Annotated in this window: 61 protein-coding genes, 1 tRNA gene and 1 pseudogene (1 of these 63 only partly in view); 16 read left to right on the forward strand and 47 right to left on the reverse strand. The window is 60.6% G+C overall.

The features are described 5' to 3' along the window. Positions 1-75 precede the first annotated feature (75 nt). Entirely contained in the window at positions 76-762 is a 687-nt protein-coding gene (locus ACP7EW_RS06225) for an HAD-IA family hydrolase (RefSeq protein WP_426215953.1), read from the reverse strand. A 260-nt stretch (positions 763-1,022) separates the two neighbouring features. On the opposite strand from ACP7EW_RS06225, the pseudogene ACP7EW_RS06230 reads away from it, so the two are divergent. From ACP7EW_RS06230 to ACP7EW_RS06245, 4 genes and pseudogenes are all read left to right on the forward strand, one after another. Further along, positions 1,023-1,274 (forward strand): annotated as a pseudogene (locus ACP7EW_RS06230) (type II toxin-antitoxin system RelE family toxin); the annotation flags it as partial. Further along, positions 1,228-1,584, forward strand: coding sequence for a helix-turn-helix domain-containing protein (locus ACP7EW_RS06235; RefSeq protein ID WP_426215955.1), 357 nt, complete (start codon positions 1,228-1,230; stop codon positions 1,582-1,584). The pseudogene ACP7EW_RS06230 and the gene ACP7EW_RS06235, both read left to right, overlap by 47 nt. Positions 1,585-1,626: 42 nt before the next feature. Then, complete coding sequence (locus ACP7EW_RS06240) at positions 1,627-1,992, forward strand: DUF2784 domain-containing protein (RefSeq protein WP_426215957.1); 366 nt, start codon at positions 1,627-1,629, stop codon at positions 1,990-1,992. A gap of 54 nt (positions 1,993-2,046) precedes the next feature. Further along, the gene (locus ACP7EW_RS06245; RefSeq protein ID WP_269131688.1) at positions 2,047-2,625 is read left to right on the forward strand and encodes a DUF4337 domain-containing protein; all 579 of its coding nucleotides are present in this window, start codon (positions 2,047-2,049) and stop codon (positions 2,623-2,625) included. Positions 2,626-2,688: 63 nt separating this feature from the next. Here the strand turns inward: ACP7EW_RS06245 and ACP7EW_RS06250 are convergent, their stop codons facing one another. Next, positions 2,689-3,057, reverse strand: a complete 369-nt coding sequence (locus tag ACP7EW_RS06250) for a hypothetical protein (RefSeq protein WP_033901230.1) — start codon at positions 3,055-3,057, stop codon at positions 2,689-2,691. Positions 3,058-3,206: 149 nt separating this feature from the next. Here ACP7EW_RS06250 and ACP7EW_RS06255 point away from each other — a divergent pair, with 149 nt between their 5' ends. Both ACP7EW_RS06255 and ACP7EW_RS06260 read left to right on the forward strand, forming a co-directional pair. Beyond that, positions 3,207-3,866 carry a M24 family metallopeptidase gene (locus ACP7EW_RS06255; RefSeq protein WP_426215960.1) on the forward strand — a complete coding sequence of 220 codons (660 nt, stop codon included), beginning with the start codon at positions 3,207-3,209 and terminating at the stop codon, positions 3,864-3,866. A 9-nt stretch (positions 3,867-3,875) separates the two neighbouring features. After that, entirely contained in the window at positions 3,876-4,229 is a 354-nt protein-coding gene (locus ACP7EW_RS06260) for a gamma-glutamylcyclotransferase family protein (RefSeq protein WP_177074074.1), read from the forward strand. Positions 4,230-4,322: 93 nt separating this feature from the next. Here ACP7EW_RS06260 and ACP7EW_RS06265 read toward each other — a convergent pair. Further along, positions 4,323-4,412: transfer RNA gene (locus tag ACP7EW_RS06265), tRNA-Ser, on the reverse strand. 336 nt (positions 4,413-4,748) lie between these two features. Between ACP7EW_RS06265 and ACP7EW_RS06270 the strand changes: the two genes are divergently transcribed. The 3 genes from ACP7EW_RS06270 to ACP7EW_RS06280 all read left to right on the forward strand — a co-directional run bounded on the left by ACP7EW_RS06270 (position 4,749) and on the right by ACP7EW_RS06280 (position 7,481). Beyond that, positions 4,749-5,441, forward strand: coding sequence for a crotonase/enoyl-CoA hydratase family protein (locus ACP7EW_RS06270; protein ID WP_426215962.1), 693 nt, complete (start codon positions 4,749-4,751; stop codon positions 5,439-5,441). 212 nt (positions 5,442-5,653) lie between these two features. Then, positions 5,654-6,376 carry a 1-acylglycerol-3-phosphate O-acyltransferase gene (locus tag ACP7EW_RS06275; RefSeq protein WP_269134224.1) on the forward strand — a complete coding sequence of 241 codons (723 nt, stop codon included), beginning with the start codon at positions 5,654-5,656 and terminating at the stop codon, positions 6,374-6,376. Between the two features lie 133 nt (positions 6,377-6,509). Then, positions 6,510-7,481 (forward strand): magnesium and cobalt transport protein CorA, encoded by a 972-nt coding sequence (locus ACP7EW_RS06280; protein WP_016979227.1) that lies wholly within the window; start codon positions 6,510-6,512, stop codon positions 7,479-7,481. Here ACP7EW_RS06280 and ACP7EW_RS06285 read toward each other — a convergent pair. The 3 genes from ACP7EW_RS06285 to ACP7EW_RS06295 form a co-directional block, all read right to left on the reverse strand. Next, the gene (locus tag ACP7EW_RS06285) at positions 7,478-8,203 is read right to left on the reverse strand and encodes an amidotransferase (protein ID WP_426215966.1); all 726 of its coding nucleotides are present in this window, start codon (positions 8,201-8,203) and stop codon (positions 7,478-7,480) included. The two genes, ACP7EW_RS06280 and ACP7EW_RS06285, sit on opposite strands and share 4 nt — an antisense overlap. Before the next feature lie 83 nt (positions 8,204-8,286). After that, positions 8,287-10,434, reverse strand: coding sequence for a 3-hydroxyacyl-CoA dehydrogenase NAD-binding domain-containing protein (locus ACP7EW_RS06290; RefSeq protein WP_426215968.1), 2,148 nt, complete (start codon positions 10,432-10,434; stop codon positions 8,287-8,289). 16 nt (positions 10,435-10,450) lie between these two features. Beyond that, the gene (locus tag ACP7EW_RS06295) at positions 10,451-11,656 is read right to left on the reverse strand and encodes an acetyl-CoA C-acetyltransferase (RefSeq protein ID WP_038847072.1); all 1,206 of its coding nucleotides are present in this window, start codon (positions 11,654-11,656) and stop codon (positions 10,451-10,453) included. Between the two features lie 647 nt (positions 11,657-12,303). Here ACP7EW_RS06295 and ACP7EW_RS06300 point away from each other — a divergent pair. After that, positions 12,304-13,110 carry a c-type cytochrome gene (locus ACP7EW_RS06300; protein WP_426215970.1) on the forward strand — a complete coding sequence of 269 codons (807 nt, stop codon included), beginning with the start codon at positions 12,304-12,306 and terminating at the stop codon, positions 13,108-13,110. Between the two features lie 44 nt (positions 13,111-13,154). On the opposite strand, the gene ACP7EW_RS06305 is transcribed toward ACP7EW_RS06300, so the two are convergent. From ACP7EW_RS06305 to ACP7EW_RS06370, 14 genes are all read right to left on the reverse strand, one after another. Continuing rightward, positions 13,155-13,958: a transglutaminase family protein gene (locus ACP7EW_RS06305; RefSeq protein ID WP_177112198.1), complete on the reverse strand. Its 804-nt coding sequence runs from the start codon at positions 13,956-13,958 to the stop codon at positions 13,155-13,157. Next, positions 13,955-14,905, reverse strand: coding sequence for an alpha-E domain-containing protein (locus ACP7EW_RS06310; RefSeq protein ID WP_033901239.1), 951 nt, complete (start codon positions 14,903-14,905; stop codon positions 13,955-13,957). Before ACP7EW_RS06310 ends, ACP7EW_RS06305 begins: the two co-directional genes overlap by 4 nt. 4 nt (positions 14,906-14,909) lie before the next feature. Further along, positions 14,910-16,319: a circularly permuted type 2 ATP-grasp protein gene (locus ACP7EW_RS06315; RefSeq protein ID WP_426215973.1), complete on the reverse strand. Its 1,410-nt coding sequence runs from the start codon at positions 16,317-16,319 to the stop codon at positions 14,910-14,912. 415 nt (positions 16,320-16,734) lie between these two features. Then, on the reverse strand, positions 16,735-17,076 hold the full coding sequence (locus ACP7EW_RS06320) for a ribonuclease E inhibitor RraB (RefSeq protein ID WP_426215975.1): 342 nt from the start codon (positions 17,074-17,076) through the stop codon (positions 16,735-16,737). A 212-nt stretch (positions 17,077-17,288) separates the two neighbouring features. After that, on the reverse strand, positions 17,289-17,525 hold the full coding sequence (locus ACP7EW_RS06325) for a hypothetical protein (RefSeq protein ID WP_426215977.1): 237 nt from the start codon (positions 17,523-17,525) through the stop codon (positions 17,289-17,291). A 103-nt stretch (positions 17,526-17,628) separates the two neighbouring features. Then, entirely contained in the window at positions 17,629-18,234 is a 606-nt protein-coding gene (locus ACP7EW_RS06330) for an START domain-containing protein (protein WP_426215979.1), read from the reverse strand. A gap of 54 nt (positions 18,235-18,288) precedes the next feature. Then, complete coding sequence (locus tag ACP7EW_RS06335; protein WP_016979374.1) at positions 18,289-18,543, reverse strand: YkgJ family cysteine cluster protein; 255 nt, start codon at positions 18,541-18,543, stop codon at positions 18,289-18,291. Between the two features lie 162 nt (positions 18,544-18,705). Beyond that, entirely contained in the window at positions 18,706-19,191 is a 486-nt protein-coding gene (locus tag ACP7EW_RS06340; protein ID WP_033901242.1) for a hypothetical protein, read from the reverse strand. Positions 19,192-19,295: 104 nt separating this feature from the next. Further along, on the reverse strand, positions 19,296-20,735 hold the full coding sequence (locus ACP7EW_RS06345; RefSeq protein WP_015885400.1) for a PLP-dependent aminotransferase family protein: 1,440 nt from the start codon (positions 20,733-20,735) through the stop codon (positions 19,296-19,298). A 192-nt stretch (positions 20,736-20,927) separates the two neighbouring features. Continuing rightward, on the reverse strand, positions 20,928-21,743 hold the full coding sequence (locus ACP7EW_RS06350; protein WP_426215981.1) for an OmpA family protein: 816 nt from the start codon (positions 21,741-21,743) through the stop codon (positions 20,928-20,930). After that, positions 21,740-22,102, reverse strand: coding sequence for a DUF4398 domain-containing protein (locus ACP7EW_RS06355; RefSeq protein WP_033901244.1), 363 nt, complete (start codon positions 22,100-22,102; stop codon positions 21,740-21,742). Before ACP7EW_RS06355 ends, ACP7EW_RS06350 begins: the two co-directional genes overlap by 4 nt. Before the next feature lie 9 nt (positions 22,103-22,111). Beyond that, positions 22,112-22,927 (reverse strand): substrate-binding periplasmic protein, encoded by an 816-nt coding sequence (locus tag ACP7EW_RS06360; protein ID WP_426215984.1) that lies wholly within the window; start codon positions 22,925-22,927, stop codon positions 22,112-22,114. Positions 22,928-22,997: 70 nt separating this feature from the next. After that, positions 22,998-23,927 (reverse strand): electron transfer flavoprotein subunit alpha/FixB family protein, encoded by a 930-nt coding sequence (locus ACP7EW_RS06365; protein ID WP_016980004.1) that lies wholly within the window; start codon positions 23,925-23,927, stop codon positions 22,998-23,000. Between the two features lie 2 nt (positions 23,928-23,929). Next, a complete protein-coding gene (locus ACP7EW_RS06370) occupies positions 23,930-24,679 on the reverse strand; it encodes an electron transfer flavoprotein subunit beta/FixA family protein (protein WP_017138339.1) in 750 nt (249 codons plus the stop codon). Between the two features lie 506 nt (positions 24,680-25,185). On the opposite strand from ACP7EW_RS06370, the gene ACP7EW_RS06375 reads away from it, so the two are divergent. Beyond that, positions 25,186-26,850, forward strand: a complete 1,665-nt coding sequence (locus ACP7EW_RS06375; protein WP_314532705.1) for an electron transfer flavoprotein-ubiquinone oxidoreductase — start codon at positions 25,186-25,188, stop codon at positions 26,848-26,850. Between the two features lie 42 nt (positions 26,851-26,892). On the opposite strand, the gene ACP7EW_RS06380 is transcribed toward ACP7EW_RS06375, so the two are convergent. Further along, on the reverse strand, positions 26,893-27,786 hold the full coding sequence (locus ACP7EW_RS06380; protein ID WP_177112191.1) for an AraC family transcriptional regulator: 894 nt from the start codon (positions 27,784-27,786) through the stop codon (positions 26,893-26,895). Between the two features lie 182 nt (positions 27,787-27,968). On the opposite strand from ACP7EW_RS06380, the gene ACP7EW_RS06385 reads away from it, so the two are divergent. Continuing rightward, entirely contained in the window at positions 27,969-29,021 is a 1,053-nt protein-coding gene (locus tag ACP7EW_RS06385) for an NAD(P)-dependent alcohol dehydrogenase (protein WP_426215987.1), read from the forward strand. Here ACP7EW_RS06385 and ACP7EW_RS06390 read toward each other — a convergent pair whose 3' ends face one another. The 6 genes from ACP7EW_RS06390 to ACP7EW_RS06415 form a co-directional block, all read right to left on the reverse strand. Further along, positions 29,022-29,825: an IclR family transcriptional regulator gene (locus ACP7EW_RS06390; RefSeq protein WP_016979999.1), complete on the reverse strand. Its 804-nt coding sequence runs from the start codon at positions 29,823-29,825 to the stop codon at positions 29,022-29,024. 46 nt (positions 29,826-29,871) lie between these two features. Further along, the gene (gene araH, locus ACP7EW_RS06395; RefSeq protein ID WP_038850349.1) at positions 29,872-30,837 is read right to left on the reverse strand and encodes an L-arabinose ABC transporter permease AraH; all 966 of its coding nucleotides are present in this window, start codon (positions 30,835-30,837) and stop codon (positions 29,872-29,874) included. Positions 30,838-30,854: 17 nt separating this feature from the next. Further along, positions 30,855-32,354, reverse strand: a complete 1,500-nt coding sequence (gene araG / locus ACP7EW_RS06400) for an L-arabinose ABC transporter ATP-binding protein AraG (RefSeq protein ID WP_426215989.1) — start codon at positions 32,352-32,354, stop codon at positions 30,855-30,857. After that, on the reverse strand, positions 32,351-33,331 hold the full coding sequence (locus tag ACP7EW_RS06405; RefSeq protein ID WP_033901250.1) for a substrate-binding domain-containing protein: 981 nt from the start codon (positions 33,329-33,331) through the stop codon (positions 32,351-32,353). Before ACP7EW_RS06405 ends, araG begins: the two co-directional genes overlap by 4 nt. Positions 33,332-33,363: 32 nt before the next feature. Then, positions 33,364-34,185 carry an SDR family oxidoreductase gene (locus ACP7EW_RS06410; RefSeq protein ID WP_426215991.1) on the reverse strand — a complete coding sequence of 274 codons (822 nt, stop codon included), beginning with the start codon at positions 34,183-34,185 and terminating at the stop codon, positions 33,364-33,366. 157 nt (positions 34,186-34,342) lie between these two features. Further along, positions 34,343-34,822, reverse strand: coding sequence for a GNAT family N-acetyltransferase (locus ACP7EW_RS06415; RefSeq protein WP_010208407.1), 480 nt, complete (start codon positions 34,820-34,822; stop codon positions 34,343-34,345). Between the two features lie 184 nt (positions 34,823-35,006). Here ACP7EW_RS06415 and ACP7EW_RS06420 point away from each other — a divergent pair, with 184 nt between their 5' ends. The 3 genes from ACP7EW_RS06420 to ACP7EW_RS06430 all read left to right on the forward strand — a co-directional run bounded on the left by ACP7EW_RS06420 (position 35,007) and on the right by ACP7EW_RS06430 (position 36,930). Then, entirely contained in the window at positions 35,007-36,197 is a 1,191-nt protein-coding gene (locus tag ACP7EW_RS06420; protein WP_426215993.1) for an MFS transporter, read from the forward strand. Positions 36,198-36,282: 85 nt separating this feature from the next. After that, complete coding sequence (locus ACP7EW_RS06425) at positions 36,283-36,615, forward strand: hypothetical protein (protein ID WP_095017287.1); 333 nt, start codon at positions 36,283-36,285, stop codon at positions 36,613-36,615. Positions 36,616-36,666: 51 nt separating this feature from the next. After that, entirely contained in the window at positions 36,667-36,930 is a 264-nt protein-coding gene (locus ACP7EW_RS06430; protein WP_033901254.1) for a hypothetical protein, read from the forward strand. A gap of 122 nt (positions 36,931-37,052) precedes the next feature. Here ACP7EW_RS06430 and ACP7EW_RS06435 read toward each other — a convergent pair whose 3' ends face one another. The 20 genes from ACP7EW_RS06435 to ACP7EW_RS06530 form a co-directional block, all read right to left on the reverse strand. Further along, the gene (locus ACP7EW_RS06435) at positions 37,053-37,970 is read right to left on the reverse strand and encodes a PfkB family carbohydrate kinase (RefSeq protein ID WP_426215995.1); all 918 of its coding nucleotides are present in this window, start codon (positions 37,968-37,970) and stop codon (positions 37,053-37,055) included. Further along, entirely contained in the window at positions 37,963-39,429 is a 1,467-nt protein-coding gene (locus ACP7EW_RS06440) for a purine-cytosine permease family protein (protein ID WP_033901256.1), read from the reverse strand. The genes ACP7EW_RS06435 and ACP7EW_RS06440 overlap by 8 nt, the downstream gene beginning before the upstream one ends. A 78-nt stretch (positions 39,430-39,507) precedes the next feature. Next, positions 39,508-40,509: an ADP-ribosylglycohydrolase family protein gene (locus tag ACP7EW_RS06445; protein WP_314532668.1), complete on the reverse strand. Its 1,002-nt coding sequence runs from the start codon at positions 40,507-40,509 to the stop codon at positions 39,508-39,510. Continuing rightward, positions 40,506-41,219, reverse strand: coding sequence for a GntR family transcriptional regulator (locus ACP7EW_RS06450; RefSeq protein ID WP_033901258.1), 714 nt, complete (start codon positions 41,217-41,219; stop codon positions 40,506-40,508). Before ACP7EW_RS06450 ends, ACP7EW_RS06445 begins: the two co-directional genes overlap by 4 nt. A gap of 70 nt (positions 41,220-41,289) precedes the next feature. Beyond that, on the reverse strand, positions 41,290-41,850 hold the full coding sequence (locus ACP7EW_RS06455) for a DUF1285 domain-containing protein (RefSeq protein ID WP_033901259.1): 561 nt from the start codon (positions 41,848-41,850) through the stop codon (positions 41,290-41,292). A 16-nt stretch (positions 41,851-41,866) separates the two neighbouring features. Further along, positions 41,867-42,472, reverse strand: a complete 606-nt coding sequence (locus tag ACP7EW_RS06460) for a DUF4823 domain-containing protein (protein WP_033901260.1) — start codon at positions 42,470-42,472, stop codon at positions 41,867-41,869. Between the two features lie 75 nt (positions 42,473-42,547). After that, positions 42,548-43,516, reverse strand: coding sequence for a GTP 3',8-cyclase MoaA (locus ACP7EW_RS06465; RefSeq protein WP_033901261.1), 969 nt, complete (start codon positions 43,514-43,516; stop codon positions 42,548-42,550). A gap of 115 nt (positions 43,517-43,631) precedes the next feature. Further along, positions 43,632-44,285 carry a TetR/AcrR family transcriptional regulator gene (locus ACP7EW_RS06470; RefSeq protein WP_016979740.1) on the reverse strand — a complete coding sequence of 218 codons (654 nt, stop codon included), beginning with the start codon at positions 44,283-44,285 and terminating at the stop codon, positions 43,632-43,634. A 445-nt stretch (positions 44,286-44,730) separates the two neighbouring features. Beyond that, positions 44,731-45,516, reverse strand: coding sequence for a TatD family hydrolase (locus tag ACP7EW_RS06475; RefSeq protein WP_426215998.1), 786 nt, complete (start codon positions 45,514-45,516; stop codon positions 44,731-44,733). Between the two features lie 63 nt (positions 45,517-45,579). Further along, entirely contained in the window at positions 45,580-46,569 is a 990-nt protein-coding gene (locus ACP7EW_RS06480; RefSeq protein WP_426216000.1) for a DNA polymerase III subunit delta', read from the reverse strand. After that, a complete protein-coding gene (gene tmk, locus ACP7EW_RS06485; protein ID WP_061449288.1) occupies positions 46,562-47,194 on the reverse strand; it encodes a dTMP kinase in 633 nt (210 codons plus the stop codon). Before tmk ends, ACP7EW_RS06480 begins: the two co-directional genes overlap by 8 nt. Before the next feature lie 19 nt (positions 47,195-47,213). Further along, complete coding sequence (gene mltG, locus ACP7EW_RS06490; protein ID WP_426216002.1) at positions 47,214-48,347, reverse strand: endolytic transglycosylase MltG; 1,134 nt, start codon at positions 48,345-48,347, stop codon at positions 47,214-47,216. 1 nt (position 48,348) lies between these two features. Continuing rightward, on the reverse strand, positions 48,349-49,164 hold the full coding sequence (gene pabC, locus ACP7EW_RS06495; RefSeq protein WP_426216004.1) for an aminodeoxychorismate lyase: 816 nt from the start codon (positions 49,162-49,164) through the stop codon (positions 48,349-48,351). Continuing rightward, entirely contained in the window at positions 49,164-50,408 is a 1,245-nt protein-coding gene (gene fabF, locus ACP7EW_RS06500; protein ID WP_016979749.1) for a beta-ketoacyl-ACP synthase II, read from the reverse strand. The genes pabC and fabF overlap by 1 nt, the downstream gene beginning before the upstream one ends. A 128-nt stretch (positions 50,409-50,536) precedes the next feature. Next, positions 50,537-50,773, reverse strand: a complete 237-nt coding sequence (gene acpP, locus ACP7EW_RS06505; RefSeq protein ID WP_003175607.1) for an acyl carrier protein — start codon at positions 50,771-50,773, stop codon at positions 50,537-50,539. A gap of 191 nt (positions 50,774-50,964) precedes the next feature. Then, positions 50,965-51,708, reverse strand: coding sequence for a 3-oxoacyl-ACP reductase FabG (gene fabG, locus ACP7EW_RS06510; RefSeq protein WP_005790544.1), 744 nt, complete (start codon positions 51,706-51,708; stop codon positions 50,965-50,967). Positions 51,709-51,732: 24 nt separating this feature from the next. Further along, the gene (gene fabD, locus ACP7EW_RS06515) at positions 51,733-52,671 is read right to left on the reverse strand and encodes an ACP S-malonyltransferase (RefSeq protein WP_426216006.1); all 939 of its coding nucleotides are present in this window, start codon (positions 52,669-52,671) and stop codon (positions 51,733-51,735) included. 126 nt (positions 52,672-52,797) lie between these two features. Then, a complete protein-coding gene (plsX, locus tag ACP7EW_RS06520) occupies positions 52,798-53,808 on the reverse strand; it encodes a phosphate acyltransferase PlsX (RefSeq protein WP_426216008.1) in 1,011 nt (336 codons plus the stop codon). A gap of 4 nt (positions 53,809-53,812) precedes the next feature. Next, the gene (rpmF, locus tag ACP7EW_RS06525) at positions 53,813-53,995 is read right to left on the reverse strand and encodes a 50S ribosomal protein L32 (RefSeq protein WP_008152339.1); all 183 of its coding nucleotides are present in this window, start codon (positions 53,993-53,995) and stop codon (positions 53,813-53,815) included. A gap of 13 nt (positions 53,996-54,008) precedes the next feature. Beyond that, positions 54,009-54,539, reverse strand: a complete 531-nt coding sequence (locus tag ACP7EW_RS06530) for a YceD family protein (protein WP_017737760.1) — start codon at positions 54,537-54,539, stop codon at positions 54,009-54,011. A 105-nt stretch (positions 54,540-54,644) separates the two neighbouring features. On the opposite strand from ACP7EW_RS06530, the gene ACP7EW_RS06535 reads away from it, so the two are divergent. Beyond that, positions 54,645-55,070, forward strand: partial view of a Maf family protein gene (locus ACP7EW_RS06535; protein WP_426216010.1) — the 5' portion only. It continues 153 nt past the right edge of the window; 426 of the gene's 579 nt are visible here — the first part of the coding sequence; it begins with the start codon at positions 54,645-54,647; its stop codon lies off the right edge, out of view.

The following is a 55,070-nucleotide window of genomic DNA, read 5'->3' on the forward strand; positions in this document are numbered from 1 at the left end:
GGCTTGCCTGCGATAGCGATCTCAAGATCGCCATCGCAGGCAAGCCCGCTCCCACATTTTTTTGACCGCGTTTGTTCAGCGCAGGGGCGGCAGGCCATAGGCTGCCAGATCGAAGTCCGCGAGCTTGCGGATGATCTGGTCGGCATGGTGGTACTTGCTGTCGGCCATGGCTTCGTCCGGCACGGCGATGGCGGTCATGTGTGCAGCCTTGGCGGCGGTGACGCCAAACGGTGAGTCTTCGAACACCAGGCAATCCTCGGGCGCAACGCCCAGGCGGCGGGCGGCGGTGAGGAAGATGTCCGGCGCGGGTTTGGCGGCGCCGACTTCCGGGTCGTCAGCGGTGACGATGGTGTCGAACAGGCCAAACCATTCGCGGTGCAAGGTGGTCTTGTGACCAAACGAATTGCGCGACGAACTGGTGCCCACGGCAATCGGGATATTGTGCGCCTTCAAGTGCCGCACCAAGGCTTCAGCGCCGGGCATGCCCAGGGCCTTTGGGAAGCGCTCGCTCATCAGCGGCTCACGGATCGTCAGGAATTCAGCGGGCGTGATCGGCAGGTCCAACGCCTTCACCACGTATTCAGCCAGATCCTGGGCACCGCGCCCAATGATGTGCTGCTTGATGCCCCAATCGTAGGTGCGGCCATAGCGTTCGGCGATGATCTGCGTGACTTCGGTGTAGATGCCTTCAGTGTCCAGCAACAACCCGTCCATATCGAAAATCACAGCCTTGATTGGGACAGCAGTACGTGGTGCATTCATCACAACAGATCCTTGGGGGGAAGGACTAAAAGGATTCAGCACAATAGCGGTACGAGTCCCATACAGACAACCTCCGCGACTTTGTATCGCTTCGATTCGCTGCTTGATGGCCCTTCAAATCAGTGCCCAATACCTGGCAACAGTTTTACCGATCGGCATTCTCGGAGACCGTCTACGGTTTGTGAGGGCAACGCGAGCTGCCACTGACTCGCGTCAGAAAATACCCCTTGCAAACCTTATAAAAGACTTATTAACCTCCAATAAACTCCATCCACTGGACCCGAAAATCCGTGAAGCAACTGCTTCGGCTGCATACGTATCATCAGCAACAGGTACGCGATGCTGTGTCAGCGCTTGAGCGCATGCCCGATGCCGCCAACGTCAAGGCATTGGTTAATTACCCCCGTGGTTATCGCTTGCGCGTGGGTAATTATCGAGTCCTTTTCGATTGGGATCGCGATATCCATGTGGTCAGCATTGAAGAGGTCAAGAAGCGTGACGAACGAACCTACTGCCGTACAGATCATCCACAATACGGAGGGCAAACCAGCCTTTGTGGTGATTCCCTATGAACATTACCTGGCCCAGCAGAACGATCCAAATCTGATTCCCCATGCGGTGGTAAGCCGCTTGGTGGATGGGGCAACCCCCATCCGCGCCTGGCGCGAACACCTGAACCTGACCCAGGAGGAAGTTGCCAAACGCCTAGGCATTTCCCAATCTGCATTTGCCCAACAAGAGTCGGTAAATAAACCTCGCCGTGCAACGCGGGAAAAAATTGCCAGGGCGTTTGGCATCAACGCCAGTCAATTGGAGCTATAAGGTCATCCGGGTAAATCCGTACCTCTCAAAGGCAACCCACGTATGCTCTACCGTCTAGCCGCCGACGGCCTCGTTCTGTTCCATCTATGCTTCATCCTCTTTGTCCTGTTCGGCGGGCTGCTCGCGCTGAAATGGCGCCCGGCGATCTGGCTGCACCTGCCCGCCGCCACATGGGGCGTGGCGGTGGAAGTGTTTCACCTGCCCTGCCCGCTGACACGCTGGGAAAACCTGTTTCGTCACCTCGCCGGGCAAGACGGTTACGGCGGCGGATTTATCGAGCACTACATCCTCACCCTGATTTACCCCGCAGGGCTGACCCCACAGATCCAGTTGGGCCTGGGCGCGTTGGTGCTGGTGATCAACATCGCGGTATATGGATGGCTGATCCGGCGTTATTTACAGGCTTGAGACAGCTTCACTGGTGAAGAATCAGACTCCCTCATTCCCTTCACAGACGCCCCCATGTCCGAAGCCTTCGAAGTCCCCAGCCCTCACGAAAAACACATCGAACACACCACCGAACACGCCCACGGCCGTGGCGACAATTTCGCCAGCCGCATCGCCGTGATGACCGCCCTCATGGCCACCCTCGGCGCCATGCTCAGCTACCAGGCCGGCTCCACCGAAAGCGAAGCGGCGATGGACAAGAACAACGCCGCCATCTTCAAGACCGAAGCCGCCAACCAGTGGAATTACTACCAGGCCAAATCCAGCCGGCAAAACCTCGCGGAACTGGCCACCCACATTCCCGGTGTGGACGCGGTGCATTACAAGGAAGAAATCGAGCGCTACAAGAGCCAGAAGGAGGACGTGCGCAAACAGGCCGAGAAGCTTGAAGCCACGTCAAAGCAATGGGATGAAAAATCAGAGCAGGCGCTGCACCAGCATCATCGCTGGGCCCAGGCGATGACCGCGATCCAGATCGCGATTTCGTTGGCGGCGATTACCTTGCTGACGCGGCGGGAGTGGTTGAAGCGGATGTCGTACACCGCAGGCGGCGCCGCAGTCATACTGGGGAGCCTTGCCTGGCTGCATATCTGACCACGTACCTATGGCGAGGGAGCTTGCTCCCTCGCCACAGTCTATGCACTACGCAACATCGAATCAGGCTCGATTCGCCGCACGGCTATGGTGGAAGTACAGATACGCCAGCCCAATAGGCGCAATGAAAACCGCCATGGTCCAGCAGATCGCCATGGTGAACACCTTGACGGTCAACATCAGAATGGCATTCACAAAGAACACGTTGTTGCCAAAAATGTAATCCATGATGCTTTCGTAAACGAAGCGCGCGTAGGGATAAAGCAGGCTGTTGACCACGCAATAGAACAGCGCGCCCAGTGTGAACACACCGGTTTTCGAATGGGTCAGCGCGGTATAGATCAGCACGGGAAAAATCAGCCCGAACAGGAAGTTGCGGATGTAGTACTGGGCAGAAAGCCCGCCGAATGTCTTGCGAAGTACCGGGTGCATTTAGATCCCTCTGAATGGCTGTATTGGAAATGCGGCGACCTTAACAAAGCTTGGAAAGCTTCTCCAGCGTTTCCATAAGCCCTTTGCCATTACACCGCTGTATAGTAAAAGGAATAGCGATAAACCCATTTCAAGCCGAGGAAAAGCCGGTGTCCGCACAACCCAAAGAAGCCGTGGGCGCCGCCTACAACATCGACTCCATGCGCTACGCCCAGGCCATGACCTGGCAAGCCATCGAACAACTCGCCCAACGTGTCCGCCCCGGCATGCGCGAATCCGAAGCCCGCGACCTGGGCAAGCAAGTCCTCGCCGACCTCGACATGCAGCGCATCTGGAACCCACTGCTGGTGCGCTTTGGCGCTAACACCCTCAAGACCTTCAAACAACGCTCCGACGGCGACCCGGTGCTGGGCGAAAACGACATCTTCTTCATCGACATGGGCGCCGTCTGGCAAGGCCACGAAGGCGATGCCGGCGCCACCTTCGCCATCGGCAACGACCCAGACATGCTCGCCTGCGCCAGCGCCGCCAAAGCGCTGTTCGACCGCGTGCAAGCCCGCTGGAAAAACGACCAGGTCGTCGGCCTGGAGCTTTACCGCTACGCCGAAGCACAAGCCCAGGCCATGGGCTGGCGCCTCAACCTCGACATCAAGGGCCACCGCGTCAGCGACTTCCCCCACGCCATCCACCGCGGCGGCGACCTGGGGGATTTCGAGCACTACCCGAATGCCGGGCTGTGGATCCTCGAAATCCAGATCGCCCACCCGAGCAAACCCTACGGTGCTTTCTACGAAGACCTCCTCGCTTAAGGAACTGCAATGAACCGCTCCACCGAACACCCTGTGCTGTTGTTTTCCTACGGCACGCTGCAAGACAAATCCGTACAACTGGCCAACTTCGGCCGCGAACTGACCGGCCAGCAGGATGCGATGCTGGGTTACTCGCAGAGCTGGGTAGAGATCACTGACCCGGACGTGCTGGCGAGCAGTGGCAAGACGCATCATCCGATTGTGGCGCCGAGTACGCAGGCAGACGCCAGGGTTGAGGGGACGGTGTTTCAGATTACCGAGCAGGAACTGGCGGCGGCGGATGCGTATGAGGTGGCGGATTACAAGCGGGTGGAGGTGGGGTTGGCTTCGGGGTTGAGGGCTTGGGTGTACGTGCAGGCCTGATGCGTTGAGCTTGCTGCCTAAAGGCTGTCATACCTCTGAAACTACAAAACCCCTGGTTTCTCTCGAAACCAGGGGTTTTGTTTACATCGAATTTGGCGGTGAAGGAGAGATTCGAACTCTCGATACAATTTCTTGTATACACACTTTCCAGGCGTGCTCCTTAAGCCACTCGGACACTTCACCGTATCTCGTCAAACCAGTTCAGTCTGTCGAGGCGCGCTAATGTAGTCGAAAGCCTTTCTGATGGCAAAGGTTTTTTTCAGAATTTTCATGCGGTTAGCCGGTTATGCCGATCCGCGCCCGGCAAGGGGTGGTGATTGTGCCATTCTCAGGCATCGGCGGTGTGCGTCTGGGGCGGCGATTGCGCCCTACCCTAGGCTCTTCAAACGCCTGTGTGCGGGAAAAGTCTGACTGGGCAGTCAGTCACGGCGCTTTACCGGGGCGGGCGTGGTGGGTAACGTCTGCGCATGCACTGCTATTAACAAGCCTTCTATAACAAATCCTACAAGGAACCGCGTCATGAGTGAGTTAATTGCCTACTACCTCGAAGACGGTATCGCGACCCTGACCTTGAGCAACGGCAAGGTGAATGCTATTTCTCCGGCGGTGGTCAGTGCCTTTAATGAAGCGCTGGATCAGGCCGAGAAGGACCGGGCGGTGGTGGTGATCACCGGCACGCCGGGGATTTTGTCGGGGGGTTACGATTTGAAGGTGATGACCGCCGGCCCTAAAGAGGCGATCGGTCTGGTGACGTCCGGTTCGACCTTGGCGCGTCGTCTGTTGTCGCACCCGTTCCCGGTGATTGTGGCGTGCCCTGGGCATGCGGTGGCCAAGGGTGCGTTCCTGCTGTTGTCGGCGGATTATCGGATTGGTGTGGAAGGCCCGTTCAGCATCGGCCTGAACGAGGTGGCGATTGGCATGACCATGCACCACGCTGGGATCGAGCTGGCGCGGGATCGTCTGCGTAAGTCGGCCTTCCATCGTTCGGTGATCAATGCCGAGATGTTTGACCCGCAGGGCGCGTTGCAAGCCGGCTTCCTCGACAAGGTGGTAGCACCGGAGGAATTGCATGCGGCGGCGCTGGAGGCGGCGCGTCAGTTGAAGAAGCTGAACATGAATGCCCACAAGCACACCAAGTTGAAGGTGCGTAAAGAGCTGCTGGAAGCCCTGGACGATGCAATCATCCAGGACCAGGGACATATCCTGAGCTAAGCCCTACGCCTGATACACCAGAGCCCGACCTTGAGTCGGGCTTTTTCTTACAAATAAATCCGAATCCTCTTTAGCCGCTCTAGCCTGCCCGTGCCGGTAGATATCGAAACATGCGCTTAAACATCGGCTATCTCCTACCTCTACAGGGGTAATTGCCGAATACAGTGCACATCCGTACACTGCGCCACCTTTTGTCCGGATAGGCCGTGTCGATGCTTTTTTTGCTGCGTATGTTGTTGATGGGCCTGCACTTTATGCTCGCCGGTGTGCTGGGCGTGCTGGTCGGTCTGTGTCGGCCGTTCAATCCGGACAACAGTCGCCTGTGTGCTCGCCTTTACGCGCTCCCAGCCATGTGGATTCTGCGGCTGAACGTGAAGGCGGATGTGGACTCGCTGCGCAACAAGCCTGGCACCTGCGTGATCATCGCCAACCACCAGTCCAACTATGACCTGTTTGTGTTCGGCAACGTGGTGCCCTACCGCACGGTGTGCATCGCCAAGAAAAGCCTGAAATGGGTGCCGCTGTTCGGCCAGTTGTTCTGGCTGGCGGGCAACGTGCTGATCGACCGAGGCAATGCGCACAAGGCACGCCGCGCGATGCTCACCACGACTCACACGTTGCAGCATGAAGACACGTCGATCTGGGTGTTCCCGGAGGGCACGCGCAACCTGGGCAAGGGTTTGCTGCCGTTCAAGAAAGGCGCGTTCCATATGGCGATTGCGGCCGGTGTGCCGATTGTGCAGGTGTGTGTGAGCAATTACGTCACTCACATGCAGCTCAATCGCTGGAACAGCGGGGATGTGCTCATACGGTCGTTGCCGCCGATTCCTACCACTGGGATGACTGCGGATGACATACCGGCGTTGATGCAGGCGTGTCATGCACAGATGGATGAATGCATCGCGCAGATGGACCGCGAGTTGCGGGCTGTCTGAAGTTTGTCGGGGGGCGCTTCGCACCTCAGCGCGAGCACGCTCGCTCACCACAAAAAAGCTTGCCGCTACGACGGAACGCCATTCAGGCTAAGCTGCCCAACACCTGTCCTCCCAATAAGAAGCGATCAGCACCATGGGTAGAGTTGTTGCGGCCGCCGTTTATAGCGCCGGTAAGAAAGTCACGGATATCACCCTCGATGAGGGCGCGGCCTGGGCCGCCAAACCCGACCACTTTGTGTGGATCGGCCTGGAAGAGCCCGACGCCCAGGAACTGGCCAACCTGCAACGCCAGTTCAACCTGCATGAATTGGCCATCGAAGACGCCCTGGAAAAACACAGCCGCCCCAAGCTGGAAACCTTCGGCGATGCGCTGTTTATCGTCACCTATTCACCGGTGCGCGAGAACGGCAAGCTGGAATTTATCGAGACGCATATCTTCGCCGGCAACGGCTACATCATTACTGCACGCAACGGTCACTCAGCGTCCTACGGCTTTGTGCGCCAGCGTTGTGAGGCGCGGCCACTGTTGCTGGAGCATGGGGAAGATTTCGTACTCTATGCGCTGCTGGATTTCGTCACCGAGAATTACCAGCCGGTGAGCGAAGCAATCCATGCCGAGATCGATGAGCTGGAGCGCAATGTGCTGTGCAGTTCGTTGAGCGAGCGGGATATCCAGAAGATTCACGGCCTGCGTCGCGACGTGTTGCGGCTCAAGCGTTACGTGGCGCCGATGGTGGAGATCAGCCAGGAGCTACAGAAGCTCAGCTTTCCGTTTATCGATAAGAACATGCGCCCGTACTTCCGTGATGTGCAGATCCACGTGACGCGGCAGATGGAAGACCTGACCACCCTGCGCGATATCGCCAGCCAGACCATAGAGATCGGTGTGCTGCTGGAGGCGTCGCGCCAGAGCGTGGTGCAGCGCAAGTTCGCCGCATGGGCGGCGATCCTCGCGTTCCCCACCGCAGTGGCGGGGATTTACGGGATGAACTTCCAGAACATGCCCGAGCTGCAATGGCACTACGGCTATTTTGCGGTGCTCGGGTTTATCGCGGTGGGTTGCACCAGCCTGTGGGCCAGTTTCAAGCGTTCGGGCTGGCTTTAAGCCTGGGCCTCGGGCTTGTGCGCGACGAAACGCATCATCCATTCCGCCACGGTGGCGCCGTGGTGGTCGCGCTCAAGGCTGGCCACGCCGTTTGTGTAGACCTTTTCGCCCAACGTCGTCTGAAGAATCTCCAGCAACTCGCGGGAATAGTCGCTGACAAATTCCGGGTGCCCCTGGAAGCACAGGACCTGCTCGCCGATGTGGTACGCGGCGAACGGGCAAAACGCGCTGGAGGCGATGACCGTGGCATTCTCCGGCAGTGTGGTCACCTGATCCTGGTGGCTGATCAGTAGCGTCAGTTCTTCCACTTCCGGGCTCATCCACGGCGTCTTGGCATCGAGCTTGTAGTCGTGGATACCCATGCCCCAGCCCTGGCCGGCGCGTTCGGTCTTGCCGCCGAGCAACAGTGCCAACAGTTGGTGACCGAAGCAGATGCCGAGCAGCTTGTCGCCGCGCTCGTAACGTTCAAGCAGGTAGGTCTTGAGGGTCTGGATCCACGGGTCGGTGCCAAAGGAGTCGGCCTTGCTGCCGGTCACCAGGTAGGCGTCGAACACTTCATCGTCCGGCGGGTACTCGCCGTTCACCACGTTGTACACGACAAACTCGGCGGGAATCGGCTGCTTGGCGAACAGGCGCTTGAACATCTGCCCGTACCCTTGGTATTGATCGATCAAGCCTGGACGCAGGATATCGGTTTCCAGGATACAGACGCGTAGCGACATAAAAAATACCTGACACGGTGATGGGAATATTGCACACCCCAGAGCCTGCCTTGAAATACCCCTTCAAGGCAAGCCCCCTTTAATCACCTGAACGTGTCACCTTGCGCCGCTTTTTCGAGCAGTAACGCCGGTGGCGTGAAGCGTTCGCCATATTGTTCGGCCAGGTAGCGAGCGCGGGCAATGAAGTCGTTCAGCCCATATTGGTTGATGAACTGCAACGCGCCGCCGCTCCAGGCCGCAAAACCAATGCCGAAGATCGACCCCACGTTCGCGTCCGCCGTGGACATCAACACACCCTCCTCCACACAACGCACGGTCTCGATGGCCTGGATGAACAGCAGGCGGTCGCGCACATCCTGTGGCGAGATACGTTGATCGGGCCGTTCAAAGCGGCTTTTCAGCTCTGGCCACAGGTATTTCTGCCCGCCATTGGGATATTCATAAAAACCGCCCCCCGCCGCCTTGCCCACGCGTTTGTATTCGTTGACCAACAGGTCGATGACCGCTGTCGCCGGATGTGTCGGCACAGCCTTGCCTTCCGCCTGCTGATCCTTGGCCGTCTGCTGCCGGATATGGCTCATCAGGCTGAGGGACACTTCATCCGACACCGCCAGCGGCCCCACCGGCATGCCGGCTTTGCGCGCCTCGGTCTCGATCATCGGCGCGGCCACGCCCTCACCCAACATGGCGATGCCTTCGTTGGTAAAGGTGCCAAACACCCGCGAAGTGAAGAAACCACGGCTGTCGTTGACCACAATCGGGGTTTTCTTGATTTGCAGGACGAAGTCGAAACCACGGGCCAGGGTTTCGTCGCTGGTACGCGCGCCCTTGATGATTTCCACCAGGGGCATCTTGTCCACCGGGCTGAAGAAGTCCAGGCCGATGAACTTGGCTTGATCCGGCACCGCCGTGGCCAGGCCGCTGATGGGTAAGGTGGAAGTGTTGGAGGCAATCACAGCGTCGGCGCCGACCACGTTTTGCGCGGCGGTGGAGACCTTGGCCTTGAGTTCGCGGTCTTCGAACACCGCTTCGATGATCAGGTCGCACCCGGCAAGGTCATCATCGCTGGTCGTAGGAAGAATCCGCGCCAAGGTGATTTCCCGCTGTTCGGCGGTCAATTGCCCACGGCTGACTTTCTTGTCCAGCAGCGCCGCCGAATGCGCCTTGCCCTTCTCGGCGGCCGCCAGGTTGATGTCCTTGAGTACCACGTCGATACCGGCGCTGGCGCTGACGTAAGCGATGCCTGCGCCCATCATGCCTGCACCGAGCACGCCGACCTTGCGCGTGACATAGGGTGCGAAACCTTGCGGCCGCGAACGGCCTGCATTGATCTCATTGAGCTGGAACCAGAAGGTACCGATCATGTTCTTCGCCACCTGCCCCGTCACCAGCTCGGTGAAGTAGCGAGTTTCGATCAGGTGCGCGGTGTCGAAATCCACTTGGGCGCCTTCGACGGCGGCGCAGAGGATTTTCTCCGGCGCGGGGAAACAGCCCTGGGTCTTACTGCGCAAAATCGACGGTGCAATCGCCAACATCTGCGCAACTTTTGGACTCGACGGTGTACCGCCGGGGATCTGGTAGCCCTTGTTATCCCACGGTTGCTTGGCGTCCGGATTGGCCAGGATCCAGGCGCGGGACTTGACGAGCAGCTCATCGCGATCCGCCGCCAGCTCATTCACCAGCCCGGCTTGCAACGCCTGTTGCGGCCGTACTTTCTTGCCTTCCAGCAGATACGGCAAAGCCTTTTCCAGCCCGAGCATGCGTACCATACGCACCACCCCGCCACCGCCCGGCAGCAGGCCCAAGGTGACTTCCGGCAGGCCCAGCTGCACCGATTTCTCGTCCAGCGCCACGCGATAATGGCATGCCAGACAAATCTCCCAGCCGCCCCCCAGTGCCGCACCATTGATCGCGGCGACCACGGGTTTGCCGAGGGTTTCCAGGCGGCGCAGTTGCGCTTTCAGCACCAGCACGCCGTCGTAGAAATCCTTGGCGCGGGCTTTGTCGACCTTGATCAACTCATTGAGGTCGCCGCCGGCAAAAAATGTCTTCTTGGCCGAGGTGATCACCACGCCGGCAAGGTCATCCTTTTCCGCCTCCAGGCGCTGCACCGTGGCCGCCATGGCCTCGCGGTACACGCCGTTCATGGTGTTGGCGCTCTGGCCGGGCATGTCGAGGGTCAGCACTACGATGCCGTCCTGGCCTTTTTCGTAACGAATGGCTTGGGTCATGACTGATTCCTTGGGCTCAGAGGCGTTCGATAATGGTGGCGATGCCCATGCCACCGCCGACACACAGGGTGGCCAGGCCGTAGCGCTGCTGGCGCACTTCCAGTTCGTCGAGCAAGGTGCCGAGGATGGCGCAACCGGTGGCGCCCAGCGGATGGCCCATGGCGATGGAGCCGCCATTCACGTTGACCCGCGCCGCGTCGATGCCCATGTCCTTGATGAACTTGAGCACCACGGAGGCGAAGGCTTCGTTGACTTCGAACAGGTCGATGTCTTCGACGCGCAACCCGGCCTTGGCCAGGGCCTTGCGCGTGGCAGGCGCGGGGCCAGTGAGCATGATGGTCGGGTCGGTGCTGGTGACCGCCGTGGCGACGATACGCGCACGGGGTTGCAGGCCCAGCTCGCGGCCCTTGGCCTCAGAGCCGATCAACATCAACGCGGCACCATCGACGATGCCGGAGCTGTTGCCCGGTGTGTGCACATGGTGAATGCGCTCCACATGGCTGTAGACCCGCAGCGCGGTGGCGTCAAAACCCATCTGCCCCATCATTTCGAAGCTGGGCTTGAGCTTGCCCAAGCCTTCCAAGGTCGAGTCGCCGCGAATGAATTCGTCATGGTCCAGCAGCACTATGCCGTTCTGGTCCTGCACCGCGATCAGCGATTTATTGAAGGAACCGTCTGCCCGCGCCCTGGCCGCTTTCTGTTGGGAATGTAGGGCGAAAGTGTCGACGTCTTCACGGGTGAACCCTTCCAGAGTGGCGATCAGGTCCGCGCCGATGCCCTGGGGAGTGAAGTGGCTGTGCATATTGGTCTGCGGATCGAGCACCCACGCGCCACCGTCACTGCCCATGGGCACGCGGGACATCGACTCGACACCACCGACCACCACCAGGTCTTCAAAGCCGGAACGCACCTTCATCGCCCCCAAATTGACGGCTTCCAGGCCCGACGCGCAGAAGCGGTTGATCTGCACACCGGCGACGCTGATGTCCCAGTCCGCCACCAAAGCAGCGGTCTTGGCGATATCGGCGCCCTGGTCGCCTATCGGCGTTACGCAGCCGAGCACGATGTCGTCCACTTGGTGGGTGTCGAGGTCGCTGCGCCGGGCCAGCGCCGTGAGCAGGCCGGCCACCAGGTTCACCGGCTTGACGCTGTGCAGGGCACCATCCGCCTTGCCTTTGCCACGGGGCGTGCGTATCGCATCAAAGATCAAAGCTTGGGTCATGACGTCCTCGAACCGCTGTGCATGTGTGCCTCTACCTTAGGCCCGATTGACACGGTTTCAATGACGGATGCGCTCATTGCTTTTGACCCCCTCGCTCGGACGAACGGTAGTCTCCTAAGCTAATAGCCGGGTTAATCGTTTTAGCTGTCTAGCCAAGGCATTGGCGCCAAGATGGCGATATGCCTCATGCCTTTTTAAGCTGAAATATTCATGAGCTGATATGAAATGAGTCTAAGCCACGAAGAACGAGGGCTCTAAGGTTGAATCAGTAGGAAGCCACTGCCGGGTTTTGCTGGAGCGGCTGTAAGAAAAGCGACACGTCATCTCGCCATACTGAAATAAAACCGGCACGCATTTGACGCTCAGGAATAACAACAAAAGGCAGTCAGCCATGTTCAAACATTCGAAAGTACGTCAGGCGGGACTCATTCTGTTCGCCACCACACTGATTCTGATCTTGCCCAACTTGACCAAGGTCATTGGGTGACCCCTCAACGCCCACATTCCGTGCCTTCGCAGCACCGGGTTTGCAGCTTTTGGCAGCACCTGCCGGGACATTGCGCATAGCGGTCCTGCAGGGGCTGCCTTTTTGCGCGCCGATTTCCGGTATCGTGAGCATCATCGCCACTTCACACCGGGCCTGCCTCTTGAAATCGATCTTCGCCCTCTTCGCCTTGCTGATCGCGCTTCCCGCTTCGGCAGCACAATTGACCATCGAACTCGACCACACCCACAAGACGTGGCAGACCGCTGATCTGCTCAAGCACCCGCAGGCGCAAACGGTGCAGATTGTCGATGACGTTTCCTACAAGCGCACCATGAGTTATCGCGCAGTGCCCTTGGCCGCGCTCCTACCGGGGCTGAAACCTGAAAGCCACTTGCAGGCCGTTGCCCTGGATGGTTTCGCTGCCGAACTCACTGCTGCGCCGCTGCTGGAAACCCACGGATCACGCGCCTGGCTGGCGGTGGAAGATCCTGCCCAGCCATGGCCCGCATTGGCGGACGGCAAACCGAGTGCGGGGCCGTTCTACCTGGTGTGGACCGACCCGCAAGCCGGGCACATCAGCCCTGAGCAGTGGCCGTTCCAGATCTCCGGAATCAAACAGTTGAAGACGGTTGCCGAGCGCTTTCCCGCACTGTTGCCGGACCCAAAGCTGGCAGCCAATGACCCGATCAACCAAGGCTTTGTGCTGTTCCAGAAAAACTGCCTGGCTTGCCATCGCCTCAATGGCGCCGGCGATGCGCAGGTAGGGCCGGACTTGAACATTCCGTATAACCCCACCGAGTATTTCGGTGGTGATTTCCTCAAGCGCTATGTCCGTGACCCGCAAAGCTTGCGGCATTGGCCGCAGGCGAAGATGCCGGCGTTTGCTGCCAGTGTATTGCCGGACGGCGAGCTGGATTTGTTGGTGGGGTATTTGAAGCATATGGCCGGGCGTAAACAGCAACCTTAAACATCGGATGAGGAACCCTTGTGGCGAGCGGGCTCGCCACAAGGTCATTGCTGCTGGACGGAGATCACCGGCGTCGGCGCCACGAACACCTTGGCATGCATCTGCTCATGCCCCCCGCCACGCCGCATCCCACGCACCGGGCAGGCATCCAGGTAATCCAACCCCACCGCCAGCTTCAAATGCCGTTCCGGCCGTGCAAGCTGGTTGGTCACGTCAAAGCTGTACCAGGCGTCATCCAGCCAGGCTTCAGCCCAAGCATGGCTGGCCAGGTGCGTGCTGTCCTCCGAGTACAAATACCCCGACACATACCGCGCTGGAATCCCCAGGCTGCGCGCGCATGCCAGGAACGCGTGGGTGTGGTCCTGGCACACGCCCGCACGGCCGGCGAAGGCCTGGGCGGCGCAGGTGTCGACTTCGGTGGCGCCGGGCGTGTAGACCATCGCCTGGTTGAGCGCGTGCATCAGGTCGATCAACGCGGTACGGTCACGACGTTGATGGCATTGCTGGTCGGCAAACCCGCGCAGGGCTTCGTCGGGTTCCGTCAGGCGGGTGCAACGCAGGAACGGGAACGCGGATTGGCTCTCGTGTTCGGCCTCGCGTAACTCGTCGATGTCCACCTGGCCACGGGCGCCGATGATGATGGCGTCGTGGGGTTCATCCAGGGTCAGCACATGCAGGATGTTGCCGAACGGGTCCACCTGGGCGCGAACCGGACGCGGCAGGTCGAGTTGCCAACTGAGTACGTGCTGGCGTTCGCTGTCGTGGGGCGTCAGGCGCAGGTACTGGATGCTGGCACGGACCTGGTCTTCGTAGTGGTAGGTGGTTTCGTGGCTGATGGAGAGTCTCATGCCGCCTCCAGGTAAGAACTGTAGATGGCGTCGCCCAACTGGCGGACCAAGGGGATAAAGTCGGTCAGCCAGGCGTGCAGGCCTTCCTCGAGGATTTCATCGATGGCGGTGAAGCGCAGGCGCGCGTCCATCTCGGCGGCCAGGCGCTGGGCCGGTCGACCGTTGAGGCCCGGCAGGCTGGCGAGAATCTGGTCGATCTCTTCGCTGCAGGCACGCAGTGAGCGCGGCACATCGGCGCGCAACAGCAGCAACTCCGCCACTTGCCGAGCGCCAGGGGCATCGCGGTAAATCTCGGTGTAGGCCTCAAACGACGACAACGCACGCAACAAGGCGCTCCACTGATAGTAGGCGTGGGCGGTGCCATCGGTGACCGCTTCGGCGCGATCGCCGGCCATCTCATAGCGGGCGTCCAGCAAGCGCAGTGTGTTGTCGGCACGCTCGATAAACGTGCCCAGGCGAATGAAGCGGAATGCATCGTTACGCATGATGGTGCCGTAGGTGGCGCCACGAAACAGATGGGAACGCTCTTTGACCCACTCGCAGAACCGGCTCATGCCATAGCGGCTCAAGCCCTGCTGGGCGATGTCGCGAATATCCAGCCAGGTGGCGTTGATGTTTTCCCACATGTCCGCGGTAATTCGCCCACGCACCGCATGGGCGCTGGCCCGCGCAGCGCCGAGACAACTGTAGATGCTGGCCGGGTTGGCGGCATCCAGTGCAAAGAAGTGCAACAGGCGTTCTGCATGCAGTTCGCCGTGGCGTTCGAGGTAATCCTCCAGGGTGCCGGTGATCAACAGCGGCATGGCCAGTTCGTGCAGGCCATCGCCGCGCCCGTCCTGGGGCATCAGCGACAGCGAATAACTGACATCGAGCATGCGTGCGAGGTTTTCCGCACGTTCCAGGTAGCGCGACATCCAGTACAGATCCGAAGCAGTTCGACTCAACATGGCATCAGTCCTCCACCACCCAGGTGTCTTTGGTGCCGCCACCCTGGGACGAATTGACCACCAACGAGCCCTCACGCAACGCCACGCGGGTCAAGCCGCCGGGGACCACACGGGTTTCCTTGCCGGATAACACGAACGGACGCAGATCGATATGACGCGGCGCAATGCCGTTTTCGACAAAGGTCGGGCAGGTGGATAAACACAAGGTAGGCTGGGCGATATAGGCGTGGGGCTTGGCCTTGATACGGGCACGGAAGGCCTCGATTTCTGCCGCAGTGGACGCTGGGCCCACCAGCATGCCGTAGCCGCCGGAGCCTTGGGTTTCTTTCACCACCAGGTCCGGCAGGTTGGCCAGCACGTGGGACAATTCATCGGGCTTACGGCACTGGAAGGTCGGAACATTCTTCAGGATCGGCTCTTCGTCCAGGTAAAAACGGATCATCTCGGTGACGAAGGGGTACACCGACTTGTCATCCGCGACGCCGGTGCCGATGGCATTGGCCAATACCACATTGCCAGAGCGATAAGCCGCGAGCAGGCCCGGCACGCCGAGCATGGATTCGGGGTTGAAGGCCAACGGGTCGAGGAACGCGTCATCCAGGCGACGGTAGATTACGTCCACCGCCTTGGGCCCATCGGTGGTGCGCATGAAGACGCGGTCATCACGCACGAACAGGTCGGCGCCCTCCACCAGTTCCACGCCCATTTCACGGGCCAGGAACGCGTGCTCGAAGAACGCACTGTTGAAGCGACCAGGCGTCAGTACAACCACGCTGGGGTTATCCAAGGGGCTGGAGCTTTTCAAGGTGTCGAGCAGCAAGTTGGGGTAGTGATCGATGGGCGCGATTCGCTGGGCGGCGAACAGCTCGGGGAACAGGCGCATCATCATCTTGCGGTCTTCGAGCATGTAGCTGACGCCGCTCGGCGTACGCAGGTTGTCTTCCAGCACGTAGTACGTGCCGTCACCGTCGCGTACGAGGTCGACGCCGGAGATGTGGGAATAGAGGTCGCGGTGCAGGTCCAGCCCCTGCATCGCCAACTGGTATTGCTCGTTGGCCAGCACCTGTTCAGCGGGGATGATTCCGGCCTTGATGATGCGCTGTTCGTGATACAGGTCGGCGAGAAACATGTTCAGCGCCTTGACCCGCTGGATACAGCCGCGCTCGACAGTCCGCCATTCGCTGGCAGGGATACTGCGCGGGATGGTATCAAAGGGAATCAACCGCTCCGTACCCTGCTCGTCCCCGTAAAGCGTGAAGGTGATCCCGGCACGGTGAAACAGCAAATCGGCTTCGCGCCGGCGCTGGGCCAGCAATTCAGCAGGGGTTTCGGCCAACCAACGGGCGAACTCGCGGTAATGAGGCCGGACCTGGCCTGCCCCATCGTACATTTCATCGTAATAAGTGCGGATCATGCCGAACTCCTTGTCACCCGGGCGCTAGAACCATCGCAAGGCCCGTGCCAGCGGCATAAACACTTAAAAATCAGTGAGTTGAATTAAAACCAGAATCCAGTCGCACCGTCCTGGTGCGCAGAATGCCCGGTGCATGGCCCGACGCTTCATCGCAATGCGCGCTTTGACTATCAACAGCATAGTCAGAGTTGATTTCACTGCCCGGCCAAGCCTGCGGATAATCGGCCCCATCTGCTGAACAGGACTCGTCCTACAGTTTCAGCGAACCGCTCTTCCCTTTAAGCCACCCTCTTGGGTGGCCTTTTTTTTGGTGCGCAAAAATAGCGCGCAAGTTCCGAATATTTTCCCACGGCACAAACAAAATCGGCCGACCCAAAGGTCAGCCGATACGCTGTGTTTCTCATACTTCAAGCTGCTACATGGGTAACCCACGCACCTCCTGCTTCACGCCCCATCCCTCGATGATCCCGCCCAGCGGCTCGACCACCGCCCCAAAGTCTTGCTCGAAGTCTCCAATGCCGTCGTAGGTAGCGGACATGATCTTGCTCAGCTCCAGGTACCAGGCGCCATCGTCGCGCGCACTGACCTGGGCATTCAGGGATTCCCCACGAAACTCACCCGCAGCCCGGCGCGCACGTTCCTCATCCGGGAAAATGGCGTAGAACTCGATGGGGTGGAAACGCGAGAAGTCGAAACCGCCTTCTTTCATGCGGCGCAGAACGTGGGTGCTGATGTCTTCTTGATAGGCTGTGCTCATGAAAAGTGCTCCTCGAATTGATGGATAGACTTTCCGTGCTTCCCGAAGCCCACGCCTTACTGGCGTGGGAACTACGGCAACAACATCACCGCTGGAAAACAAGCATGTAGCTGACAAGACCAGAACTAGCGATTCATTCGCTGATCTCACTTGCAGAGTAGCGCGAAGCTATCACCTCCACCAGAGGTGCTTGAAGGGTGGACAGGTAATGTTCAGGCGGCGGGAGAGATGTCGAGGATCTGGATACTGTTCTGGTCTTTGAGGATCTTGACCGTAGGCTCGGGCTTGCGGCCCTCAAGGTCATTGAGGTCCAACTCGGCGGCAACGGGCACCAGCTTGTTGCGGATCATGTGTGCCGCATCTTCGAGGCTGGGCTTCTGCTCGCAGGAGAACTGCTCGACGGACTTCACGCCGTGATCATCAACGAAGGTAATCTGCCACTTTTGCATCGGTGCCTCCTCGATAAAACCCGTGTGTGGGCTTACCTCTATCTGGACCTTGGGGGCTCGGCAAACGTTCCACCCAAGGTAGGAGACACCTGATCAGCTGCGTTTACTTCTCAGCGTGTTCTTTCAAGGCTTTCAAGGTGTTGAACGGCGCGTCCACCACGAACTTGTTGGCAAGCCACGAGGGCACGCTCCCGCCTGGCTCGGTGTGAACCTGGTAGGTGACTTCGGTCTGGTTGTCGCCCTTAGGCACCAGTTTCCAGAAGCCGTCGACCTGGGCGACACGTACGTAGCCTTTTTCTTCCGGCTTGTAGGTCGGCACGCCTTCCAGCTTACGGGTCAACGTGCCGTCGGCCGCCTTGGTGGTGGTGATGTGCAGGTAGGAATCACGATCCGTCACAGGGAACGGGGCTTTGAATTGGGTGTAGGTCCAGCTCTCGTCGCCTTTTTTGTCAACCAGCTTCTGGGCCTTGCACTCGTGGATCCAGGCACAGGCACCGGCGACGTCTTCCTGGAGTGCGACGATTTTGGCTACTGGCGCCTTGATCACGGTCACACCGCGATACGCCTTGTATTTGGAGCCGGCAATTTCGCTCAGGGACACCTTGATACCGTCTTCGTCCTTGGCGACTTGCCAATCCTCAGCCTGGGCAGTGGCAGCAAACAACACCGTAAACCCGCACACCACAGCCATTCGTTTCAGCGAACCCATTGTTGTATTCCTTATTGTCGAAGTTCCGAAAAAAAGTTCCGATAGTAAAGCCCATCAAGCCGCCGTCATCTGCTCCCACCAGCCGATCAAGCGGATCGCATCAGCCTGGTCGGTGCCGCAGACCTCGAGATCCGCCTTGAAATCACTGCACACCGCCGGTCGCTCCGGTTGGCCGAAAATCTGGCATAGCAGTTCGACCGACAGGTGCACACAGCGAACGCCCGCCGGTTTGCCCTGCGGCATTCCGGGTAATGGCGAACTGATGGAGGGGGCGATGCAGCATGCGCCACAGCCTTCACGGCAATTCATGACCAGCAGGTCCTCGACGACTCAATGTGGATGGCCGGGCTAGAGTACGCCCTAAAACAGCCGTTTTAAAATGGTCTAACAGGGGTTTTTCGCAGAAAACAAAAGTGACTGACCAGTCTCCGACACATGGTCGGCGGTCGACGTCACCTTTGTGGGAAAAGTTTACTGCTTGAATTCGAATTCCAACGCCGCGCCTTCCACTTCGCGCCGTTCTTCGTTGCGCAATTGCAGCTTCATTTCATTGCTGAGCAAGCGGCCATTGATCTGGAAGGCGCTGTTGTCGGTGGGCTTCTCGCCGAACATCGGCGGCAACAGGGGCACGCTTTTGGGTTTGGGCATGGTGCCGATAGGCTGCAAGTGCCTGACCATGTCCGACGGCAGCGACAGGTCCAACTGTGCCGGTGGCAATTGCGTCTGCGTCACTTCGCGGGACGCCTTGGACTTACTGGCCGCACGTTTCTTGGCGGCGGCGGTGGTTTTTTTCACCGTTGGCGCTTGTTTAACGGGGGCGGGTTTTTTCGCGGGAGTCTTCTGCTCGGTACTGGCGGCGGGCTTCGTTTCGCTCACAGGGGCTGCCGCCAGCGCTGTGCCGACGTTGCACAGGCTTAACAAGCCAATCACCAAAACCGCGCGAACAATCGAAGTCATATTGCCTACAGCATTAACGGCAGAGGGCCATATGCTCGCTTGTTGTGCGCGGCATGACAAGCGCGGTGATTAGCGTGCTATAGGATTTGTCCCCGTTCTGAGCGTCACAGTCCGGCTGCCGTCTCCTGGCACAACTGACTCGCCAGCATCCCCAAAGTCATGAGCGCACGCTCTGCCTCGCGGTTCCACGGCGTACCGCAGTTGAGGCGAATACAGTGGTTGAACTGTTCGGTATTACTGAAAATCAGCCCCGGCGCGATGCTGATGCCCTGTTGCAGTGCGCGCACGTGCAGTTCCTGGGTATTGACCCGTCCGGGCAAACTGACCCACAGGATGAAGCCGCCGGTCGGACGCGTCATCTGTGTGCCTTCCGGAAAATATTGCTGCACGGCCAGTTGGAAGGCGCTGAGGTTCTTGCGGTACTCCTGACGGATGTAACGCAGGTGGCGGTCGTAGCCGCCGTTCTCCAGGTACGCGGCGACGCCCATCTGCGTGACGCTGCACGCGGAGTGGGTGCTGAACATCTGCAAGCGCTGGATTTCCTGCTGGTACTTGCCGGCGATCATCCAGCCGATGCGCACGCCGGGGGACAGCGTCTTGGAAAAACTGGAGCAATAGATCACCCGATCCAGGCGGTCATAGGCCTTCAGGGCCTTGGTGCGGCCCAGTTCGAACATCAGCTCGCCGTAGATATCGTCCTCGACAATCTGGATATCGAAGTCCGACGCCAGGCGCAGTAACTGTTTCTGCCGCTCTTCGGGCATGGTGCCGCCCAGCGGGTTACTCAGGCGCGTGGTCAACACCAACGCCTTGATCGACCATTGGTTGGCCGCCAGTTGCAGGGCTTCCAGGCTCATGCCGGTGGAAGGATCGCTGGGGATCTCAATGACTTTAAGGCCCAACAGGTCGGCCAGTTGCAGCAAGCCGTAATAGGTCGGTGACTCTGCGGCAATCAGGTCGCCCGGCCGCGTCAGCACGCGCAGCGACATCTGCAACGCATCGACGCAACCGTGGGTGATCACCACTTCGGAAGGGTCCACCACCACGCCCGCATCGCGCATGCGGATCGCCACCTGGCGGCGCAGCGGTTCAAAACCGGGGCTGAACATGTAACTGAATGCCCGTGGGCTCTGGAAGCGCGTGACCTTGGCCAACTGCTGGTGCAGCGCGCGTACCGGCAAGTAGTCCACGCTCGGCACGGCGGCGCCCAGTGGGAACACGCCTTCACGGCGCGACTCGCCCAATACCTGCTGGATGATGCTGCTGCGGGTGACCAAGCCCGGGCGTTCGACCCGGGCGATGTCCGGCGTCGGCGCGGTGAGTGCTGGCGTCTGGTGCACGTAATAGCCGGACTGCGGCCGCGCCCGGATCAGGCCCTGGTCTTCCAGGTTGGCGTAGGCCTGCAACACCGTGGCGTGGCTCACGTTCAACTGCGAGCTCATCTTGCGCACCGAAGGCACGCGCTCACCCGGTTGATAGACACCGCGCCGGATATCCTCAGCCAGTTGCTGGGCGATACGTTGGTAAAGCAACAGATTGGTCATGACGCAGCACTCGATTTCACGGGTATTTTATTTTTGTGTGAAACATACCGGCACAGTTTAGAAGTGTACGGGGACAGTTGCCACAATAGTCGAGCGCGCGTTGGAGTGACAGCAAAAACTGTAAGGGTTGGGTCATGGAGTTACAGGCAACAAAAACCCGGGATAAACCCGGGCTGATGGGAGAAGGCAGGTTTATCGAGCGGCGCCCAATTGACCTTTCTCATCCGAGAACACAATTTCCACCCGACGGTTCTGCGCCCGGCCCCGCTCGGAGGCGTTGGCCTCCACCGGGTATTGGTCGCCATACCCTTCAACCTGGATGCGTTTTTCGTCGATCCCCAGGTCGACCAGCACATCCGCCACCGACTGCGCGCGGTCACGCGACAGTTCGAGGTTTTCGCGTTCGCCACCGGTGTTGTCGGCATAACCCTCGATGCGCACCACGCGCTTAGGGTTGAGTTGCAGGAACTGTACGATTTTCAGCACCGTGCGGTTGGCCGAGTTTTTCAGCTCTGCTTCACCGGTATCGAACAGCACATCGCCCAGGGTCATCACCAGGCCGCGATCGGTCTGGGTAGTGGCCAGGCTGGCGATCTGTTCTTCCAGCCACTTGCCCTGTTGCTGCACACTGGTCAGCTTGTTTTCCCGCAGGGCCAATTGCAGGCGCTGACGCTCCAGTTCGAGCTTGACGCGGCGTTCTTCGTTCAGCCCCTGCTCGGTGTGTTCGCGAGCAATCGCACTGTAGCGCTGGCTCAGGTAGGCGTAATGCACCACGTCGGCGCCGCTGCCCCAGTAGCTGGACAAACGGTCGGCACGGGCCAGGGATTCACCGGCGCGGATCACGTCCTTGGGCGCAAAGCGCAGCACGTTGGCGTCTTCCTTGACTTGCTGGAAGTCGTTACCTGCCTGCTGCAAGGCCTGCTCGCTGTCGGGATGGCTGGCGCAACCGCCCAACACGGCGGTGCCCAACAGCACCGCACAGCTCAAACTACGGATCATCGGGCTCATTGGGCTTCCCCCAACTGCAATTGCTTGCGCAGGCGGGTAATACGGCTGTTGAGCACGTTCAGTTGTTCCTGGCTCTTGCGCGTCAGCACCTTGGCTTCGGCCAGGCGTGCGTCCAGCTCGGATTGCTCGAAACGCATACGGGCGTTTTTGTAGGATTGGTCGGCCATGCTCGACTTGGCCCGGGCGAACTTGGCTTCGGCCAGTTTCAATTCGGGCGATTCATCCGCGTTGGCCCCCACGGCACTGGCTTGCTCCAGGGCTTGCTGGGTGAGGCGCATTTGTTCATTCGGCGCAGGATCGGCTGCACATCCCGCCAGAGCGACAACGGCGAGGGCCGCGAAAAGAGGTCGAAGAGTCACTGAAAATCCCTACTTTGTTGGGGTGCCGACGGGTTGCTGCAATTGCGCTTTCCAGCGCTCCAGATTGCTCTGCAACGCAGCTTGCGCCACACCGGACGCGGGCAATTCTGTCATCTTTTTGGCCAGCTGTCCGCGTAGCCACGGATCATTGCAGGCCGAGTTGTGGGAAATCGCCAGGTACAGGCCCGGCTGGTCGATGGGGATATCGCGGGCCATCAGGTCGTTGCTCATGCCCAGGGTCTGCGCCATGGCCATGCCGGAATAACGCCCGGCCAGCACGTAGTCGACTTCACCCAGCAGCAGCTTCTGGAACGCCGGCGTCAGCGACGGCAGGCGTTGCAGGCTCAGTTGCTCACCGGCGAAGGTTTCGAAGGCCGCGCTCAAACGCGCACGTTCCGACACCGCGCCTTTGTGCTCGTGCAGGTCGGCGGCAGTGGCATAGGCCAGCGCCGAGTCCTTGCGCGTCCACACCAGGTAGTCGAGTTGCACCAAGGCTGGGTGGATGTAATCGAGGGTTTCCAGCTCACCCAGGTTCAGCGGTGCGTCGGCGAGGATGTCCATGCGCCCGCTGCGCACTTCCTCCAGGGCCAGGGAGCGCTTGCCACCGTAGAGCAGGTCGATTTTCAAGCCGAGGTCCTTGCCCACTTGTTGCAAAACATCGGCGGTGGCGCCGATCAGGTGCGTGGGGTCTTGCGGGTCGCGCCAGAGCAACGGCGGCGCATCCGGGCTGCCGGTGATCACCAGGCGATCGCATTTGCCGGCGGCCAGCGACAGCGTCGGCAGCAATGTGAGGCCCAGCAGTACCGCCCAAGGGCGCAATTCCATGGCGTGTGTCTCCAAGTCAAAAAAAAGCCCGGTCACAAGGACCGGGCTCTTTATAAGTGAAGCCGCTGGTTTAGACCAGCTTCTCCAGCTCAGGTACAGCTTCGAACAAGTCCGCCACCAGGCCGTAATCAGCCACCTGGAAGATCGGCGCTTCTTCGTCCTTGTTGATCGCAACGATCACCTTGGAGTCTTTCATACCGGCCAAGTGCTGGATCGCGCCGGAGATACCGACGGCGATGTACAGCTGTGGCGCAACGATCTTGCCGGTCTGGCCGACCTGCATATCGTTGGGTACGAAACCTGCGTCGACGGCCGCGCGGGAAGCGCCGACCGCAGCGCCCAGCTTGTCGGCCAGGGCGTACAGGTGCTTGAAGTTGTCACCGTTCTGCATGCCACGCCCGCCCGAGACGACGATCTTGGCAGCGGTCAGCTCAGGACGATCCGACTTGGCCAGCTCTTCGCCTACAAAGCTGGAAGTGCCAGCGTCGTGGGCAGCCGCGACGGCTTCAACGGCAGCCGAACCACCTTCGGCGGCAACCGGGTCGAAACCAGTGGCACGCACGGTGATGACTTTGACCGAAGCGTTGGACTGTACGGTAGCGATGGCGTTACCGGCGTAGATCGGGCGCTTGAAGGTGTCAGCGCTTTCAACCGAGATGATCTCGGAGATCTGGTCAACGTCCAGTTGCGCGGCAACGCGTGGCAGGATGTTTTTGCCGTTGGAGGTAGCAGCAGCCAGGATATGGCTGTAGCCAGCGCCCAGCTCTGCAACCAGAGGGGCAACGTTTTCCGGCAGTTGGTGAGCGTACGCGGCGTTGTCGGCCAGCAGCACCTTGCTCACACCAGCGATTTTCGCAGCGGCCTCAGCCACGGCGCCAGCGCCCTGACCTGCAACCAGCACGTGGATATCACCACCGATTTTCGCAGCGGCAGCCACGGTGTTCAGGGTGGCCGGGGCCACTACCTTGTTGTCGTGTTCAGCGATTACCAAGATAGTCATGATCAGATTACCTTCGCTTCGTTTTTCAGTTTCTCGACCAGTTCGGCCACCGACTTGACCTTGATGCCCGCGCTGCGTGCAGCCGGTGCTTCAACCTTGACGGTCTTGTTGGTGGAGGCGGTGGAAACGCCCAAAGCTTCAGGAGTGACCGACTCAAGCGGCTTCTTCTTGGCTTTCATGATGTTTGGCAGGGACGCGTAGCGCGGCTCGTTCAAACGCAGGTCGGTGGTGACGATGGCCGGCAGTTTCAGGGAAACGGTCTGCGCGCCGCCGTCGATTTCACGGGTTACAGCGACGCTGTCGCCGCTCACTTCGACTTTGGAGGCGAAGGTGCCCTGGCCGTAACCGGTCAGTGCAGCCAGCATCTGGCCAGTCTGGTTGTTGTCGCTGTCGATGGCCTGTTTGCCGAGGATCACCAGCTGAGGCTGTTCCTTGTCGACAACGGCTTTGAGCAGCTTGGCCACGGCCAGGGAGGTCAGGTCTTCAGCGGACTCGACCAGGATGGCGCGGTCGGCACCCAGTGCCAGGGCGGTACGCAGCTGCTCTTGAGCAGTGGTAGGGCCGATGGAAACCACGACGATTTCAGTCGCCACGCCTTTCTCTTTCAGGCGGACGGCTTCTTCCACAGCGATTTCGCAGAAAGGGTTCATCGACATCTTGACGTTAGCAAGGTCGACGCCGGAATTGTCCGCCTTGACGCGAACTTTCACGTTGTAATCGACAACGCGTTTGACAGCTACAAGAACCTTCATGGATTCCTCGTTACTCTCCGGTGAAAAGAAAGTCGCCTAGGCGAACCTGGCGGTTGATGCTCATCGGCACACAAGGGCACCTCCAAAAACGCAGGCGGTGACCTTGCTCACGGGAAATGATGACCGTTCGTCAGTGGTGACTGAGAGGTCATTCTTTATCGCAGCGTGTAAACTGCGCGCCAGTGTCTGGACGCGCGCCACCTGTCTTGCTTTTGGACGTGCTCTTGAAACCTGCAGTCTGCCTACGGTTAGCGCAAAACCGACCGTATATTGACCGGAACACCTATTCTGGTCAATACGGCAAAATAGCCAGTCATAAGCCGCACCACTTTGATTTACCTAGCCTGCGGGCAATTCAAACAAACGTTTGTATTGGACGCTGGCAGTGGTGTAGATATAATGCGCCACCTAGAGAGAAAGGTGGGTCTTGCCGTTGCCGCAAGACAACACCGAACCTCCACCCATTAGAAAAAAAAGCCTGTTGAGCCTTGAGTAGGAGATAGCCTGTGGAACGCGAATACATGGAATTCGACGTGGTCATCGTCGGCGCTGGCCCGGCGGGACTGTCTGCCGCCTGCCGACTGAAGCAGAAGGCCGCCGAAGCCGGTAAGGAAATCAGCGTCTGCGTGGTCGAGAAAGGCTCCGAAGTCGGCGCGCATATCCTCTCCGGTGCCGTGTTCGAACCCCGCGCCCTGAACGAACTGTTCCCGGACTGGAAAGCACTCGGCGCCCCGCTCAACACCCCGGTGGTGCGCGACGACATCTATGTACTGCGCAGCCCCGAAGCCTCCACCAAGGTGCCTGACTTCTTTGTGCCCAAGACCATGCACAACGAAGGCAATTACATCATCTCTCTGGGCAACCTGTGCCGCTGGCTGGCCCAGCAGGCCGAGAACCTGGGCGTGGAAGTCTACCCAGGCTTCGCTGCCCAGGAAGCGCTGTTCGACGAAAACGGCGTGGTGCGCGGGATCATCACCGGCGACCTCGGCGTCGACCGTGAAGGCAACCCGAAAGAAGGCGTCTACACCCCAGGCATGGAACTGCGCGGCAAGTACACACTGTTCGCCGAGGGTTGCCGTGGCCACATCGGCAAGCAACTGATCCAGCGCTTCAACCTGGACAGCGACGCCGACGCCCAGCACTACGGCATCGGCCTGAAGGAAATCTGGGAAATCGACCCGGCCAAGCATCAGCCAGGCCTGGTGGTGCACACCGCCGGTTGGCCGCTGGACATCATGAGCGCCGAAAACACCGGCGGCTCGTTCCTCTATCATCTGGAAAACAACCAGGTGGTCGTTGGCCTGATCGTCGACCTGTCCTACAGCAACACGTTCTTGTCGCCGTTCGATGAGTTCCAGCGCCTCAAGCACCACCCGGTGCTGGCCCAGTACCTGGAAGGCGGCAAGCGCATTAGCTATGGCGCCCGCGCCATCTGCAAAGGCGGCCTGAACTCGCTGCCAAAGATGGTCTTCAAAGGTGGCGCATTGATCGGTTGCGACCTCGGCACCCTGAACTTCGCCAAGATCAAGGGCAGCCACACCGCGATGAAGTCTGGCATGCTCGCCGCCGACGCCGTGGCCGACCGCCTGTTCGCCGAATCCGAAGGCGGAGATGAACTGACCGCTTACGTCGACAGCTTCAAATCCAGCTGGCTCTACGAAGAACTGTTCGCCAGCCGCAACTTCGGCCCGGCAATGCACAAGTTCGGCCCGATCATCGGCGCCGGCTTCAACTGGTTCGACCAGAACATCCTGGGCGGCAAAATGCCGTTCACCCTGCACGACACCAAGCCGGACTACGCCTGCCTCAAGCTGGCCAAGGACAGCAAGAAGATCGACTACCCGAAACCCGACGGCAAGCTGAGCTTCGACAAGCTGAGTTCGGTGTTCCTCTCCAGCACCAACCATGAAGAAGAGCAACCGTGCCACCTGAAGCTGAAAGACCCGAGCATCCCGATCGGCACCAACCTGCCGCTCTACGATGAACCGGCGCAGCGCTACTGCCCGGCCGGCGTGTATGAAGTGATCACCAAGGAAGACGGCGAGAAACGCTTCCAGATCAACGCCCAGAACTGCGTGCACTGCAAGACCTGTGACATCAAGGACCCTTCGCAGAACATCACCTGGGTCACGCCGGAAGGCGCGGGTGGGCCGACTTACCCGAACATGTAAGCCCGCTGCTTGAACAAAAAGGCTCCCGAATGGGGGCCTTTTTTATGCCGCGCGTTCTTCGCCGGGATTGCGCAGGAAGTAGCGTTTATATTCCCGGCTGAACTGCGACGTACTCTGATACCCCACGCTATGCGCCGCCTGCGCCACACCCATGCCGTCCACCAGCAACAATTGCTGGGCCTTGAGCAACCGCAAACGCTTCAGGTACTGCACCGGCGACAACAACGTACAGCGCTTGAAATGCTCATGAAACGTCGACGCACTCATGTGCGCGTACCCCGCCAGTGTCTCGATATTCAGCGGCTCGGCGTAATGGGCATGCAAGTGGTTCAACGACGTGGCGATCCGCGAAAACTGCCCCTGCTGTTCCACCAACGCCCGCAACACATCCGCCTGCGGCCCGCGCAATGCGGTGAACAACACTTCCCTGACCCGCGCCGGGCCCATGATCCGACTTTCCAGTGGATCGTGCAGGCATTGCAGTAAACGTTCGACGGCGCCGCGCATCGCGTCATCGAGCATTACCGAACTCATCGACTCCAGCGTCTGTGCGGTCGGTGGCGGCCCGGCCTGAATGCCCATGGCCATGACCAGTTCACCCAGCACCACGCGGTCAATGCCCACCGTGACGCCGTACAACGGCGCGTCGGACGCCATGGCAAATGTCTCGCATTCGAACGGCACCGGCATCGCCTGGATCAGGTAATGCCCGGCGCCATACTCCAGCGTACGCGGGCCCAGGTAGGCGACTTTGCTGCCCTGGGCCACGAACATCAGGCTGGGTTCGTAGATCTGCGGCCCACGCGCCACGTCGCAACTGGCGCGCAGCACTTGCACGCCAGGCAGGTTGGTCGGGGAAAAACCGTCGCAGGGCGTAAGCCCCTCAATCAAGGCCACCAGTGTGGCGTTGGCGTCGAGATGGCGGGTGAGCAGCATGGCAAAAAACTTCGCGAAAAGGGGATGAGAACATCATCGCAGGTCTGACGTCACAAGGATCCAAACACGGGGCACTCCCGGACGAATAGGCATGAGATTCGGAGCAATCGCCATGGCCGCTTCCCGGCCCGGCGCGGAGAATGCGCCGCCTCCCCAGTGATTGTTTTAGCGAGGTTTCCCTCATGTACACCGCCATCGGTTATGCCGCCCAGTCGGCCACCACTCCCCTCGCCCCCATGTCGTTCCAGCGCCGCAGCCCGCGCGCCGATGACGTGGCCATCGAGATCCTGTACTGCGGCGTCTGCCACTCCGACATCCACCAGGCGCGTAACGAGTGGGGCATCGCCGTGTACCCACTGATGCCCGGCCACGAGATCGTCGGCAAGGTCACCGCCGTCGGCGCCAACGTCACCGCGCACAAAATCGGCGACCTGGTGGGCGTGGGCTGCATGGTCGATTCGTGCCGTCATTGCGACGCGTGCCAAGCGGACCTGGAGCAATACTGCCTCGAAGGCCCGACCATGACCTACGCCACCCCGGACCGCGTCGATGGCAGCAACACCATGGGCGGCTACTCCGACAGCATCGTGGTCAGCGAACATTTCGTGGTGAAGATCCCGGCCAAGCTTGACCTGGCCAGCGCCGCGCCGATCCTGTGTGCTGGCATCACCACCTACTCGCCGCTCAAGCACTACGGCGTGAAGGCCGGCGATAAAGTCGGCGTGCTGGGCATGGGCGGCCTCGGCCATATGGGCATCAAGTTTGCCAAGGCCATGGGCGCGGAAGTGACCTTGTTCACCCGCTCGGCAAGCAAGGCCGAAGAAGGCCGCCGCCAGGGCGCCGATCATGTGATCGTGTCCACCGACGAAGCCCAGATGAAAGCCGCCGCCGGTAGCTTCGACTTCCTGCTGGACACTATCCCGGTGCAGCACGACCTGAACCCCTACCTCGACGTGCTGCGCTTTGACGGCGTGCATATCCTGGTCGGCCTGATCGAGCCGGTGGACCCGCCCGTCAACGCCGCCAAGCTGGTGCTGGGCCGCAAGGTGCTGGCCGGTTCGTTGATCGGTGGTATTGCCGAAACCCAGGAAGTCCTGGATTTCTGCGCCGAGCACGGCATCACCTGCGACATCGAAATGCTCGACATCCGCCACATCAACGAAGCCTACAGCCGCATGATCGCCGGCGATGTGAAGTACCGCTTTGTCATCGACATGGCGACGTTGAAGGCCTGATCAGGCCTTCGCGCCCAACTCCGCCGACAGCCGGGCTGCGACCTGTTTGACCACAGGAATCAGCTCGGCCATTTTCTCCAGCGGCATGTAGGGCACGGTACTGGCGATGCTGATGCCGGCGACGATGCGCCGGCTGGCATCGCGCACCGGTGCCGCCACGCAACGGATCGACGGTTCGTTGTCTTCCAGGTCGAACGCATAACCGCCCACCACGTATTCATGCATGCGCTGCTCGAACTGTGCCCAGGACTGCTCCGGGTGCTGCGGCCATTGCAGGCTTTTCCCACCCGCCGGCAGGCTGACTTCGTACAGGCGCTGCCACTCTGCGACCGTGTCATCCAGCAGCAATGCCTTGCCGATCCCGGTGCGCGCCAGCGGCATGCGATGGCCGACCCGTGAGCGCATTTCCGGACCGTTGCGGCCGGGGTTCTTGTGCAGGTACAACACGTCGTCGTATTCACGGATGGCCAAGTGGATGGTGTCGCCGGTCAGCGCCGACAATTCATCCAGATAGGGAATCGCCAGAGTCACCAGCGGCAGCTCTTCCCGCGCCTGGAAACCCAGCTCGATCAACTTCGGCCCCAGCAGGTAACCGACCTGTGGCACCACCCGCAGGTAACGCTCCTCCACCAGGCAGCTGGCCAGGCGGTGGGTGGTGCTGCGGGTGGTGCCGATGCGCTTGGCGATCTCTTTCAGATCCCGCGCACCGGCCGCAACCGCTTGCACCACGCCCAGGCCACGCAGCAGGGTCTGGGTGCCGGTGGGGGCGGCGTCTTTGACGGGGGTGTGGGCGTTTTCCTGCATATCGGGCCTATGTGATGGTACGAAAACGGCGAGCATTATGACCCAATCAGCGCTGCTTCATGCGGTCGATGATGACGGCCAATAGCAGGATCGAACCGCGGATCACATACTGGTAAAAGGTATCGATGTTCTTCAGGTTCATCGCATTCTCGATAATCGCCAAAATCAACACCCCGGCAATCACATGGCGGATCATGCCGATACCACCACTCAGCGACACGCCGCCCAGTACACACGCCGAGATCACGGTCAGCTCAAAACCTTGGCCAATCATCGGCTGGCCCGAGGTCATGCGCGAGGCGAGGATCACCCCGGCCAGGGCGCCGATCAAGCCGTGCACGGCAAAGATGATGATCTTGGTGCGATCAACGTTCACCCCGGCCAGCAACGCCGCTTCCTGGTTACCGCCGATGGCCATGGTGTTGCGCCCGTAGGTGGTGTAGTTCAGCAGCCAGCCAAAAAACACAAAGCACAGCACGGTGATGATGATCGGCACCGGCACGCCCATCAGTTGGCCGTTGCCGAACACGAAGAAACCTTCGTCCATCACGCCGACGGCCTTGCCATTGGAGAAGATGTACGCCAGGCCGCGTACGATCTGCATGGTCGCCAAAGTCGCGATCAACGCGTTGATGCGCAGCTTGGCGATGACAATGCCGTTGATCAGCCCCACCACCAGGCCCATGGCCAACGCGGCGGACACGCCAAGCACCACGCTGTCGGTGTCGCGGATCACAATGCCCGCGACCACACCGGCACAGGCAATCACCGAGCCCACCGACAAGTCGAAGTGCCCCGACGCCAGGCAGAACAGCATGGTGCACGCCGCAATACCCACGGTAGAAATCGCCAGGCCCAACCCGCGCATGTTCAGCGGTGAAAGGAAGTTATCGATAAATAACGCGCTGAGCACAAAGATGCCCAACGCGGCGAGCAGCATCACCCAGTCATCGAGGAACTTACGCTGGTTGAAACCCGGCCAGAAGCCCTTTGCAGTTTTTACCTCAGACATCATTCACCTCGAATTCTTCAAGCCCGCGAACGCGGGAGAGCCAATTGCAACAGCCGAGCTTCGTCCGCCTGGTCGCGAGTCAGTTCGCCGGTCAGGGCGCCTTCGCTCATCACCAGGATGCGATCGCTGATGCCCATCACTTCCATCAAGTCGCTGGACACCACGATCACCGCAATACCGCTGGCGGCGAGGTTGTGGATGATCTGGTAGATCTCCGACTTGGCGCCGATGTCGATGCCACGGGTCGGCTCGTCCAACAGCAGCACCTTCATCGGCATCGACAGCCAGCGACCGAGAATGGCCTTTTGCTGGTTGCCGCCGGAGAGGTACATGATTTTCTGTTCGGCGTTGGGCGTCTTGACCTTCATCGCCTTGATCTGCCGGTCGGCGTTGGCCGTTTCCCAGCCGTCGCGCAGCAGCCAGCCGAAGGTGGAGTGGGCATCACGCGCGCTGATATTGATGTTCTCGGCCACGCTGGACAGCGGAATGATGCCCTCCTTCTTGCGGTCTTCCGGGCACAGCAGCACGCCGGCGGCGATGGCGTCACGGGGTGACTGCAATTGCAGCGTTTGCCCGCAGAGTTCAAGGCTACCGGCGGTGCTGCGAGTCAAACCGCTCAGCAGCCGAAACAGCTCCGTGCGCCCTGCCCCGACCAGTCCGAACAGGCCAAGAATCTCGCCCTTGTGCACCTGCAAGCTGACCGGCTCACGCAGGCCTGGGCCGAGCAAACCCTCGACCTTCAGCGCCACTTCGCCCTGTTCCCGTGGCCGGTAATCGTAGATGTCCTGGATATCGCGACCGACCATGCAGGTCACCAACTGGTCGTGGGTCAGCACGTTCATGTCGTCGAAAGTGCGCACATAACGGCCGTCCTTGAACACCGTCACCGCGTTGCAGATGCGGAACACCTCTTCCATACGGTGCGACACATAGAGCACGACTTTGCCCTCATCGCGCAGGCGCGTGATGATCGCCATCAAGCGGTCGATCTCCCGCGCCGACAAGCTGCTGGTGGGTTCGTCGAAGGCAATCACATGGGCGCCACGGGACAACGCCTTGGCGATTTCCACCAGCTGGCGCTGACCGAGGGACAGTCGACCGAGCTTTTCGTCCGGGTCGATTTCATCGGCCAGGCCCTTGAGACACGCCAGGGCCTGCTTGCGCAACTGACTGCGGTTGACCACCCCGAAACGCGTCGGCAAATGCCCAAGGAACAGGTTCTCGGCGACGGTCATTTCCGGCACCAGGTGCAGCTCCTGGTGGATCACCGCCACACCGCTGGCAATGCTGTCGGCGGCGGACTTGAAGTCCATGGTCTGCTCGCCGATCTGCAGCGAACCACTGCTCGGCAAGTAAGCGCCACCGAGGATCTTCAGCAGCGTCGACTTGCCCGCGCCGTTCTCGCCCATCAGCGCATGCACCTCGCGCGGCCGCGCTTCAAAGCTGATCTGCGCCAGGGCTTTCACACCGGGAAATTCCTTGCCGATGCCGTTGAAGCGCAGGGCCGCGCCGGTCATTTCCACAGCCCGATTTTGCTCAACTCTTCCTTGAAGTTGGCACGGGTGATCAGGGTCACGTTGTCCAACGCGGTGAACTTGGCAGGCTCGGTGCCCTTGGTGACCCACTCGAACATGGCGCTGGCGGTTTTGTAGCCGGAGGCGTCAGGGCTCAGCAGCATTGAGCCGTAAAAGCCGGTGTCGGTTTTCTTCAGCTCTTCAATCGCATCGGTGCCGTTGATGCCGACGCCGATCACGTTCGCCGCCTTGAAACCGGCGCTTTCGGTGGCGCGCACACCGCCCAGTACGGTGCTGTCGTTCATGCCACCAATGATCAGGTTTTTCGCGCCGCTGGGCAGTTTCACCAGGGCCGAGTTGGTGGCATCCATACTGCCGGGCACGTCGAGGGTTTTCTGCGCGCTGAACAGGATGTGGTCGGCGGGCAAGCCGGCAGCCTTGAGGCCTTCGACCGAACCGTCGGTGCGTTTCTTGCCGGTCTCCAGCTCATCGAAGGTGTTGATGACGGCGTAGGTTTCTTTCCAATCCCAGTTGCGATGCTTGGCTTCGGCGGCCATGGCTTCGCCTTGTTTCTGGCCGATCTTGTAGGCATCCAGGCCGACGTAAGGCACGTCTTCCATGGGCTTGCCCTTGGCGTCGACGAAACGATCGTCCACCGCCAGCACCTTGAGGTTATTGAGCTTGGCCTTGGCCATGATCGCCGGGCCGAGGGACACATCCGGCGGGCAGATCACGAAGCCCTTGGCGCCGTTGGCAGCCAGGGTATCGATGGCCGACAAGGTTTTTTCACCGTCCGGCACGGCGATCTTGATCACGGTGAAACCCTGGTCCTTGCCGGCTTTTTCGGCGAAGGCCCATTCGGTCTGGAACCAGGGTTCCTCCGCTTGCTTGACCAGAAAGCCGATCTTCACTTCCTCGGCGAGTGCCACGCTGCTGAACGCCATTGCCAGCGCCAGGGTGCCTAGAGTCTTCTTGAACATGGACCACCTCCTTCTTGTTATTGGAAAACGCTTTAGTCGTGGTACATCACAGAACGCCCGCCATCGATCATCAGGCAGGTTGCATTGATAAAAGGGGCCTCGTCAGTCGCCAGGAACAGTGCCGACATCGCCACCTCCACCGGCTGGCCGATGCGCTTGGGCGGGTGCAGGTCGAACGCGCGCTGACGCTCGGCGTGGGGGTCGGGGAACCCATTCCAGTAGTCGACGTTGAGCTGGGTTTCGATGTAGCCCGGCGCGATGGCGTTCACGCGGATGCCTTTGGGCGCGTATTCGATGCCAAGGGCGCGGGTCAGGCCAAGCAGGCCGTGCTTGGCCACGGGATAGGGAAAGCAGCCGGGGATGATGTGGCTGGAATGGGTGGACGCAATGTTGATGATGTTGCCGATGCCCTGCTCGATCATGTGCGGCAACACCGCACGGCAGCCGAACCAGGCACCGTCGAGGTCGATGGCGAAGCAGCGGCGCCAGTCTTCGTCGGTCATTTCCAGGGGGTCGCGGAACACATTGACCCCGGCGCAGTTGACCAGCACATCCACCCGGCCGAAGCGCTCGATGGTCAGGTTGACCAGCGCCTGCCATTGATCTTTCGAGGTGATGTCGACGGCCTGCGCGTAGACGTCGGCGCCGCGTTCACGCCAGTGGGCGGCGACCTTTTCGACTTTTTCGCCCTGGATATCCGCAATGATCAACCGCGCCTGCTGCGCCTGGAAACACGCGACGATCGCCTCGCCAATGCCTTGGGCGGCGCCGGTGATGATCACCACTTTGCCTTTGAGCCGCTCGCCGTAGGTAGGCTCGGGCACGGCGGGGAGTGACAAGGGTTGTGCCTGCATCGCTTCACCTATTTTATTTTTGGTAGTGAGTGCTGATGCAGCCGACTATAAACCCATCATTTGAAATATCTCAATATATAAATTTGCATCCCATATAGTGAGCATAAAAACAAAAAAACCGGCGAATCGTCGCCGGTTATTTGTAGGGCCTTCTCCATCAGCCGAGGGCGAAGTCGCGCAGTGCGTCGCCTTCCATGCGGTAGCGCACCCACTCTTCCTGGGGCTGGGCGCCGATGGATTTGTAGAAGGCAATCGCCGGTTCGTTCCAGTCCAGCACACTCCACTCGAAGCGCCCGCAACCGTTATCGAAGGCGATCTTCGCCAAGTGGCGCAGCAGCTTCTTGCCCGCCCCGCCACCGCGCTGTTCCGGGTTGATGTAAAGGTCTTCCAGGTACAGGCAGTTGCTGCCCAACCAGGTGGAATAGCTGAAGAAGAACACTGCAAAACCAATCGGCAAGCCGTCGCGCAAGCAGATCAGGCCATGGGCGGTGGCGCCCTCGCTGAACAGGCTGCGCTCGATGTCCACCACGCTGGCGATCACTTCGTGCCGGGCCTTCTCGTACTCGGCAAGCTCGGTGATAAACGTCAGGATCTGCGCAGCATCGCTGGGCACGGCGGGGCGAATCTCGATGGTCATGGGCGAGCCTTGGCAATTTCAAAGCACACATACTAAGGCGCTTTCGTGACGGATTGCAGTGCAATTTCACGAGTTACCCTTACTCCGCCCCCAGGTAACGCTGGCACCAGCAACCCCACAACAATCGGCCAAGCGGTGCATGGTAAAACGTCCGGCATAACTCCAATGACTTCCAGGCCATCCCATGCATTCCAAATCTGCAGTGAGCACGCCGTTGTTCGCCCTGTTTTGCCTTGCCAGTTTTCTATTGTCGCTGTCTTACGGCTCGACCTTTCTGTTGTCGTTGCTGATTCATACCCGCGGCGGCAACGAGCACGATGCAGGCAGTGTGATCTCCATGGCAATGCTTAGCACCTTTGTGGCGGTGGTGGTCTCCGGGCATTTAGCTGATGTGCTGGGCGCGGCGCGGGCGATTGCGGGAATGGGCCTGCTGTTGGTGGTGGCGTGCCTGGGTTTTGCACTGATGCCTGGGTTCGGCCAGGGCTTGATGGGGTTTGGCCTGGCGCTGGGGCTCGGTTGGGGAGTGTTTTATACCTTGGGGCCGATCATCGTGGCCCTGCTGGTAGAACCGCAACAGAGGGCGAAGTACTTTGCGTTGTTGTCCGGCAGCATGATGAGCGGGATCGGTGCCGGCCCCTTGCTCGGCCGCGCGGCGAGCGCGTTGGGGCTGCCGCTGACCAGCGCGTTCTACATCGCGGCCTGCGCCAGCCTTGTCGGTGTGGTGATGTTCTGGCGACTGGGTGCTCATCTCAAGCAAGACGCAGCAATGGCAAAAATCTCCTGGCGTGCCACGCGCCAGGTGCTGTCATCGAAGGCTGTGTTCGCGATCATCATGGTCGGCCTGGGCGGTTGTGTGTTCGGTGGGTTGTCTTCGTTTCAGACCAGCTATGCGGCGGCGCATTCGTTGGACTATTCGCTGTTCTTCCTGGGTTTCCTGAGCGCGGCGATTACCAGCCGTTTGTTGATTGCCGGATTTGTCGTCAAGCGTGATGCCTATCGCTCGGCGTGCGTACTGTCGGGGCTGATGCTGGTGTCGGTGTTGATGTTCGGCTTCACGGTGTCGGGGACCTTCAGCTACCTGCTCGCCGCCATCACCCTGGGCGTGGGTTATGGACTGACGTATTCGGTGATCAACGGGCTGGTGGCCAATGAAGCGCCCGTCGGCACCACGTCCCAGGCGTTGCTGTTGTTCAGCCTCGGGTACTTCGTCGGGGTGTTCGGTTTCCCGCTGCTGGCCGGGCGGATCATCGTCGAATATGGCCTGCAATCGCTGCTGCTGAGTGTGACGGCAGTGGCGTTGATCAATTGGTTGATCAGCGTCGCCAGGCTGATCTGGCGGCGGGCCTCGGCACACAAAATCTTACAGGTGAGCTAATACCGTTCGTCGCCACCCAGGCACGAACACCAAGGCCGGGCTGACCAATAGAGGGTAAGGACATTAATCATATGGAGACACCCTCATGAAAAATTCCAAGTTTGCTGCCCTCGCCCTCACGGGCCTGTTGTCTGCTGCGTCGCTGAGCGCCTTTGCCGCCAGCTCGACCACCGGGCCAACCGATCCAACGCCGAATGCCACCACTGAGTCGCAGAAATCCATGGGTACCGGCATGGACACCAACGGTGGCGCGGTCATTGAGCCCGGCGCCGACCCGCGCACCCAGGGCAATGACACCCAGCGCCAAGCGCCTGCTGCCGTCGGCAACGGCAAAATGGGCCCGGCGATCAACCAGCCCAACATTAACAAGGGCGATGATTCCAACGTCCCAGGTGCGCCGAAACAACCTGCGCCTTGACCCATCGAACGCAAGACGAACACCCGATCATTTCCCAGTGAAGAGGTATGCATGAACGTCGATAGAAACCTTGAGAAAGAAGTCCTCACCCGCCTGCTGCACGCTCACCCGCAAGGACTGGGCAAGGAGGTGCTGGATAACTACCGCGGCGAAAAAGAGGTGGCCAGTGTCTTGGCGTTCCTGCAGGACCGTGGGTTGATCAAGGATGGGCATGTGACCACTGATGCGGCCGGTGAGTATGCGTTGAATCTGCCGATCAAGCTGACGGCGTCGGGGGTGGATGAGGCGCGTAAGTTGGAGTCTGAAACGCTCTAGCAGCCCTCATACAAAACTAAATGTGGGAGCGGGCTTGCTCGCGAATGCGGTGGATCAGTGGCAAATCTTTGCCTGACACGCCGCCTTCGCGAGCAAGCCCGCTCCCACAGTTTTGTCCGCATTCAGCCAGCGAGTAGAGCATCGACCTCGGCAGTGCCGGGTGACGTAGCCGGCCCCCAGCGTGTCACCGCCAACGCCGCTGCCGCATTCGCCCGCCGTGCCGCTTCAGCGGGTTCAAGGCCATTCGCCAACCCCGCGATAAACACACCCGCATGCGCATCCCCCGCGCCATTGCTGTCCACCGCCTTTACCTTGAACCCCGGCACATGCTGCGCCTGGCCATTGCGGCTGACCCAGCAACCATTCGGTCCATCCCGCACCACCAGCAAGGCATCCACGGGCAGGTGACGATTGAGATCGACCAGCGCATCCGCCACCGCACCCGCTCCGGTGAATGCCAGGGCTTCGGGCCCATTACTGGTCCAGATATCGATACGCGGTAGCAACGCCACCATCAGCGCGGAATCCGGCGCCTTGACCAACGGGCCCGGATCGAACACCACGGTGATCGCTCGCGGCAGCGCCAGCAGCCAGTCGAGCAATGCCTGCGCCTTGCCTTCCAGCAAAAGGCTATAGCCGCTGACATACACGTAATCGTCCGGTTGCGGGACCACGCGCGCCAGGTCCTCGGCACTCAAGTCACCTTCTGCGCCGAGATGGGAAATGAACGTGCGCTCGGTGGTGGCTTCGGTCAGTGAGACACACAAACCGGTGTCTTTATCGGTGCTGGGCGCCTGGGCCATTTCGACCCCTTCGACCTGCATTGCCGAACGGGCCAGGTCACCAAAGCGCCCATTGCCATGACGGCCGAGGTAAACCACCGGCAACCCATTGCGCCGCGCGGCCGCCATCACATTAAAGCCCCCTCCGGCCTCAAAGCTGGCCGATTGCGCCAGCACATCGCCGCCGGTGGCAGGCAAGGTATCGAGGGCCATGACCAGATCGACGATGACTTGGCCTGTGTGCAGCAATCTAGACATTAGGACGCTCTACCAAAGCCGGGCGACGGTCAGCTGCGCCACCCAGTACTGCATAAATCCCGCCGGCCACCACGAAGGTGACAATCCAGCCCAGACCATTGTGGCCCAGCCAGGAGTCGGACAAAGGCCCGGCGAACCAGATGTTTTCGGCGGTGGTGCCGATGGTGGTGAAGCTGAAGCCCAGCACGATCGCCACTGCCCAGGCGCCGAACGCACGCCATTCCACACCGCCGCGATACCAGTAGGCGCTGCTTGGGCTCACGTCCAGCAGGTCCTTGGGGCTGTAGTAGTGACGGTGGATCAGGTCAACCACGAAGATGCCGACCCACGCCGTAATCGGCACGGCCAGCAATGAGATGAAGGTGATGAACGGGCCGTAGAAGCTGTCGGCGATCAACATGAAGTAGATCGAGCCGGCGAAGATCGCCACGATGTCGACGATGACCGCATGCACGCGCTTGACCTTCAGCCCCAGCGTCAGCGTGGTCAGGCCCGCCGAGTACACCGACAGGTTGTTGGACAACAGCAGGCCGCCAAACGCGGTGATCAGGTACGGCACCGCCATCCAGGTCGGCAGCATGTCGCGGATCGCGACGATCGGGTCGGTGGCCGAGGCCAGGTCGTTGTTGCCCACCGACAGCAGGCCGCCGAGGGTGATCAGCAAAACCAGCGGAATGCCCGCGCCAAACGCGGCCGAGGCCACCAGGCGCACAGCCGTGACGCTGCGGTGCTGGTAGCGCGACATGTCGGCGCCGGCATTCGCCCAACCGATACCCGTACCGGCGGCCATGGTACCGACGCCGATGATCATCGCGCTCAACGGCGCCGGGGTCGCGTTGAACACCGCGCTCCAATCGATGGTGGCGCACAGGAAGCCGCCCACCAGGATATTCAAGGCGCCGAACACATACGTGGCCCACTTCTGAATCACCAGCAACGTGGCGTGGCCCAGGCCGGAAACCGACAGGGTCAGCAACACGAAGATCGCGATAAAGATCAGGGTCAGCACCGGCGCGCTTTTCGCCTCCACCGGCGAACCGAACAGGATCGAGCACAACGACAGCAGCACAAAGGCGGCGGTGGTGGTGTTGACCGTTTCCCAGCCCAGGCGCGACATCAGCGACACCAGCGTCGGCCCGATATTGCCGCGCACACCGAAGATGGCGCGGGACAGCGTCAGGCTCGGCGCACGACCACGACGACCGGCGATGGAGATGATGCCCACCACCGCGAACGAGCCGGCAGCGCCGAGGATCGCCACGATAATCGCCTGCCAGATCGCCAGGCCGCGGAACGCCACCAACGTGGCGCCGAGCGGCAAGCCGAGGATGCTGATGTTGGCGGCGAACCAGACCCAGAACAGTTGCAGCGGGTGCCCGTTGCACTCGCCTTCAGGGACCGGTTCGATGCCGCGTGTTTCCAATTGCCCGGCACTTTGGCCGGAAGAGGTGCTGCTCATGAGGGGGTGCTCCTGGTGCCTGTATTGTTGTGGTTGTGGCAGGGGTACAAAGCGAATCGTGTTTCCGGTCGTCCTGACTCAGCGCATTTTCAACAGTTCTTGAACCAGCGGCTGCAACTCCAGGCCATTGACCTGCTTGACCTGTTCGATCATCGCCTCAGGCCAGCACTGCAGGCCCAGGCACGCGCCCAGCATGGCGCCGAGAATGGCGGCAATGGTGTCAGTGTCACCGCCAAGGCTGGCGGCCAGACACAGCGCTTCGAAGGCGTTCAACTCGCCCACCGCCACTTGCTGGGCCAGGGCGAACGAGACCACCACCGACTCCTGGGACGCGACGGAGGTGCCGATCAATTCGTACAGCAGGTCGGCGAACAGGGCTTTGTCGCCGCTGCCGACGCTCAGGGTGCGCGCCCAGCTGATGCGCGTGGAAATACGCCCCCCGGCAATCCAGTGACCGTGGCCTTCCGCTTGCTGGGCAATCTGGGTGCCGATGTTCAGTGCTTCGCCCAGGTCCACGCCGTTGATGCCGGCCGAGACCACCGCCGCCACTGCCGCCGCGCTGGAAATCCCCAGGGTGGTGTTATGGGTGACCTGGCAGGCCTGGATCACCGCCTGGATAAACTGCGCCGGGTCGCTGACATCGGCGGCGATCCCCACCGGGGTGATGCGCATCGCAGCGCCGTTGGTGGTGCCATAACGACCGGACTCTTCAGGAGTGTGACCGGCGAGAATCATGTCGATCGCACGCTTGGTGGACGGGCCGAGCAGATCCTGCGAGCCCTTGGCGCGCATCACCGCTTCCCAGTCGATCAAACGCTGGGCGAGCACCGTCGGCTCGATCACGCCCTGCCCTTCCACCAGCAACTCGCCCACCAGAATCGCCTGCTCGGTGTCATCGGTGATGGACCCGGCGGGCATGTTCGGCGCAATCGGCTGGTCGGCGTCGGCGTCTTCCAGGCCAGTAATGGCACCGAAACGCGCGCGGACCTGCTCGCGGCTCAAGGACTGGGTCGGCATGCCCAGGGCATCGCCCAACGCCAAGCCGTAGAAAGCGCCGAGGGCGCGAGTGTGCGGGGTCATTTCGGGTTTCCAAACTGGAGGTGCAAGCGAAAGTGCAGCGGGTCGAGCAAGCTTTCGACATGCTCCATGAAACGCTCACGGCGGTCGTAGGTGGTCCGTGAGGCCTTGAGAAACACCGTGCCCGCAGGGCGGCCGAGCAGTTCGGCGTCTTCGTCGCTGAGGGGTTCGGCGCCGATCCATTGGTCACCTTCGGCGCCGACGTAACCGTAGGCGGCCAGGGTGATGGTCAGGGAATTATCGATCAGGCCGACTTTAGGCAGGCTTTCCAGGCCGCCCGATGCGGGCATCAACGAGCGTTCCAGCGAGACCGCTGTGCCGTCGGTGGTGCGGCGACGGCGATCAAGGGCAATGAATTGGTCGCTGCCGAAACGGCTGAACAGGTCGGGACGGGTCACCGCTTCCAGGCGCAGGATGTCGGTGTTCACTCGCGCCCCTGTGTCAGCCAGGGCCTGGGCCCAACCGCTGCGTTGGTCGAGCACCATGCCGTCAAAGGTGACGATGGAGCCGACGCCGCTCTGGGTCGCGATGTAGTTGCGTCGCTTGAGCTCGGCGAGGGCTTCGCGCAGGGTGCCACGGCTGACGGCAAACTCTTCGGCCAGTTGGTGCTCGCCCGGCAGCAGGAAACCGTCGGCCATCACCCCACCCTCGATACGGCGGATGAGCTCGTCGACGACGCGTTTTTTCTTATCAAATCGAACATGTCTAATCATGTACAAATTGATAACCGAAAGCGGTCGTTTGCAGCAAGCGAATTATTTCAGGGAGATGAAAAAACCGGCCTCAGGGCTCCAGGCCGATACGGAAAAACTCGCCGCCGCTCCAGACGCCCAGCCAGTTCTGACCGTTGATCGGACGGCTCACCGCCAGCTCCACCAATTGGTAGAACGCATTGCGATGCACCAAGGCTTCGAGGTTGGTGCGCACCCGCAGATAGGGCGCAGGTTCCTGGGTGATTGGGTCGATCACCACCCGCAAGGGGTGTTCAAGGCCCGCTTCGATCTGATCGTCCACGTTGGTGGTAAAGCGCAGCAACTGGCCTTCGCCCTGCCCTTCGACCTCCAGCGTTACCGCCACGAACGGCGCATCATCGACGCTGATGCCGACCTTTTCCACGGGAGTGACCAGGAAGTAATCATCGCCATCGCGGCGAATGATGTTGGAGAAGAGTTTGACCATCGGCTTACGCCCGATCGGTGTGCCCTGGTAGAACCAAGTACCGTCGCGGGCGATGCGCATGTCGATGTTGCCGCAGAAGTCCGGGTTCCATAGATGTACCGGTGCCGGCCCCTTGCCTTTGGGCAGTTGGGCCAACAGATCGTTGGCCTTGGCGGAATCGGTCATGGGGTTCTCCTGGTGCTTATTGATCACTCATGCCCAGCAGACTGCGAGCGTACTGGCGCAGCGGGCGGGCAATCAGATCTTCTGGCTTGTTGTCGTGGAACGTCAGTAAACCGCCACGACTGCGAATCCGTGCAGTATCAATCAAATACTGGGTGCTGGTCTCGATCAACATGATCTGGATGACGCCGCTGTCCAACCCGACACGGTCGAGGGCTTCCTGATCCGCCCATTCATCGGCATTGCCGATACGGTCATCCGCCTTGGCGAAACGGCAGTACAGCAGGTAGTGAGCGCCGGCCGCACGGGCTTCGGACATTGCCTGCTCCAGGCCTTCCGGCTGACGGGCGCGACGCACCATGGGGAAATATTCGATAAAGCCGTTGAAGGCTTCCTCGGCCACCACGTTTGGACGCGGATAAGCGCTGCCCGGCGGCACAAAGGCGCCTTGGGCGATAAACACGAAAGAATCCGGCTGTATGCGAACCGAGGCGGTGCGACGGGTATCGCTGTGATCCAGCAAACCGGCATCGCTCATCTGATAGCGGGTGCCTTCGGCCATATCGCTGACGGTCATGCAACCACTCAGCGTCAACGATGCCAGCAACAAAACCAGACTACGCATCCTAATCCTCCAGAAGCCGGTGACGGAAAACCGGCGAATGGGCGTGAGATGCAGGTTCTGCGCCAGCTTGGAACACTAGCCGCCGATGATCTTCATGATGGTCGCGCCACCGGAGAAGGCGACTTCCTGTTTGTCGCCCAACGCCTTCATCAACAAGCCCTGCAGCGCCGGCAATGCTTGGTGGCGAGGCTTGTCGAGCAGGTCGCCGACATAGTGGCGGTTACTCGACGACAGGCAACCGTGCAGCCACCCCGTGGACGACAACCGCAACCGCGAACAGGTCCGGCAGAACGGCACGCTTTCGTTGGCGATAACGCCGAAATAGCCCTTGCCGGGTATTTCATAACGCACCGCCGTCGCGTCAATGGGCGCACTGGCTTGCAGGTATTCATGCTGTTCGCCGATCAGGCCGAGCAGTTGTTGCAGGCTGACAAATTGCTGCAGGAATGCGTTGGAATCCTTGGCCAGGTGGCCCATGCGCATCAGCTCGATAAAGCGCAGTTCATAACCCCGCTCCAGGCAGTACTCGAGCAGCGGCATCACCTGGTCGAGGTTCTGGCCGCGCAATGGCACCATGTTGACCTTGATCTTGATTCCGGCGGCGCGGGCCTGGTCCATGCCGTCGAGCACGGTGGCCAGGTCGCCGCCACGGGCGATGCTGCGGAAGGCGTCCGCATCCAAAGTATCGAGGGAGACGTTGATGCGTTTGATCCCGGCGTCCACCAGCAGCGGCAGTTTGCGCGCGAGCAGTTGACCATTGGTGGTCAGGCTGATGTCACTCAAGCCCATTTGCCCGACGGCCCCCATGAAGGCTTCCAGCTTGGGACTGACCAGCGGTTCACCGCCGGTGATACGCAGGCGGTCGATGCCGGCCGCCTCGATCAGATAAGCCACGCCACGGGCCATGGCCTCGGCGGAGAGTTCGTCCTGGGCAGCCACCAGCCGCTTGCCGTTGGGCACGCAGTAGGTACACGCGTAATTGCAGGCTGAGGTCAGGCTGATCCGCAAATTGCGAAAACGCCTGCCTTGACGATCAACGATCATGGATCACTCCGGCAGAGGATGATTCGGGCGCGCTAAAAGCTGACTGATAAATCAGCTTTTAGCAAGAGTCCTTGCCTGAGTATATTCCTGGGGTACTACGCGTGGCAGCAAATCATTACGTGGAAGGCGATTCCAGCGGCGGCTGCTCGGTACTGTGCTTGCGCTTGTTGCCCATGCGCACGCCGATGTCCATCAGGAACTGGAAGAACCCTTCCTGATCTTCCAGCACATTGCTCCAGAACGGTGAGTGATACAGCGCCACGGCGCCGTGCACCAACGCCCAGGCCGCGCAATAGTGGAAATACGGCGGCACGTCTTCCAGCTTGCCTTCGCTGATGCGGCCCTTGATCAACAGGGTCAGGCGTTCGAAGTTCGACGCACGGATCTTGTGCAGTTCCTCGACCATCTCCGGCACCTGATGGCCCTTGACCACCTTCTCTTCCAGGCGGTCGAATAGGCGATAGCGCTGCGGGTCGCGCATGCGGAACTCGAAGTAGGCGCGGGACAGCGCTTCCTTGTCCTTGTCCACATCGGCCGAATGCAGCAGCTCGTTCAAGTCACGCTCGTAGTCGAGCATCAGGCGCAGATAGATCTCGGCCTTGGACTTGAAGTGCTTGTAGATCGTGCCTTTGCCGATACCCACGGCATCCGCGATCATCTCGACGGTGACGCTGTCTTCACCCTGTTCGAGGAACAGTTTGAGTGCGGTGTCGAGAATTTCCTGCTCACGGCGGCGAAACTCACGGACCTTACGGGGTTCTTTGTGCATGAGGAAGAAGTCTGCAAAGGTCAAAATAGGGAGGGTTACGCAGGGCCACGGATACGCGGCGATACGATTTACCCGGTGCGAGGGATTATCCCGACTGAACGGTCGCTGGGCAATGCCTATGTGAACCCGAAACGCACTTTACTTTCAGTGCGCCAACGTTTTCATGGATCTCAGTCAGAAATAATACGCAACAACTGCCGTCGTGCGCCCGCCCAATGAGAACTCAAGGGAAGCGCGCGTATTCCAAATCTGTTTAAAAAACGACCAGTCGCGACTGGACTGAATCGGATACTGATCAATACTTGAACTGTCGGCGTGACATCTCCCCCAAGTGACGCGCCGACCTGGGTACCAACGGACCGCGTACCCTTGTTTTACTCCTAATGGTCTTAGCCCGGATTCACCCCCCAGAACCCGGGTTTTTTTTGCCTGGGATTTGGCCGCGTCAGCCAGCGACGTGAGCCAACGGAAACAGGCGCTTGAAGTTCTCGGTGGTCTGCTCGGCAAACCGCTCGTAGGACTCGCCGCGCAGCATCGCCAGGTAATCCGCCACATCGCGCACATATTCGGGCAGGTTCGGCTTGCCGCGATGGGGGATGGGCGCCAGGTACGGCGAGTCGGTTTCCACCAGCAGACGGTCGGCCGGCACCTGGCGTGCGACGTCACGCAGGGCGTCGGCGTTGCGGAAGGTGACGATGCCCGACAGGGAGATGTAGAACCCCAGGTCCAGGGCCGCCTTGGCCATGTCCCAGTCTTCGGTAAAGCAATGCAACACGCCGGCCTGGGGCAGCGCGGCTTCGCGCAGCAGGGTCAGGGTGTCGGCACGCGCGCCACGGGTGTGGACGATCGCCGGTTTGCCGGTCTGCTGGGCGGCTTGCAGGTGCAGGCGGAACGAAGCCTGCTGCACCTGCGCCGCTTCGGGCTCGTAGTGGTAATCCAGGCCGGTTTCGCCGATGGCCACCACGCGAGGATGATTGAGTTCAGTCAGCAGCCAATCAAGCGCTGGGGCTTCACCGGGCTTGAGGTCCAGCGGGTGAATGCCCACCGAGCAATCCACATCGGCGTAGCGATCAGCCAGGGCTTTGACATCGGCTGCGTTTTCGGCGCTGACGCCGATGCACAGGAAGTGCCCTACTCCGCGCTGGCGTGCGGCTTCGAGGGCAGCATCAAGGGAGCCGCCGTGCTGGGCCAGGTCGAGGCGGTCGAGGTGGCAATGGGAATCTACGAGCATAGGGATCTACAACTTCAGTCACGAAAAGTGTCTGGCCGACGATACACCCGTCGGCCACGGAATTTAACGACGGCCAAGCAAGCCTACCCATTGCACCAGCAGCGCCTCAAGCAACAGCACGCGGTTAAGGTTGGCCTTGCCGAGCACCTTCTGGCGCTGGGCGAGGATCCAGTCCTGGATCGTCAGCACCTTGTCCTGGGCACTTTTCTGCGCCAGGTATTGCACCACTTTGCGCATGTCCGGCAGGCCTAGGCCATTTTCATCCTGGGTCAGCTGGTAGCGCAGGATCAGGCTTGACCAGTCGCAGAACCAATCGAACAGCAACAACAGGGGAATGTCCTTCCAGGCAGTTTCGGCCAGTTGGGTGGCGGAGACTTCCTGCTTGATGAGTTTCTTCACGCCCTCCACCACCAGCGCGCGTTGCTCACGCACGCCCTGGGCGTGCAGCTTCACCGCCGCCAAGGGGGAGCCGGCCGCCAGGGTCAGCAGTTCGACCCGTTCATCCGCGCTGCACTCCGGCAACGCCTGCGCGAGCCATTCCAGGCTCATGGCCTCGCTCGGCAGTGGGCACGCCTGCTGCACGCAACGGCTGCGGATGGTCGGCAACAAACGGCTGGACTGGTGACTGACCAGCAACAACACGGTATCGCCGGACGGCTCTTCCAGGCTCTTGAGCAAGGCGTTGGCGGCGTTGATGTTCATCGCCTCCACCGGCTCGATCAACACAACCTTGCGCCCGCCCATCTGCGCGGTCTGCACCACCAAGCTGACGAGGTCGCGCACCTGGTCGACCTTGATCGCCTTGTCGGCTTCCTCGGGCTCCAGCACGTAGTTGTCCGGGTGGCTGCCAGCCTTGAGCAACAGGCAGGACTTGCACTCGCCGCAGGCTTCCAGGTTGACCGGGCGCTGGCACAGCAGGCTGGCCATGAGGCGCTCGGCCAGGTCACGCTTGCCGATCCCAACCGGCCCATGCAACAGGTAGGCGTGGGCGTGCTGGGCTCGGCCAGCCAGTTGTTGCCACAGACTGTCCTGCCACGGGTAGGCTTCAGCCACGGGCGCGCTCCAGCAGTGTCGGCAACAGCGCGTCGATGGCGTGTTGCACCTGGGCCAGCGGTTGGGCGGCGTCCAGCAAATAGTAGCGCGCAGGCTCGACCGCAGCGCGCTTGAGGAACGCGGTGCGTACGGCGTCGAAGAAGGCCTGGCCTTCCAGCTCGAAACGATCCAGGCGACCACGGGCGCTGGCGCGAGCCAGGCCCACTTCCACCGGCAGGTCAAAGACCAGGGTCAGGTCAGGGCGCAGGTCGCCTTGAACGAAGGTTTCGAGCGTGGCGATGCGCTCCAGGGACAGGCCCCGACCACCGCCCTGGTAGGCATAGGTGGAATCGGTAAACCGGTCGCAGATCACCACGGCACCGCGCGCGAGGGCTGGGCGAATCACCTCGGCCAGGTGCTGGGCACGGGCGGCGAACACCAGCAGCAGCTCGGTGTCCGGGTTCATCTGCTCTTCACCCGGCGCCAGCAACACCTCGCGGATACGCTCGGCCAGCGGCGTGCCGCCGGGCTCGCGGGTCAGCACCACTTCGATCCCTTCGCTGCGCAAGCGCTCAGCCAGGTAATCGCGGTTGGTGCTTTTGCCGGCGCCTTCAGGGCCTTCCAGGGTAATAAACAAGCCAGTCACAGGCAGTCCTTAGTCAGAATTATTGCGGGTTTTGCGGCGCTTCAACATCTGGCGCAGACTCGGCCGGTTTTTCAACGGGCACATCGGCCGGCGGCGTTGCATCTTCCGCAGGCTTCACCACTGGCGCCGGGCTGGAGCGATAATCGGCGCGGCGCTTGAGCTGGAACTCGCGCACGGCGGCATTATGCGCATCCAGGTCATCAGAGAAAATATGGCTGCCATCACCCCGTGCGACGAAATACAGGCTACTGCCCGGCACCGGGTTCAGCGCGGCATGGATCGCCTCGCGACCGACCATGGCGATGGGCGTCGGCGGCAAGCCGGCGACCATATAAGTGTTGTAAGGGTTGGCTTCCTTGAGGTGGGCGCGGGTCAACTTGCCGTTGTAGCGCTCGCCCAGGCCGTAGATCACCGTCGGGTCGGTCTGCAACAGCATGCCGATCTTCAGGCGACGCACAAAGACGCCGGCGATCTGCCCACGCTCTTCAGGCACGCCCGTCTCTTTCTCCACCAGGGAGGCCATGATCAACGCTTGATAAGGGTCGGTGTACGGCGCATCGGCCGCACGCTTGCTCCACTCCTGGGCGAGTACATCATCCAGACGGTTGTAGGCTTTTTTCAGGAATTCGACGTCGGTCATCCCACGCACGAAGCGATAGGTATCCGGGAAGAACCGCCCTTCGGGAAACACGCCGGGGTGGCCAAGCTTGTCCATGACTTCGCTGTCACTAAGGCCTGCAAGGGTCTGCACGATCTTTTCATGCTTGGCCAACGCCGAGCGCACCTGGCGGAAGTTCCAGCCTTCCACGAGCGTCAGGCTGTATTGCACCACTTCGCCACGCTGCCACAGGCCGATCAGGCCTTGCGCCGTCATGCCAGGGGTCATGCGGTATTCGCCGCTGTGCAGCGGCTGGCCGTCGAGGTTGAAGCGCCAGTACAGGCGCAACCAGAAGGCGTCATCCAGCACGCCGTCGGCTTCCAGGCGATTGAACGTGCCGGTCGGGGTCGCCCCAGCCGGTACGTCGAGCAATTGCTCCTGGGTCAGGTTCAAGGGCTGCTTCAGGGCCGCGTCGTATTTCCACGCGCCATAGCCCAACAGCAACGCAGCCGAGAACAGACCGATCAGCAGCAGTACAACCAGTTTTCGTATCAACTCAAATTTCCAATAGCGCGCGAACAATGCCCTGCAGTTTACGGGTGAGCGGCCCAACCGGCCAGCTCATCCCAGCGCAACCGCGCACCGGCCAAATGCCATAAACGCTGTTGCACACGAAGACTTCGTCGGCCTGCTGCAACTGCTCAAGATTGATGTCGGCCACGGCCACCGGGATTCCCAGAGTATGTGCCTGGGCCAGAATCTCGGCGCGCATCACGCCGGCAACGCCGCATCGGGTCAGATCAGCGGTTAGTAACAAGCCGTTGCGCACCAGGAACAGGTTACTGAATACGCCCTCAATGACACGCCCGGACACATCCAGCATCAAGCCTTCAGCGTGCTCGGCGTCCTGCCATTCGGCGCGGGCGATCACCTGCTCCAGGCGATTGAGGTGCTTGAGACCGGCCAGCAACGGCTGCTCGGCCAAGCGCGTCGCACACGCAAACAGACGGATACCGTCGACTGCATGGGCGTGGGGATAGGTAGCGGGCGGGTTGCCCTGCAAAATACGGCGCGCCGGCGCGCCAGGGTTGATGCCATAACCGCGCAGGCTGTCGCCACGGGTGAGGATCAACTTGAGGACACCGTCGCCGAGGGCGGCGGCATAGGACAGCACTTCGCTGCGGATCACCACGGGGTCCGCAACCAAGGCGAGGCGCCTGCAACCCTCATCGAGGCGCTGCAAGTGACGGTCGAGCAGCACCGGCTGCCCGGCCCTGACGGCGATGGTCTCGAACAGCCCATCACCGTACGCCAGGCCGCGATCTTTCAGGGGCACGCTGTCCGCTGGCTGACCGTCGACCCAGCTGTGCATCACTCGGCGAACCGGCGGAACACCAGGGAACCGTTGGTGCCGCCAAAACCGAACGAGTTGGAGATCACCACGTCGATCGGCATCGGTTGCGCTTCGTGAGGCACGAAGTTCAGGTCGCAGCCTTCGTCCGGCTCATCCAGGTTAATGGTCGGCGGAGCGACCTGGTCCTTGATGGCCATGACGCTGAAGATCGCTTCGACCGCGCCCGCCGCACCCAATAAGTGGCCGGTCATGGACTTGGTGGAGCTGACCGCCAGGTTGTAGGCGTGTGCGCCGAACACTGACTTGATGGCTTCGGCTTCCGCCAAGTCGCCGGTCGGGGTCGACGTGCCGTGGGCGTTGATGTACTGCACCTGGTCCGCATTGACCTTCGCATCGCGCAGGGCATTGGTGATGCAGCGCGCAGCACCGGCACCGTCGGACGGTGGCGATGTCATGTGGTACGCATCGCCGCTCATGCCGAAGCCGATCAGCTCGGCGTAGATGGTGGCGCCACGCGCCTTGGCGTGTTCCAACTCTTCCAGCACCAGGGCACCGGCACCGTCGGACAGTACGAAACCGTCACGGCCTTTGTCCCATGGACGGCTGGCGCGGGTGGGTTCGTCGTTACGGGTCGACAGCGCACGGGACGCGCCGAAGCCGCCCATGCCGAGGCCGCAGGCCGCCATTTCGGCGCCGCCGGCGATCATCACGTCGGCTTCGTCATAGGCGATGTTGCGCGCCGCCATGCCGATGCAGTGCGTGCCGGTGGTGCACGCCGTGGCGATGGCGTAGTTAGGCCCCTGTGCGCCCAAGTGGATCGACAGGAAACCGGAAATCATGTTGATGATCGAGCCCGGAACGAAGAACGGTGAAATTCGACGGGGGCCGGAATCGTGCAACGTGCGGCTGGTTTCTTCGATATTGGTCAAACCGCCAATACCCGAACCCATGGCCACGCCGATGCGGTCACGGTTGGCGTCGGTGACTTCCAGGCCGGCGTTACGCACTGCCTGAAAACCGGCTGCCAGGCCGTATTGAATGAACAGGTCGAGTTTGCGGGATTCTTTGACCGAGAGATATTCCTCGACATTGAAACCCTTTACCGAGCCGCCAAAACGGGTGGAATAGGCAGAAAGGTCCGTGTGTTCGATCAGACCAATACCACTGTGGCCAGCCAGAATGCCCTGCCAACTGCTCGGCACATCCGTGCCCAGTGGCGACAACATACCCATACCGGTGACTACGACGCGTCTACGCGACACAGCACTCTCCTTTTTCTAATGACGACACTTTTGCTTCAGCGCTTGTTTTTCATCAGGGCTAAAGAAAAAACCGCACGCCGTTACAGCAGTGCGGTTTTTCCCTGACAGCAAGCGACGACTACAAACTATTACGCCTGGTGGCTAGTAACGTAGTCGATAGCAGCTTGAACAGTAGTGATTTTTTCAGCTTCTTCGTCCGGGATTTCGGTCTCGAATTCCTCTTCCAGAGCCATCACCAGCTCAACGGTGTCAAGGGAATCGGCACCCAGGTCTTCTACGAAGGAAGCAGTGTTGACCACTTCTTCTTCTTTAACGCCCAGTTGCTCGGCGACGATTTTCTTGACGCGCTCTTCGATGGTGCTCATACCTTGTTTAACTCCTAATGGACAAATTCAGGCAGCTGGCCAGTGGGTAAGTGTATAGAAAGCCTTTTCAGCTTTTCAACTGAAAGCTTCACCCTGTACCCGGTCGGCCACCTGCCTATAAATTAAGTTGCAGCTTTATAACGGATTTTAGACAGCTCGTATGACATTTTTTTGAAGCGATCCGTCACAATTTAACTCATGTACATCCCGCCGTTCACCGGGATTGTAGCCCCAGTCACGTATGCCGCACCGTCGGATGCCAGGAAAGTGACCACATTCGCGATCTCTTGGGCCTGGCCCAGACGGCCCAGCGGAATCTGCGTCAGCAAGGCTTCACGCTGTGCTTCCGGCAGCTCACGGGTCATATCGGTGTCGATGAACCCTGGGGCAACCGAGTTGACCGTAATCGACCGCGAGCCGACTTCACGTGCCAATGCACGGCTGAAACCTTCCAGACCGGCTTTGGCGGAGGCGTAGTTTACTTGGCCTGCGTTGCCCATGGCACCCACTACGGAGCCAATATTGATAATTCGGCCCCAACGCGCCTTGGTCATGCCACGCAAAACGCCCTTGGACAGGCGAAACAGACTGTTCAAGTTGGTGTCGACCACGTCGTACCACTCGTCGTCTTTCATGCGCATCATCAGGTTGTCGCGGGTGATACCGGCGTTGTTCACCAGAATCGCCGGCGCACCGAACTGTGCGGTGATCTCGGCCAGTACGGCAGCCACGGACTCATCACTGGTCACGTTCAGCTCAAGGCCAGTACCTTGCACGCCGTTTTCCTTCAGGGTCGCGGCGATACGCTCGGCGCCCGAAGCGGAAGTGGCGGTGCCGATCACAACGGCGCCCTGACGGCCCAGTTCCAGGGCGATCGCCTGGCCAATGCCACGGCTTGCGCCGGTAACCAGTGCAACTTTACCTTGCAGACTCATGCAGGCTTCTCCTAAGTTCGGGGATTAAGCCAGTGCCGCGCGAGCGGCAGCGAAGGCATCCGGGGTATTGAGGTTGGCAGTCGACACGCCGTCGGCGCAGCGCTTGTTCAGGCCGGCCAGGACTTTGCCCGGACCGCACTCGACCAGCTCGGTGGCGCCATTGGCCGCCAGGGTCTGGACCGATTCAACCCAGCGTACGGGCTTGTAGAGTTGTTCCAGCAGGTCGCGCTTGAGGGTGTCGAGGTCGGCAGCCACGGCGGCGCTGACGTTCTGTACCAGCGGAATCTGCGGCGCCTGCCAGTTGATAGCAGCGATGGACTCGGCAAAGCGCTCGGCCGCCGGACGCATCAGCTCGCAGTGCGACGGCACGCTCACCGGCAATGGCAGCGCACGCTTGGCGCCACGGGCCTTGCAGCCTTCGATAGCACGCTCGACCGCAGCCTTGGCACCGGCGATCACCACCTGGCCAGGCGAGTTGAAGTTCACGGCGCTGACCACTTCGCCCTGGGCCGCTTCGGCGCAGGCTTCGATCACCACGGCGTCATCCAGGCCCAGGATAGCGGCCATGCCGCCCTGCCCGGCCGGAACGGCTTCTTGCATCAGTTGGCCACGACGCTCGACCAGCTTGACCGCCTCAGCGAGGGTCAGGCTGCCCGCGGCAACCAGGGCGCTGTATTCGCCCAGGCTGTGACCGGCGACGAATGCCGGACGCGTGCCGCCTTCCGCCAGCCACAAGCGCCACAGGGCGATCGAAGCGGTCAGGATGGCCGGCTGGGTTTTATCGGTTTGATTGAGCTGCTCTTCCGGCCCTTGCTGGGTCAGTGCCCACAGGTCGTAACCGAGGGCGTCGGAAGCCTCTTTAAAGGTGTCCAGGACCAGCGGGTATTGCGCGCCCAGCTCGGCCAACATGCCGAGGGACTGCGAACCCTGCCCTGGAAAGACGAATGCGAGGGATGTAGACATGTAACAAGCCCCTAATGATCTGGTCGTCAAAAATGCGCACTCCTACGGTGGGAGCACACGAAACTGACAGATTGGATGGTCAATTGAACTGGCCGGTCACATTTAAGCACTCTCGGGCCGATTCGCCTAAGGCAACAGGTCCTCAAGACGGCCGTGCAAGCGTTGCGGCAGGTTTTCCTGGATCTCGATCAGGGCCCGCGCAATCGCACTTTGAAAGCCTTCCACGCCTGCAGAACCATGGCTTTTCACCACAATGCCCTGCAACCCCAGGAAACTCGCACCGTTATGCCGCGCAGGGGCAAGGTCGGCTTGCAGGCGACGCATCAACGGCAACGCCAGGGCGCCAACCAGACGCGTCGCCAGATTCTGCTTGAACAACGCCTCGATACGCGTGGCGATCATGGTCGCCAAGCCTTCGCTGGATTTAAGCAGGATATTTCCGACAAACCCATCGCACACCACCACATCGGCTTCGCCACGGTACAAACCGTCACCCTCGACAAAACCGATGTAGTTCAAGCCACGCGCGCCTTGCAGCAAAGTGGCGGCCAGCTTGACCTGCTGGTTACCCTTGATGTCTTCGGTGCCGATATTCAGCAAGGCCACCCGTGGCCGGGCAACACCCAGCGCTTCGGCGGCCACCGAGCCCATCACGGCAAACTGGAACAAGTGCTCGGCACTGCAATCGACGTTCGCGCCCAGGTCCAGCAGTTGGCAGTAGCCTTTCTGCGTCGGAATCGCCGCGACCATCGCCGGCCGGTCAATGCCAGGCAAGGTCTTGAGCACAAAGCGCGACAACGCCATCAGGGCCCCGGTATTGCCGGCACTGACACAGGCTTGCACCTTGCCATCACGCAGCAATTCCAGCGCCACCCGCATCGAAGAGTCGGGCTTGCCACGCAGGGCCGCCGCTGGCTTTTCATCCATGGTGATGGTTTCGCTGGCTGGCGTAATCGTCAGGCGCGCGCGATCCACCGCCGGATGGCTGGCAATCAGTTCTTCAAGTAGGGAGGGTTGACCGACGAGGGTCAGGTGCAGCGAGGGTGTTGCGGACAAGCTGGCAATGCAGGCCTGAACAATGCTGCGGGGACCGAAGTCCCCGCCCATTGCGTCTATCGCGATGACTAGAGCAGACAAGTGATTACTCGTCAGCGCCCTTGTCGATCACTTTACGACCACGGTATACGCCTTCTGGCGATACGTGGTGACGCAGGTGAATTTCACCGGTGGTTTTTTCTACAGACAGAGTGCTCGCCGTCAGGGCATCGTGCGAACGACGCATGTCACGGGCAGAGCGGGATTTTTTGTTCTGCTGAACAGCCATAATTGATTAACTCCTAAACGTTTGGGTCACGCTTTAACTGCGCCAATACACTGAACGGGTTGGACCGCGTTACCTCGTCCTCGCTCGGTTCGGGCTCGTCATCGAGCCCCTCCGGCTGCTGGCATTCTTCCGGATGATGAGCAGGCACAATGGGCAAGGCGAGCAGAAGCTCCTCCTCGATCAGTGCATGCAGATCCAATGGATCTTCGCCCAGTTCCAGCACGTCATAACCTTTCGGCAACGACTGGGTATTCGCACCCTCCTTCACCACAGCATAACTGCACTCGCTGTGAATCGGCAGGGTGACCAGCTCAAGACAACGCTGGCAAACCATTTTGACTTCGGTGTCGATAAAGCTGTGGATTACCACAGACTTACGTTCATCTCGTTCAAAAACGAATTTGGCCTGCACCGTACCGACAGTGTCGGAAAGCGGGTCGCAGAGTCTCTCCAAATCGGCCAGCAGCAATTCACCTTGGAGGGAAGTGCCACGATCAGCCAATTTGCGCGGGTCAACGTGAGGTGGAATCGGGTCATTCAACATAGGCGCAGCATTATAGGGATGCACCCAGCCATGTCAAAGGAAATTCAGCCCTGTGCGTCAGCCGGTCGCCCCGCTAGAATCCCCGGCTGCCCTGAGGAGACGCCCATGCTGCCTTTATTACTCGCATCCAGCTCGGTTTATCGCCGGGAATTGCTGAGCCGCCTGCACCTGCCGTTCATCTGCAGCTCGCCGGATATCGACGAAAGCCACCGTAAAAATGAGTCCGTTGTGGAACTGGTCAAGCGCCTGGCCGAACAGAAAGCCCGCGCCCTCGCCGCCAGCCATCCAGGGCACCTGATTATAGGCTCCGACCAGGTCGCGGCGCTCGATGGCCGGATCATCGGCAAACCGCACACCTTCGAAAACGCTCGCGAACAATTGCTGGCCGCCAGTGGCAAGCGTGTGAGCTTCCTGACTGGCCTGGCGCTGCTCAACAGCAAAACCGGTCAATGCCAGGTCGACTGCGTACCTTTTACAGTGCACATGCGGGAACTGGACGCGGAACGCATCGAGCGTTACCTGCGGATTGAG

The organism is Pseudomonas sp. DWRC2-2, assembly GCF_049897885.1.
Taxonomy (GTDB): domain Bacteria; phylum Pseudomonadota; class Gammaproteobacteria; order Pseudomonadales; family Pseudomonadaceae; genus Aquipseudomonas; species Aquipseudomonas azotoformans_A.

Excerpts from the sequence above, each read along its gene's own strand:
- ACP7EW_RS06390 (WP_016979999.1), bottom strand. The coding sequence starts at position 29,825 with ATGCAGGAAAACGCCCACACCCCCGTCAAAGACGCCGCCCCCACCGGC.
- ACP7EW_RS06455 (WP_033901259.1), bottom strand. The coding sequence starts at position 41,850 with ATGACCGATTCCGCCAAGGCCAACGATCTGTTGGCCCAACTGCCCAAA.
- fabG (WP_005790544.1), bottom strand. The coding sequence starts at position 51,708 with ATGAGTCTGCAAGGTAAAGTTGCACTGGTTACCGGCGCAAGCCGTGGC.
- ACP7EW_RS06285 (WP_426215966.1), bottom strand. The coding sequence starts at position 8,203 with ATGTCGCTACGCGTCTGTATCCTGGAAACCGATATCCTGCGTCCAGGC.
- ACP7EW_RS06470 (WP_016979740.1), bottom strand. The coding sequence starts at position 44,285 with ATGCACAAAGAACCCCGTAAGGTCCGTGAGTTTCGCCGCCGTGAGCAG.
- ACP7EW_RS06440 (WP_033901256.1), bottom strand. The coding sequence starts at position 39,429 with ATGAGCAGCACCTCTTCCGGCCAAAGTGCCGGGCAATTGGAAACACGC.
- ACP7EW_RS06290 (WP_426215968.1), bottom strand. The coding sequence starts at position 10,434 with ATGACCCAAGCCATTCGTTACGAAAAAGGCCAGGACGGCATCGTAGTG.
- ACP7EW_RS06240 (WP_426215957.1), top strand. The coding sequence starts at position 1,627 with ATGCTCTACCGTCTAGCCGCCGACGGCCTCGTTCTGTTCCATCTATGC.
- ACP7EW_RS06280 (WP_016979227.1), top strand. The coding sequence starts at position 6,510 with ATGGGTAGAGTTGTTGCGGCCGCCGTTTATAGCGCCGGTAAGAAAGTC.
- ACP7EW_RS06415 (WP_010208407.1), bottom strand. The coding sequence starts at position 34,822 with ATGACCATCGAGATTCGCCCCGCCGTGCCCAGCGATGCTGCGCAGATC.
- ACP7EW_RS06475 (WP_426215998.1), bottom strand. The coding sequence starts at position 45,516 with ATGCTCGTAGATTCCCATTGCCACCTCGACCGCCTCGACCTGGCCCAG.
- rpmF (WP_008152339.1), bottom strand. The coding sequence starts at position 53,995 with ATGGCTGTTCAGCAGAACAAAAAATCCCGCTCTGCCCGTGACATGCGT.
- ACP7EW_RS06530 (WP_017737760.1), bottom strand. The coding sequence starts at position 54,539 with ATGTTGAATGACCCGATTCCACCTCACGTTGACCCGCGCAAATTGGCT.
- ACP7EW_RS06305 (WP_177112198.1), bottom strand. The coding sequence starts at position 13,958 with ATGAGACTCTCCATCAGCCACGAAACCACCTACCACTACGAAGACCAG.
- fabD (WP_426216006.1), bottom strand. The coding sequence starts at position 52,671 with ATGTCTACATCCCTCGCATTCGTCTTTCCAGGGCAGGGTTCGCAGTCC.
- ACP7EW_RS06345 (WP_015885400.1), bottom strand. The coding sequence starts at position 20,735 with ATGACCAATCTGTTGCTTTACCAACGTATCGCCCAGCAACTGGCTGAG.
- ACP7EW_RS06295 (WP_038847072.1), bottom strand. The coding sequence starts at position 11,656 with ATGACCCAAGCTTTGATCTTTGATGCGATACGCACGCCCCGTGGCAAA.
- ACP7EW_RS06445 (WP_314532668.1), bottom strand. The coding sequence starts at position 40,509 with ATGACCCCGCACACTCGCGCCCTCGGCGCTTTCTACGGCTTGGCGTTG.
- ACP7EW_RS06385 (WP_426215987.1), top strand. The coding sequence starts at position 27,969 with ATGTACACCGCCATCGGTTATGCCGCCCAGTCGGCCACCACTCCCCTC.
- ACP7EW_RS06340 (WP_033901242.1), bottom strand. The coding sequence starts at position 19,191 with ATGACTTCGATTGTTCGCGCGGTTTTGGTGATTGGCTTGTTAAGCCTG.
- ACP7EW_RS06450 (WP_033901258.1), bottom strand. The coding sequence starts at position 41,219 with ATGATTAGACATGTTCGATTTGATAAGAAAAAACGCGTCGTCGACGAG.
- ACP7EW_RS06315 (WP_426215973.1), bottom strand. The coding sequence starts at position 16,319 with ATGATCCGCACTTATTACGATGAAATGTACGATGGGGCAGGCCAGGTC.
- ACP7EW_RS06330 (WP_426215979.1), bottom strand. The coding sequence starts at position 18,234 with ATGGGTTCGCTGAAACGAATGGCTGTGGTGTGCGGGTTTACGGTGTTG.
- ACP7EW_RS06245 (WP_269131688.1), top strand. The coding sequence starts at position 2,047 with ATGTCCGAAGCCTTCGAAGTCCCCAGCCCTCACGAAAAACACATCGAA.
- ACP7EW_RS06360 (WP_426215984.1), bottom strand. The coding sequence starts at position 22,927 with ATGGAATTGCGCCCTTGGGCGGTACTGCTGGGCCTCACATTGCTGCCG.
- ACP7EW_RS06405 (WP_033901250.1), bottom strand. The coding sequence starts at position 33,331 with ATGTTCAAGAAGACTCTAGGCACCCTGGCGCTGGCAATGGCGTTCAGC.
- ACP7EW_RS06310 (WP_033901239.1), bottom strand. The coding sequence starts at position 14,905 with ATGTTGAGTCGAACTGCTTCGGATCTGTACTGGATGTCGCGCTACCTG.
- ACP7EW_RS06465 (WP_033901261.1), bottom strand. The coding sequence starts at position 43,516 with ATGATCGTTGATCGTCAAGGCAGGCGTTTTCGCAATTTGCGGATCAGC.
- acpP (WP_003175607.1), bottom strand. The coding sequence starts at position 50,773 with ATGAGCACCATCGAAGAGCGCGTCAAGAAAATCGTCGCCGAGCAACTG.
- ACP7EW_RS06435 (WP_426215995.1), bottom strand. The coding sequence starts at position 37,970 with ATGTCTAGATTGCTGCACACAGGCCAAGTCATCGTCGATCTGGTCATG.
- ACP7EW_RS06370 (WP_017138339.1), bottom strand. The coding sequence starts at position 24,679 with ATGAAGGTTCTTGTAGCTGTCAAACGCGTTGTCGATTACAACGTGAAA.
- ACP7EW_RS06420 (WP_426215993.1), top strand. The coding sequence starts at position 35,007 with ATGCATTCCAAATCTGCAGTGAGCACGCCGTTGTTCGCCCTGTTTTGC.
- ACP7EW_RS06225 (WP_426215953.1), bottom strand. The coding sequence starts at position 762 with ATGAATGCACCACGTACTGCTGTCCCAATCAAGGCTGTGATTTTCGAT.
- pabC (WP_426216004.1), bottom strand. The coding sequence starts at position 49,164 with ATGCACAGCTGGGTCGACGGTCAGCCAGCGGACAGCGTGCCCCTGAAA.
- ACP7EW_RS06460 (WP_033901260.1), bottom strand. The coding sequence starts at position 42,472 with ATGCGTAGTCTGGTTTTGTTGCTGGCATCGTTGACGCTGAGTGGTTGC.
- ACP7EW_RS06380 (WP_177112191.1), bottom strand. The coding sequence starts at position 27,786 with ATGCTGCTCACCCGCCATCTCGACGCCAACGCCACACTGGTGGCCTTG.
- ACP7EW_RS06410 (WP_426215991.1), bottom strand. The coding sequence starts at position 34,185 with ATGCAGGCACAACCCTTGTCACTCCCCGCCGTGCCCGAGCCTACCTAC.
- ACP7EW_RS06250 (WP_033901230.1), bottom strand. The coding sequence starts at position 3,057 with ATGCACCCGGTACTTCGCAAGACATTCGGCGGGCTTTCTGCCCAGTAC.
- ACP7EW_RS06365 (WP_016980004.1), bottom strand. The coding sequence starts at position 23,927 with ATGACTATCTTGGTAATCGCTGAACACGACAACAAGGTAGTGGCCCCG.
- ACP7EW_RS06260 (WP_177074074.1), top strand. The coding sequence starts at position 3,876 with ATGAACCGCTCCACCGAACACCCTGTGCTGTTGTTTTCCTACGGCACG.
- ACP7EW_RS06350 (WP_426215981.1), bottom strand. The coding sequence starts at position 21,743 with ATGAGCCCGATGATCCGTAGTTTGAGCTGTGCGGTGCTGTTGGGCACC.
- ACP7EW_RS06270 (WP_426215962.1), top strand. The coding sequence starts at position 4,749 with ATGAGTGAGTTAATTGCCTACTACCTCGAAGACGGTATCGCGACCCTG.
- araG (WP_426215989.1), bottom strand. The coding sequence starts at position 32,354 with ATGACCGGCGCGGCCCTGCGCTTCAACGGCATCGGCAAGGAATTTCCC.
- ACP7EW_RS06320 (WP_426215975.1), bottom strand. The coding sequence starts at position 17,076 with ATGAGCACAGCCTATCAAGAAGACATCAGCACCCACGTTCTGCGCCGC.
- ACP7EW_RS06430 (WP_033901254.1), top strand. The coding sequence starts at position 36,667 with ATGAACGTCGATAGAAACCTTGAGAAAGAAGTCCTCACCCGCCTGCTG.
- ACP7EW_RS06335 (WP_016979374.1), bottom strand. The coding sequence starts at position 18,543 with ATGAATTGCCGTGAAGGCTGTGGCGCATGCTGCATCGCCCCCTCCATC.
- araH (WP_038850349.1), bottom strand. The coding sequence starts at position 30,837 with ATGTCTGAGGTAAAAACTGCAAAGGGCTTCTGGCCGGGTTTCAACCAG.
- ACP7EW_RS06325 (WP_426215977.1), bottom strand. The coding sequence starts at position 17,525 with ATGCAAAAGTGGCAGATTACCTTCGTTGATGATCACGGCGTGAAGTCC.
- ACP7EW_RS06275 (WP_269134224.1), top strand. The coding sequence starts at position 5,654 with ATGCTTTTTTTGCTGCGTATGTTGTTGATGGGCCTGCACTTTATGCTC.
- ACP7EW_RS06235 (WP_426215955.1), top strand. The coding sequence starts at position 1,228 with ATGTGGTCAGCATTGAAGAGGTCAAGAAGCGTGACGAACGAACCTACT.
- ACP7EW_RS06425 (WP_095017287.1), top strand. The coding sequence starts at position 36,283 with ATGAAAAATTCCAAGTTTGCTGCCCTCGCCCTCACGGGCCTGTTGTCT.